The following is a 54,250-nucleotide window of genomic DNA, read 5'->3' as shown; positions in this document are numbered from 1 at the left end:
ATCGTCTCGTGATAATAAAGCGCTTCCTCTCGTTGGTGGTCGAGGTGATGACACTTTGAGTGGGGCAGGTGAGATAAGAGGCATGCAGGGAGATGACTCGATCTCGGGCGGTCCAGGAGACGATGTTCTTTGGGGCGGACCGGGTGATGACACTCTAGCGGGTGGCGCGGGCAATGACGTTTACAAATATGACGGGCTGGGAAGAGATTTGATTGTTAATGCATCTGGCGGTATTGATGGAATCGATTTTACGGATTTCGATGCATCCATCCAACAGCTAAAATTTTACCGCGATAATGATGATCTTGTCGTAGTGGTGAATTATGGTTCGTCTCCGAAGATACGAGTGGTTAATCATTTTTTAGGAGGCGATGCTGCGATAAGTTTTATAAGAGTACAAGGAGTGGACAGAACTCCTCAAGACTACACTGCGGGCCAACTTGTTGAACTTCTACACGCTTTACCCCCGCTAAGGGATGTGGAAGGCATCTTGTTGCGTAATGACGATGAGGCGTTGCAGGCAGTGAAGGAAATAATACAATTTTATGGGCTTGACGGTTAACTATTACTTCGATGCCAAAGTTGATGACTACAAACTATTCCTCCGCTTGCGGTAAGAGGCTCGTTCCGGGAATAGGGTAGGAACGAAGTGCAGTTAACAACGTGTACGAGCATGGCTTGCCTGCGATAAGCCCTTGAGATAGCCATCGCGGGCAATGCCCGGATTTCAGTATTCCTACAGATCGGCCAGAGGATGCCGGCCTTCCCAAGCCTTGTGGAAATGCGCTTCTACCACCGCATCCGGCAGGTTATTGATGTCTGGCCAGTGCCAATGGGGTTTTTGATCCTTGTCGATCAACCGTGCGCGCACGCCTTCGCTGAACTCGGGATGACGGCAGCAGTTGAGGCTCATGGTGTATTCCATCTGAAAGACTTGCGCCAGCGACATGTGCCGGGCGCGGGCGATCTGTTCCCACACCAGATGAGCGGTCAGGGGCGAGCCTTCGCTCATGGTTTTCGCGGCACGGCTGAGCAGCAGATCCGTGCTGTCGCGCAGCTGGCTGATGGCCTTCCAGGCGCAGCGCACGTCGCTGACATCCAGCAGGTCATCGATCTGCTGGCGTCGCGGTAACCACTGGGCTTCGGGCATTTGCGCGATCGCTTCCTGCTGCAAGGCCTTGAGCAGGCTGTTCAGCTGCATCGGCGTCTGTTCCTGCCAGTTCAACTGCAGCAGGCCTTCCATTAGCTCTTCCTGCTGTTCATCGAGCAGGAAACGGTCGGCCAGGTCCAGATCGATCGCATCGCGACCGTTCATATGGGCGCCGGTCAGGCCGAGAAACAATCCGAGTTTGCCGGGCAGGCGAGACAGAAACCAACTGGCCCCGACATCCGGGTACAAACCGATACTGATCTCCGGCATCGCCAGGCGGCTGCTCGGCGTAACAATCCGGATGCCCGACCCTTGCAGCAGCCCCATGCCGCCGCCGAGCACATAGCCATGCCCCCAGCAGATCAGCGGTTTAGGGTACGTGTGCAGATTGAAGTCCAGGCGATATTCCGCCGCAAAGAAATGCGCGGCCAGCGGCGGCACTTCGCCGGGATGGGCGCGACAGGCTTCCACCAGGCTGCGGACTTCGCCGCCGGCGCAAAAGGCTTTGGCACCGTTGCCGCGCAGCACGACGCAGACGATTTGTGGTTCTTTGGCCCAGACGTCCAGTTGATCGCGCAAGGCGTTAATCATCGGCAAGGACAGGGCATTGAGGGACTTTTCGGCATCCAGGCTGGCGACTCCGATGCGTGCGCCGTCGGTGCCAGTGAGTTCTTCGAAGTGCAGATTCATCGTGACCTCGATCGGGAATTTGAGCGTTCAGTATGATCGCTATGTAGGAAAGTGCCGGATCTGCGTCAGATCAATTGACAAGCGTGATGGGCTTTCCTAGGGTTCGCCCCATTGTTTTTGCCGGATGTAACCATGACTGCTGACGACCGTATCAAACTCGAACCGAGCTGGAAGGAGGCACTGCGTGCCGAATTCGACCAGCCCTACATGGCAGAGTTGCGCAACTTCCTGCAAGAGGAGCGCGCGGCGGGCAAGGAAATCTACCCTCCAGGACCGATGATTTTCAACGCACTCAATTCGACGCCGCTGGATAAAGTCAAAGTCGTCATCCTCGGCCAGGACCCGTACCACGGTCCGGGGCAGGCCCACGGCTTGTGCTTTTCGGTGCAACCGGGCGTACCGGCGCCGCCGTCGCTGGTGAACATCTATAAAGAGTTGAAACGCGATCTGAATATCGACATCCCGGCCCACGGTTGCCTGCAAAGCTGGGCTGACCAGGGCGTGCTGATGATCAACACCACCATGACCGTGGAACGCGCCAACGCCAACGCCCATGCAGGCAAAGGCTGGCAACACTTTACCGATCGGATTATCGAAGTGGTCAGTGAGCACCAGCCACACCTGGTGTTCCTGCTGTGGGGCGCGCATGCCCAGAGCAAACAGAAGCTGATCGATGCGACCAAGCATTTGGTGCTGACCTCGGTGCATCCGTCACCGCTGTCCGCTTATCGCGGTTTTCTTGGATGCGGGCACTTCAGCCGGACCAATAAGTTTCTTGAACAGAATGGCGAGACGCCGATCGAGTGGCGGTTGCCGCCGGTTTGATGCGCGACCGCAAGGGCCTCATCGCGGGCAAGCCCGCTCCCACAAGGATCACGCGAACCCTGTGGGAGCGGGCTTGCCCGCGATGGTGGCGACTCGGTCTATCAGGGTGATTCCGGCTCCCGGTTCCAATACTTGAATAACGGCTCCGCCAGAAACAACACAAACAACAACCGCATCACCTGCATCGCCGTCACCAGCGGCACCGATAATTGCAGCGTCTCGGCCGTCAGGCTCATCTCCGCAATCCCGCCGGGCATCATGCCCAACGTCAGTGAACGCAGATCCAGATGGGTCAGCGCACTCAACCCCAGCGCCGCCAGCGTGGCGATCAACATGGTCAACACCGTGCCGAGCAAGGTCCGGCCCATGAAGGACGGAGCGCGACGGAAAAACTGTCGATTGAAGTGACAACCCAACCCGCTACCGATCAGCCATTGACCGACCTGACTACCGCCATGAGGCAAACCGATGTGCAGATCCCAACCAATGCTCACCGTCGCACTCACCAGCAACGGCCCGAACAGCCACGGATTGGGTTGACGCAGACGCTCCCAGAGCCAGGCGGCGAGGGCGCCCGCCGGGAACAGAAGCGCCAACCAGCGCCAGTCAACGGAAGTGGCATGGAATAGCGGTGTACCGTCCCCCAGCAAATACTTGAAGGCCGCCGGCACACACAGCACCACCACCAACACCCGCAGGCTTTGCCCCGCCGCCACACGACTGAGCACCGCGCCATTGCGGGCGCCGAGGTTGACCATCTCTCCGGAGCCGCCGGGCATGCTGGAAAAAAACGCGGTGGCGCGATCTTCACCGGTACGCCGCATCAACCAGACCCCGACCACGGCGGACAGGCTGGTGACCAATGCACCGAAAAAGATCAGGCCGAAATGGCTCAAAACCTGCTCCATCACCACCGGGGTGAAGTGCAGGCCGATGCCGATGCCGACAATCCACTGGCCGCACTTGCGGCCGCCAGGGATTTCCGCCAATTGCCAGGGTGTCAGGCAACGCACCAGGATGATCGCCAGCAACGAGCCGACCATCCACGGTAGCGGCCAGCCAATCTGGCTGGCCAGATAACCACCCAACAGACCGACCAGCGGAGTTCCCCACCAGGCTTTGAAGGGTGTTCGATCAGACATCGGCGATAACGCGCCGGGTGACCGAACGTTTGCGCCAGATTCGCAGGATCGGCATGAACAGCATGATTGCGGTCAGTACCCAGACACCGAAGGTGATCGGGCTCGACCAGAGGATTTCCAGCGCACCGTTGGAAATCGACAGGGCGCGACGCAGGTTCTGCTCCATCAGGCCGCCAAGGATGAAACCCAACAGAACCGGCGACAACGGGAAGTCCAGCTTGCGCAGGATGTAACCGAAGATGCCGATGCCGATCATCAAGAACAGGTCGAAGGTGGTGGCATGCACCGCGTAGACGCCGATGCCGGTGATGATCGCAATCACTGGCACCAGTGCCCAGTTCGGCACGGCGAGGATGCGGGTGAAGATGCGGATCATCGGAATGTTGAGGATCACCAGCATGATATTGGCGACGAACAACGAAGCGATCAGGCCCCAGACAATGTCCGGTTGCTGCTGGAACAACAGCGGGCCCGGGGTGATGTTGTACAGCGACAGCGCGCCGATCATCACCGCCGTGGTACCGGAACCCGGAACGCCGAGCGTCAGCATCGGCACCAGGGCACCGCAGGCTGCGCCGCCGATGGCGGTTTCCGGCGCCGCGAGGCCACGCATGTCGCCTTGGCCGAACGTGCCATTGGCGCCGGCGATACGTTTTTCGGTCATGTAGGCCACGGCACTGGCGAGTGTTGCGCCGGCACCCGGCAGAACGCCCATGATGAAACCGAGCAGACCGCAACGGATGTTCACCACGAACACCGACGAGGCTTCCTTGAAGTTGAACATCATCCGGCCAGTAGCTTTCACCGCTTCCTGGCCGCGATGGGTTTTTTCCAGCAGCAGAAGGATTTCACTGATGGAGAACAAGCCCAGTACCAGCACAACGAACTGAATGCCGTCGGTCAAGTGGATGTTGTCCCCGGTGAAACGGTACACGCCGCTGTTGGCATCGATCCCGACAGTCGACAAAAACAAACCGATCAGCGCGGCGATGAAGGTTTTCAGTGGTCGATCACCGGCCATGCCGCCGAGGCAGACAATCGCGAACACCATCAGCACGAAATACTCTGCCGGTCCAAAGGCAATCGCCCATTTCGCCAGCAGCGGGGCGAACAGCACCATGCCGCAAGTGGCGATGAACGCACCGATGAACGAACTCCACGCCGACAGCGACAACGCTACACCGGCCAGACCCTTACGGGCCATCGGGTAACCGTCGAGGGTGGTCATGACGGTGGAGGCTTCGCCCGGAATGTTCAGCAGGATCGAGCTGATCCGGCCGCCGTATTCACAACCCAGGTACACCGCCGCCAGCAGGATCAGCGCCGACTCCGGTGGCAGACCGAGGGCGAACGCAATCGGAATCAGCAACGCCACGCCGTTGATCGGCCCCAAGCCTGGCAACAGCCCGACGACGGTGCCGATCAGGGTGCCGCACAGCGCGGTCACCAGGTTGTACGGGCTCAGCGCGACGCCGAAGCCCTGACCCAAATAGCCAAGAGTATCCATATCAGTTCTCCAGAACGTCGAGCACGCCCAGCGGCAGTGGCACGTCCATCACCTTGTCGAACAGCAGATAAAGACCGATAGCCATCAGGCTGATGATCACCGTGCTGGGTAGCCAGCGGCCGCCATACAGACGTGCCATCGGGATGCCAATCAGAATGCTGGCGACGATGAAACCAAGGGGCTCGAAGGCCCCGGCGAACACCAGCAACAGCAGTACGCAGAGGCCGATTTTGATCAGGGTTTCACGGTCGAGTTTCGGGTCGTCATCGCTGTGGACGATCGGTGTCGGGCGAAACACCATGTACAGCAGACCAAGGCCCATCAGGCCGAGCATCAATAGCGGGAAGGCTCGCGGCCCCACCGGTTCGTAGGAAAAAGCCGCTTGATACGGCCACGCCATCAGCGCCAGGCCAACACAGACCAGCAACAGCGCCGAAGCGAAAATGCGTTGTAAGAGCATGGGAAACTCCTGTGCCACAGCCCCACAGAACGGGGGCCGCAGCCGCTAGACAGAGGCGATCACTGAATCAGGCCGAACTCTTTGGCCAGCACTTTGTAGTCCGCGACCTGCTTCTTCACGTAGGTGTCCAGCTCCTGGCCGGTCATGGCGAACGGGAACAGTTCACGCTGATCGCGCAACTTGGCGAAATCGTCGGATGCCAGCAATTTGTCGAAGGCCTCTTTCCACCAGGCGTAGTCTTCGTCGCTGACCTTTGGCCCGAGGTAGAAACCGCGAACCACCGGCCAGACGATGTCGTAGCCTTGCTCTTTGGCGGTCGGAATGTCTTTCATTTCCGGCTCGTCCAGACGCTTCTCGGAGAACACCGCGAGCAAGCGCATATCGCCGCTCTGGATGTGCGGCATGGAGTCGGAGATGTCGGTGCTGCCGACCTGGATGTGGCCGCCGAGCAGGGCAGTGGCGATTTCACCGCCACCTTCGAGGGCGACATAACGCAGGTCTCGCGGGTTGATGCCGGCGGCCTTGGCAATCAGCGCGGTTTGCATCCAGTCCTGGCTGCCGACGGTGCCGCCGGAGCCGATCACCACTTTGCTCGGATCTTTCTTCAACGCCTGAACCAGATCGTCCAGGGTCTTGTAAGGCGAATCGCTTTTCACCGCGATGGCGCCATAGCTTGTTCCAACCGCCGCCAGCCAGCGCACGGCGTTTTCATCAAAACGGCCGAACTTGCCTTGAGCCAGGTTCAGCAGCGAACCGCTGGACCACGCCACCAGCGTACCCGCGTCGGCAGGACGTTGAGCGACCACCGCGTTGTACGCCACCGCGCCGACACCGCCGGGCATGTAGGTCACGCGCATCGGTTTGGTCAGCAGTTTCTCGTTGACCAGCGCGCTTTGCGCCAGTTTGCAGGTCAGGTCGAAACCGCCACCCGGCGAGGCCGGGGCGATGCATTCCGGGCGTTTGGGCTCGGCCATCAGTTGGCCGGCAAACAGCAAACAGCTGGCGGCTAGAGCAACTTTACGCAGTGATAAGGTCATTTGAGTCTCCACGAGAATTATTGTTATTGGACGTGATATTTACCAAAGGGCAACGCTATAGCTCACCAGCAAACGCACTTCATCGGCATCGCGGGCGGAGTAATTGGAGCGGTAAGTGGCATTGCGAAGGCGCACCGCGACGTCCTTGAACGTGCCGCTTTGTACGACATATTTGATCTCGGTGTTGCGTTCCCACTCTTTGCCTTCGTCACCGTTCTTGAGCTTGATGTTGTCACCGCTCAGGTAACGGCTCATGAAACTCAGGCCGGGGATGCCGAGTTTGGCGAAGTCGTAGTCGTAGCGCGCCTGCCAGGAGCGTTCTTCGGCGCCGGCAAAGTCGTTGATCTGAACGAAGTTGACCAGGTACGGGTCACTGCCATCGACATAAGGGAACGCGCTGTCGCCGGACATGTGCTGATAACCGGCGCTGAATTTATGCCCGCTCAAGGCGTAGCTCACCAAGCCGTTCAGGGATTTGTTGTCGATCTTGCCGCCACGGGCCGCGCCTTGGTCATCGCTGATTGCCAGTCGCAAGTCGGTGCCGAAAGTGCCTGGGCCGAACGGCTGCGAGGCGACCACGCCGAGGAAGTGCTGGTTATAGACTTCATCGAGTTGTGCGAAGTGGTAGCTGCCGGTGATTTTGTCGGTGAACTTGTAGTCCACGCCGCCAAAGTCGAAGTGCTTGCCAGCGACAGTGCCGGCAAAACGGCTGTTCTTGTTGTTGAGGGCGATGTCCTCGAAGTCGGTGCTGTCGCGGTCCTTGGCTTTCTCCAGTCGCCCGCCGGTGAAGGTCAGGTTCTTGATCTCTTTGGAGGTCAGCAGGCCGCCTTCAAAGGTCTGCGGCAGGATGCGTCCGTCGTTGGGCTTGAGGATCGGTAGCTCAGGAATCAGGCTGCCTATTTTGAGTTCGGTGGCGGAGATTTTCACTTTGCCGGTCAAGCCCAGTTTGGAGTACTCATCCGCCGCGCGGCCGTCGTCGTGGGTCGGCAGCAAACCGGTGCCGGTGCGGTCCGGGCTCGAATCGAGCTTGACCCCCAGCATGCCCAGCGCATCGACACCGAACCCCACGGTGCCGTCGGTGTAACCCGATTGCAGATTGAGCATGAAGCCTTGGGCCCATTCATCACGCTTGGATTGCTGGGCGCTGGTACCGTCGCGAAAGTCACGGTTGAAATACATGTTGCGGGTTTCGAGGGTTGCCGTGCTGTCTTCGAAAAAAGCAGCCTGGCTCAACGGCGAAAAGCCGGCGAAGGCGGCGGCACTGGCAAGGGCGGTCTGGCTGAGGCGGGAAAAACGAACAGGCGGTCGAGCCTGAAGCTGCATGGACAGCATCGTGTAGTACTCCGTTTATTGTTCTTATTGGCGAAAACGCTTCGTGGCGTTTTTCGTATCGCTATGTGCCTAGCGTCGGGCAGTCGAAACTGTCCGTGGCTTGACTCTAACGGGCTAACCTTTCGCTAACCTTTCAGCTGACATTCAGCGTTTTTGCGCTTCACAGTGGCGGATGCGGCTGTAAACTCCGCGCCAAAGAATGGCGTCGAACATCCCTGAATGAGGTAAAGATCCATGCGTGTTCTGCTCGTCGAAGACCATTTGCAGCTCGCCGAGAGCGTCGCCCAGGCGCTCAAGAGCACCGGGCTGACGGTGGATGTGCTGCACGACGGCGTGGCAGCCGACCTGGCCTTGAGCAGCGAGGAATACGCCATGGCGATTCTCGATGTCGGCCTGCCGCGCATGGATGGTTTCGAAGTGCTGGCGCGCCTGCGGGCACGGGGCAAGAACCTGCCGGTGTTGATGCTGACCGCCCGCAGTGACGTCAAGGACCGGGTCCATGGTTTGAACCTCGGCGCCGACGACTACCTGGCCAAGCCTTTCGAACTGACCGAACTCGAAGCCCGGGTCAAAGCCTTGTTGCGCCGCAGTGTGCTCGGTGGCGAGCGCCAGCAGCGCTGCGGTGTGCTGGCCTATGACCTGGACACTCGGCGCTTCACCCTCGGCGAAGAGTTGCTGACCCTGACCTCCCGCGAGCAGGCCGTGCTCGAAGTGTTGATTGCCCGCCCCGGTCGGGTGATGAGCAAGGAACAACTGGCTTCTCAAGTATTTGGTCTGGACGAGGAGGCCAGCCCCGACGCCATCGAGATCTACGTCCACCGCCTGCGCAAAAAGCTCGACGGCCAACCGGTTGCCATCGTGACCTTCCGCGGCCTCGGTTACTTGCTGGAAAGCCGCGATGCATAAGCCCAGCAGCCTGCGTTGGCGGTTGCTGTGGAATCTGGCGCTGTTGCTGGTGGTGTTGATGCTGGCCAGTGGTTTGAGCGCTTACTGGAACGGCCGCGAAGCCGCCGACACCGCCTATGACCGTACCTTGCTGGCTTCGGCGCGGACCATCGCTGCGGGTGTCTCCCAGCGTGACGGCACGCTGAGCGCTGATGTGCCTTACGTGGCCCTCGATACCTTCGCGTACGACAGCGCGGGGCGAATTTTTTACCTGGTCAACGACATCAATCAGAAGCTGATCTCCGGTTACGAAAACCTTCCGCCGCCGCCACCAGGGACGCCGCGCACCGATGATTACCCGGCGCTTGCGCGTTTCTACAACGCCCAATATCAGGGGCAAAATGTACGCGTGGTGAGTTTGCTCAAACCCGTGAGCGAACCGAACATGAACGGCATGGCGGAAATCCGCGTAGCCGAAACCGATGAAGCGCGGGTCAGCATGGCTCGCAGCCTGGCCGCGGACACGTTGCTGCGTCTGGGTATGCTGGCGATCGGCGCGCTGTTGATGGTGTGGTTTGCGGTCAGCGCGGCGCTGCGCCCGCTGGAACGCTTGCGCACGGCGGTGGAAGAACGTCAGTCGGACGATCTGCGGCCATTGCCGCTGGTGGAAGTGCAGCACGAATTGTGGCCGCTGGTGCGCGCGCTCAATCACTTTACCGAGCGTTTGCGCGAACAGTTCGAGCGTCAGGCGCAGTTTATTGCCGATGCCGCCCATGAGCTGCGTACGCCGTTGGCGGCGCTCAAGGCACGACTCGAGCTGGGGTTGCGTTCAAGTGAACCTGGCACCTGGCATAGCACGCTGGAAACTGCCGCCCAAGGCACCGACCGCTTGACCCATCTGGCCAATCAATTGCTCTCCTTGGCGCGGGTCGAAAATGGTGCTCGGGCGATTGCCGAAGGCGGTGCGCAGTTGCTGGATCTGAGCCAGTTGGCCCGGGAGCTCGGCATGGCCATGGCGCCGCTGGCCCACGCGCGTGGCGTGGCGCTGGCGCTGGAAGCAGCGGAACCGGTATGGCTGCGGGGTGAGCCGACGCTGTTGAACGAACTGCTAAGCAACCTGGTGGATAACGCGCTGGCCCACACGCCACCGGGCGGTAACGTGATCCTGCGGGTGACGGCACCGGCGGTGTTGGAGGTCGAGGACGACGGCCCGGGAATTCCTCTTGAAGAGCGCGATCGGGTGTTTGAGCGCTTCTACCGGCGCAACCAGCAGGTGGCCGGCTCGGGACTGGGGTTGGCGATTGTGGGGGAAATCTGCCGCGCACACCTGGCGCAGATCAGCTTGCACGATGGCGAGCAGGCGGGGTTGAAGGTGCGGGTGAGTTTTATCGCGGGGTAGTTTTGTGGTGTCCGGACTGGCCCCTTCGCGAGCAGGCTCGCACACTGAATCTTTGTAGTCCCGAACTTCCCTGTGGGAGCGAGCCTTCTCGCGAAGGACGCGCTGCGGTCTTGATCAGTAAAACATCGACCGCGACTCTGCCAGGTCGCGGCACATCGCCTCGTTATCCGGATCGATCCCCAGTTTCTTGAAGGCGGGCACGCTCAACGCATCGACACCGGCGAGGGGATGGTCGGTGTCCTTGTGGCAGTACAGGCAGGCAACCTGCACCAGATCGACATAGTCGACCCGCTCGGACTCACGCTTGAAATCCAGATACAACCCCGGCAGCTGCACCAGCATTTCCGGAAACTCCCAGACCCTGAGCAGTTTGTCGCCGATCAACGGGTGAATGTGGTCGATCACATGGTTGAGGCTGACCGGGTCAGACAACAGTTCATAGTGATCTTCGGCGTAGGTCAGGATCGGCAGCACGCCGATCTGATGCACCAGGCCGCCAAGGGCTGCCTGATCGGGCTTGAGTTGGGTGTAACTGCGGCACAACGCGTAGCTGATCCCGGCGATTTCCAGGCTTTTGCGCCAGACATCGCGCATTTTATGTTCCACCACCTCGGAGCGGGCATGGAAAATCTGTTCCATGACCAGGCCGATGGCCAGGTTGCTGCTGTAATTGACGCCCAGTCGAGTGATCGCCGTGTGCAGGTCAGTGACTTCCTGAGTCGCGCGAAGCAGTGGACTGTTGACCACTTTGATCAGGCGCGCCGACAGCGCGGTATCACGGCCGATCACTTTGCTCAGGGTGCTGACACTGATTTCCGGGTCTTCAGCGGCCTTGCGAATCTGCAGGGCCACTTCCGGTAACGTTGGCAGAACCAGGTCATCGTTATCGATGGCCTCAACCAAATCCTGTTGGACCTTTTCCGCCAGCTCGCTCATTTCTATTCTCTAGGGTGTTGCAAAAAATACGGCATCAACGCTGGATTTCGCGATCACGGTCCAGTTGGTAAGGCAGGTCGAGCAGTTGCAGGGCGGGACCTTCAAGCGCTCCCACGTGGATGTCGCCGGCTTCTGCTGCTTCGGCTTGCAGCACGGCCAGGAGTTCAATGTTTGTCTTGGCATGGGCAGCAAGTACCACTTCGCCGATAGCGCTGGCATGAGTCGGGGAAAACAGCTGGGTGCCGGGCTCAGGCAATTCGCTGGCATCCAGTTGCAGGCGATACAAGCGACGCTTGAGTTTGCCCAGATACTGCATCCGCGCGACGATTTCCTGGCCGGTGTAGCAACCCTTCTTGAAACTCACGCCGCCGACGGCTTGCAGGTTAAGCATCTGCGGAATGAACAGCTCGCGGGTGCCTGGCATGACCTGGCCGATCCCTGCGCGGATCTGGCCCAACAGCCATTGATTCAGATCGCCTTCGGCCAACAGGGCGGACAACTTGCCCTTGATGTCGGTATGAATCGCAGGGGGGATTTCAGAGTCGCTGTATTTTGGAACCCACAGTTCGGCGCGTTCTGGCGAAACACGAATGGCGATCAAACCGTCGTTGCGCACGACGCTGTCGGTTTCCGCTGGCAACTCAAGACCCAGGCTGCTCAATGCCGCATCACCATGATCAACGCCGAAACGGACCCAGGCATTGCTTTCATCAGTCAGTTTGGATTTGGAGAACACCGCGTACTTTTTCAGGTCCGCCAGTTGCGGCTCCAGCAGTTCGGTGGCCATCGCCATCAGAACCCCGTCACCTTCAAGCAGGATGCGAAAACTCGACTGCATCCGGCCTTTCTGGGTGCAGCGCGCACCGAGGCTGGCCTGGGTGTCGCTCAGGTAATTGAGGTTGCAGGTCAATTGGCCTTGCAGGAATTTGCTGGCATCCGCGCCGCGGACCGCGAGAACGCCTTCGTGAGACAGGGTGCAGAAAAAAGCAGAATCGGCCATGGGTAATCGCAGGGTAAAGAGTCTGGAAGACATCATAAGGGCGCGCCCTTGAAATGGGTAGTTCACAAAGGATCGGTATTGCCCGACCAAAGCCGAGTGTTCGGCTAAGCCTGGGGCTGTATACTTGCCGCCTATTTGAGGAGCGCTCCATGGTCGAAGATGTTGAACTGAATCGCCTCTACTGGCACAGCCGCCGCGGCATGCTTGAACTTGACGTATTGCTGGTGCCGTTCGTGAAAGAGGTCTATCCGCATCTCAATGATGTCGACCGCGATTGCTACCGCAAGCTGCTCGAATGCGAAGATCAGGACATGTTCGGCTGGTTCATGGAACGTGCCGAATCGGAAGATCCGGAGCTTCAGCGCATGGTTCGCATGATCCTGGATCGTGTCCAGCCCAAGTAACACGTTCGAATGCCGCTGGCATGCCTCACGGCAGTTGCTGGCGGCCTATCTTTTGGCCCAGCTGTTCGCGCTGGGTTCGCTGTTTCTTCTTTCTATACCGGTCTGGGCCAGCCTGCTCGGCGTTGCACTGTGTGTGGCTCACGGTTGTTGGGTGTTGCCGCGACAGATTCTGCTGACACACCCTCAGGCATTTCGCGGCTTGCGTCGCGATGCCGATGGCTGGCAATTGTGGAATCAGGCGGCGGGTTGGCAACCGGTGCAGCTGCGACCGGACAGCCTGGCGCTACCGCTGGTTGTGGTGCTGCGCTTTCGTTTGGCGGGTGAATGGCGGGTCAGGGCGGTTTGTGTGCCCCGTGACTCGCAGGCGGCGGATCTGCACCGACGCCTGCGGGTTCGACTCAAGTTCAGTCGGCGTAGGTGGGCGGCACCAGAATAGTGTCCAGTGCTACCGGCAGCATATCCGGATAGTCGAGGGTGTAATGCAGCCCGCGACTTTCCTTGCGCTCCATGGCTGACTGAATCATCAACTCGGCCACTTGGGCCAGGTTACGCAACTCGATCAAATCCCGGCTGACCTTATAGTTGCTGTAAAACTCGTCGATTTCATCCAGCAACAGTCGCACGCGGTGTTGTGCCCGCTGCAATCGCTTGTTGGTGCGCACGATGCCGACGTAGTCCCACATGAATCGCCGCAGCTCATCCCAGTTGTGCGCAATGATCACGTCTTCATCGGAGTCGGTGACCTGGCTTGCATCCCAGACAGGCAGCGCGATAGGGATCGAAATCTGGGGCAGTTGCTCAAGAATGTCCGCTGCCGCCGAACGCGCGTAAACGAAGCACTCGAGCAACGAGTTGCTGGCCATGCGGTTGGCGCCATGCAGACCGGTGAAGCTGGTCTCGCCAATGGCATACAGCCCTGGCACGTCGGTGCGGCCATTCTGATCGACCATCACGCCGCCGCAGGTGTAGTGCGCCGCCGGAACCACCGGGATGGGTTGTTTGGTGATGTCGATGGAAAACTCGAGGCAGCGTTCATACACCGTCGGAAAGTGCGTCTTGATGAACTCTGGCGGCTTGTGACTGATGTCCAGATAGACGCAATCGACGCCCAGTCGCTTCATTTCATGGTCGATGGCCCGGGCGACGATGTCCCGTGGTGCCAGTTCGGCGCGCGGATCGAAGCGCTGCATGAAACGTTCGCCGTTGGGCAGCTTCAAGTGCGCACCTTCACCGCGCAGGGCTTCGGTGATCAGGAAACTTTTGGCTTGTGGGTGATACAGGCAGGTGGGGTGAAACTGGTTGAATTCCAGGTTCGCCACCCGGCAGCCCGAACGCCAGGCCATGGCGATGCCATCGCCGCAGGCGCCGTCGGGGTTGCTGGTATAGAGGTAGACCTTGGCGGCGCCGCCGGAAGCGAGGATCACAAAGCGGGCGCCGTAGGTGTCGACTTCTCCGCTGGCGCGGTTGAGTACGTAGGCACCGAGGCAGCGGTCGCCTTCAAGACCCAGGCGCTTTTCGGTGATCAGGTCGACCGCGACGCGCTGTTCCAACAGTTCGATGTTCGGGCGCTTTTTGGCCTGATCGAGCAGGGTTCTGAAAATCGCCGCACCTGTTGCATCGGCGGCGTGGATGATGCGCCGATGGCTATGGCCGCCTTCGCGGGTCAGGTGAAACTCGAATCCGCCATCTTCGGTGCCGGACTGTTCATCGCGGGTAAACGGCACGCCTTGGTCGATCAGCCATTGGATCGCCTCTTTACTGTGCTCGACGGTAAAACGCACGGCGTCTTCATGACACAGGCCACCGCCGGCATTGAGGGTGTCATCGACGTGGGATTCCACGGTATCGGTGTCGTCCAGAACAGCAGCGACGCCACCCTGGGCCCAGAAAGTCGAGCCGTTGGCGAGGTTGCCTTTGCTCAGTACGGCGATGCGCAAATGACCGGGCAAGGTCAGCGCAAGGCTCAAGCCGGCAGCACCGCTGCCAATTACCAGAACATCGTGTTGAAACTGTTGGCTCATTTCAGGATTCCGCTCAAAGCGATCCGGGTCGGGGTTGGCGCAAGACACCTGGATCGGCACGTCAGGCAGCCACACAGCCCACTAGTATATAGAGGGGGGGATCGGCACAATAGCCGAGCCTGTATGGCATTGTGAAACTACTGTGACGGAAAAGACCGGGCGCTTCGTCGGAAGTTTTTTCGACGGGTTCGGCGACAAGGGGACTGTATCGTGGATTTAACAGTCTTTTTCTGTCCATAGCCCCACAATGCCGGTCGGCGCAGCTATAAATATTTGGAACTTTTGCCAAAGGGCCAAGATCAATAGACGGTGCCTGAAAAGAAGGACAGTGTCGGCTTCAACGCGGGATCTGCGGTTGGATCCTTTGCCAGCGATCCGATGACAAGATTATTCGCGCAGCCGGGTTAACCCGCGCTGCGCTTTTCGTGCGTGCCAAATCAGAGCCCGCAGGAAACTTGCTTGGAGGGGGAGAACTTTTGCGAAAAGCCCGAGTCTATGTTTGCAAGTCTGGTCGTTTAGTTATGCAAGCCTCCTCCGAGCTTATCGAGGAGTGTTCATGCTAACCCAGGAAGAGGATCAGCAGCTGGTCGAGCGCGTTCAACGCGGCGACAAACGAGCTTTCGATCTGCTAGTGCTGAAATACCAGCACAAAATTCTCGGGTTGATCGTGCGTTTCGTGCACGACACCCATGAAGCCCAGGATGTCGCACAGGAAGCCTTTATCAAGGCGTACCGTGCACTTGGAAATTTTCGCGGAGACAGCGCGTTTTATACGTGGCTTTACCGCATCGCCATCAACACGGCGAAAAACTATCTGGTTTCGCGCGGCCGTCGGCCGCCGGATAGCGATGTCAGTTCCGAGGATGCAGAGTTCTACGATGGCGATCACGGCCTCAAGGATCTCGAGTCGCCCGAACGTGCATTGCTGCGGGATGAGATCGAAGGCACCGTCCATCGAACCATTCAGCAACTTCCAGAAGATTTGCGTACGGCTTTAACTTTACGTGAATTCGATGGTCTGAGTTACGAGGATATTGCGGCCGTCATGCAATGTCCGGTGGGTACCGTGCGCTCCCGGATTTTCCGCGCTCGGGAAGCCATCGATAAAGCCCTGCAGCCGTTGTTGCAGGAAAACTGAGACAGCGGCGACAGCCAAGAGAGGAACGCCATGAGTCGTGAAGCCCTGCAGGAATCGCTGTCCGCAGTGATGGATAACGAAGCGGACGAATTGGAATTGCGTCGGGTGTTGAATGCCTTCGACGATGTTGAAACCCGTGAAACATGGGCTCGTTATCAGATCGCTCGGGCAGTGATGCACAAGGATCTGCTGCTTCCACGCCTGGATATCGCTGCGGCAGTTTCTGCAGCCTTGGCTGACGAAGCCGTACCGGCAAAAGCTTCCCGTGGTCCATGGCGTAGCCTGGGTCGTCTGGCAGTTGCTGCTTCGGTAACCGTTGCCGTACTGGCAGGTGTTCGTCTGTACAACCAGGACGAAATCGCTGGTGTCGAACTGGCTCAGCAATCCAGTCAACCGGGTCTGGCCGTTCCTCAGGTCAAGGGTCCAGCTGTATTGGCAGGCTACAATGAGAGTTCGGATGCCACTGGCCCTATGGCCAACGGCGTATTGCAAGGTCAGCCAGGCTGGCACGATCAGCGTCTGCCAAGCTACTTGCGCCAACACGCTCAACAGGCTGCATTGAAAGGTACTGAAAGTGCTCTGCCTTACGCTCGTGCAGCGAGCCTGGAAAACCGTTAAGGAGGATCATGCGCGCCATACCTCTACTTTCGCTTCTGCTCGGTGGCTGGTTTGTTGTTCCAGCCCATGCTGATGAAGCCCAGGACTGGTTGACCCGTCTGGGCCAAGCCGAGCAACAGCAAAGCTTTCACGGTACTTTCGTCTACGAGCGTAACGGTAGTTTTTCTACCCATAACATCTGGCACCGCGTCCAGGATGGCAAGGTCCGCGAGCGTTTACTCCAGCTCGACGGCTCAGCACAGGAAGTCGTGCGCATTGATGGGCATACTCAATGCGTCAGCGGCACCTTGATTGCGGGGCTTGGGGATTCCCCCAACTCCACTGCTCGTGCACTCGATCCACAAAAGCTGAAGAATTGGTACAACCTTGTCGTTGTAGGCAAGTCGCGTGTGGCTGGGCGTGCGGCAGTGATCGTTTCACTGACACCTCGTGATCAGCATCGCTACGGTTTTGAACTGCATCTCGATAAAGAAACCGGCCTGCCTCTCAAATCATTGCTGTTGAATGAAAAGGGACAGCTGCTGGAACGCTTCCAGTTCACGCAACTGGATACCGTCGATGTACCTTCGGATAGCGACTTGCAAGCAGGCCCTGATTGCAAAGCTGTCGCCCTCGACAGCGACAAGGCTTCTGCAGCCAAGGTTGCGCAGGCCTGGCATTCGGACTGGTTGCCAGCAGGTTTTGAGCTGACAAGCAGTACCTCGCGCAAGGATCCAGAGACCAAAACCCAGGTCAACAGTCTGATGTACGACGATGGTCTGGCCCGTTTCTCGGTGTTCCTCGAACCGTTGAATGGCGCAACGGTCACCGATACTCGCACTCAGCTGGGTCCAACCGTTGCAGTATCCCGGCGCTTGACCACCCCTCAAGGCGAGGTGATGGTTACCGTGGTCGGTGAAATTCCCATCGGTACCGCCGAACGGATCGCGCTGTCCATGCGTAACGATGGCGCTGCAACCAGCAAACAGTGAGCTGATTTCAGCCATTTTCAACTCGTCATCGAGAAGTCGAAATGTTTGCTGAGCATTTTCATTTGCAAATATCCCGAAAATTTTTTATAGGTCAGAGCTTCTCGGCTCTGGCCTTGTTCGTTGTTCCCGGAACAAAAATGCCGGCCTGTCGTTCCCGGTGTTCTTTGCTCCATATCGCTTAACCCTGCTCGTCGTAATGGGAGCTGTATGTCGATACTCAGTTTGAAATCTTATCTCTCCATTTTTGCCACCGTGCTGGTGCTCGGTCAGGCGGTCACCGCTCAAGCGGTCGAATTGCCAGACTTCACGCAGCTGGTTGAGCAGGCCTCTCCTGCCGTGGTGAACATCAGTACTACGCAGAAACTGCCGGATCGCAAAGTGAACGAGCAGATGCCCGACCTGGAAGGCTTGCCGCCGATGCTGCGCGAGTTCTTCGAGCGCGGGATGCCGCCACAGCCGCGTACGCCCCGCGGTGATCGTCAGCGTGAAGCCCAATCCCTGGGTTCGGGTTTCATCATCTCGTCTGATGGCTACATCTTGACCAACAACCATGTGATCGCCGATGCCGACGAAATTCTCGTTCGTCTCGCCGACCGCAGCGAATTGAAAGCCAAACTGGTTGGCACCGATCCGCGTTCCGACGTGGCGCTGCTGAAAATCGAAGGCAAAGACCTGCCGGTCCTCAAGCTCGGCAAATCCCAGGACCTGAAGGCCGGCCAATGGGTTGTGGCAATCGGCTCGCCATTCGGTTTCGACCATACCGTGACCCAAGGCATCGTCAGCGCCATTGGTCGCAGCCTGCCGAACGAAAACTATGTGCCGTTCATTCAGACCGACGTGCCGATCAACCCGGGTAACTCCGGTGGTCCGCTGTTCAACCTGGCGGGTGAAGTGGTCGGGATCAACTCACAGATCTACACCCGTTCCGGCGGCTTCATGGGCGTCTCCTTCGCGATCCCGATCGATGTCGCCATGGACGTTTCCAATCAGCTGAAAAGCGGCGGCAAAGTCAGCCGTGGCTGGTTGGGCGTAGTGATTCAGGAAGTGAACAAGGACTTGGCCGAGTCGTTCGGTCTGGAGAAGCCGGCCGGTGCGCTGGTGGCTCAGATCCAGGATGACGGCCCGGCTGCCAAGGGGGGTCTGCAAGTGGGCGACGTGATCCTGAGCATGAACGGTCAACCGATCGTCATGTCCGCCGATCTGCCGCACCTGGTGGGCGCACTGAAGGCTGGCTCGAAAGCTGATCTGGAAGTGATTCGTGAAGGCAAGCGCAAGCATGTCGAGCTGACTGTCGGCGCCATCCCTGAAGAAGGCAAAGAGCTGGACTCCCTGCCAAAATCCAGTGCCGAGCGCAGCAGCAATCGCCTGGGTGTTTCCGTGGCCGAGCTGACCGATGAACAGAAGAAAACCTATGACCTCAAAGGCGGCGTTGTCATCAAGGAAGTCCAGGAAGGTCCTGCTTCTCTGATCGGCTTGCAGCCAGGTGATGTGATCACTCACCTGAACAATCAAGCGATTGGCTCCACCAAGGAGTTCACGGATATCGCCAAGGCGCTGCCGAAGAATCGCTCGGTGTCGATGCGGGTTCTGCGTCAAGGTCGCGCCAGCTTCATCACCTTCAAACTGGCTGAATAAACCGGTTGTTGGCTGAATAAAAAACCGCCTCGAAAGAGGCGGTTTTTTTGTGCCTGCTGAAAAGTGTCAGCCCATCATGTCCTTGACCATGCGTTCCTGTTCCATCAGCTCTCGTTGCCGTGCGTCGATCCGCGACGACAGCGGGAAGTTGGTGCCGGCCTTGCGCTTGGCGAAGTCCAGTTGCTGAATGGCCTGACGGTAGTCCCCGACCAACGCAAAGTACTCGGCGCGGGCCTGATGCAGGCCGATGATGTTGCCCGACAGACCACGGGTTTCGGCCACCATGTACCAGACATCCGGATCATCCGGACGGCTCTTGAGTAGATTCTCCAGCGCTTTTTCCGCTTCGGGCGCACGGTTCTGCTTGAGCAGCAGGTCGACGCGCACCGAATTCAGCGGATAGTTGCCCGGAAACTGCGTCAGCATGCGGTCAACCCTGGTCTGGGCATCCGGCAGACGATTGTTGGTGATGTCCAGATCGACCTGAGCCAGGTTGTAAATGATCTCGTTCGGCGACTTGGCCAGCAGCAACTTGAGGTTTTCCCGTGCTTCGTTCAACTGACCGCCCTTGATCTGGGCGATCGCCAGGCCATAGCGCGCGACATCGCTTTTCGGGTTTTCATCAAGCTGGGCGCGAAAGCGTTTGGCACCCAGGCCAGGGGTTTCTTCATAGAGCAACTGGACCCGTGCTCGAATCAGCTGATAACGCACGGTGTCTTCGATACCGCCCGCTTTGGCTTGCTCGGCACGGTTGCGGGTGTCGGCGATCCGCGATTCGGTCACCGGGTGAGTCAGCAGAAATTCCGGGGGCTTGGCGTCAAAGCGGTATTGACGGGCCAACCGCTCGAACATGGTCGGCATCGAGCGCGGGTCGTAACCGGCCTTTTCCAGATTGAGGATGCCGATGCGGTCGGCTTCCTGTTCGTTCTGGCGAGAGAAGCGTCGTTGTTCCTGGATCGCCGCCGCCTGCGTACCGGCAATGGCCGCGATCCCGGCATCGCCGGCACCGGCTGCGGCAATCACGATGCCGGCCAACAGCGCCGCCATCATCGGCACTTGCATGCGCTGCTGGGCTTCCACGCCACGGGCAAAGTGGCGTTGTGACAAGTGAGCCAATTCGTGAGCCAGTACCGAGGCATATTCGCCTTCGGTCTGGGCATTGAGGAACAAACCACCGTTGACCCCGACAATCCCGCCTGGCGCCGCAAAGGCGTTGAGCTGCGGGCTGTTGATCAGGATGAACTCCAGGCGCCGGTCATTGACCTGGCTGGTCTCGACCAGCCGATAGACGCTGGATTCGACATAATCCTTGAGCTGCGGATCGTTGAGTTGCGAGACCTGGCTGCGCAACAGCGCCAGCCAGGCGCGGCCCAGTTGATATTCCTGTTGCGGCGATACGATGGCAGAACTGGCGTCGCCGAGTGACGGCAGGTCGTCGGCGAAGCCTGGTGAGGCAAGCAGGCAAGCGAGCGTCAGTAGGGTAGGGCGCAGAAAAGTCATGCACAAAGCCTTAGTCGACAAAGACCTTACTGTAGCCGGACACTAAGCTTGGGACCAGATATTCTAAGCCGCTCAACCACCTGACTCCGGAGTGATGCAATGACCGACGCTGTAGCCCATGACGCCGAACTCGACGCCAGCGGCCTGAATTGCCCTTTGCCGCTACTCAAGGCCAAGCTGGAGCTCAATCGGCTGGCCAGCGGCGCGGTACTCAAGGTAATTGCCACCGATGCGGGCTCACAACGCGATTTCCGCACCTTTGCCCGATTGGCCGGTCATACCCTGCTTCGTGAAGAAGATGAAGCGGGCGTTTACCGCTACTGGTTGAAAAAAGCCTGAAATCTGCTGCGTTCATTTTTAAGGATTATTGATGTTCAAGGTGTTACGCGACTGGATTCAGCGCTACTTCTCCGATGAAGAAGCCGTGGTACTGGCGGTCCTGCTGTTTCTGGCGTTTACCGCCGTGCTGACACTGGGCGGCATGCTCGCGCCGGTGCTCGCAGGGATGGTGCTGGCGTATCTGATGCAAGGACTGGTGGTGACCCTCGAACGCCTGCGCGTACCGGGCGGCGCGGCGGTGGGGTTGGTTTTCGCCTTGTTCATGGGGCTTTTGCTGGTGTTCATCCTGGTCGTGGTGCCATTGCTCTGGCATCAGCTGATCACACTGTTCAACGAGTTGCCTGGCATGCTCGCCAAGTGGCAATCACTGTTATTGCTGCTGCCCGAGCGTTATCCGCATCTGGTATCCGACGAGCAGGTGCTGCAGGCCATCGAAGTGGCGCGGGGCGAGATCGGCAAGTTCGGCCAGTGGGCGCTGACATTCTCGCTGTCGAGTTTGCCGTTGCTGGTGAACATCATGATCTACCTGGTGTTGGTGCCGATCCTGGTGTTCTTCTTTCTCAAGGACCGGGAAATGATCGGCCAGTGGGTGCGCGGTTACCTGCCCCGGGAGCGGGCGTTGATCACCCGCGTCGCCCAGGAGATGAACCGACAGATCGCCAATTACATTCGCGGCAAGGTCATCGAGATCTTCATTTGCGGTGGCGTGACCTACATCGCTTTCGTCTCCCTGGGGCTTAACTACTCGGCGCTGCTGGCCTTGCTGGTGGGGATTTCGGTGGTGGTGCCTTACGTCGGGGCCGTGGTGGTGACCGTGCCGGTGCTGCTGATTGCGCTGTTCCAGTGGGGCTGGAGCGATCAGTTCATCTATTTGATGGCGGTCTACGGAATCATCCAGACGCTGGACGGCAACGTACTGGTGCCGCTGTTGTTCTCGGAAGCGGTCAATCTGCACCCGGTGGCGATCATCTGCGCGGTGCTGTTGTTTGGCGGGTTGTGGGGCTTCTGGGGCGTGTTCTTTGCGATTCCGCTAGCCACCCTGTTTAAGGCTGTGCTGGATGCGTGGCCGCGCAAGGAGCCGGTGGTGGCGCCGCTGCTTTAATTGTCTGCTCTGATTCATCAGTGAGGTCTATGGCCTCTTCGCGGGCAAGCCCGCCCCCACAGGATTAATGCGGTCCCTGTGGGAGCGGGCTTGCCCGCGAAGGCGTCTGAACAGACGCCGAATGATCAGGCCTTGTTCAACGCCTGAGCTGCAGCCAAAACCGCATCCACATGCCCCGGCACCTTCACACCGCGCCATTCCTGACGCAGCACACCGTCCTTATCAATCAGGAACGTGCTGCGATCAACACCCATGTATTCCTTGCCATAAAGCTTCTTCAGCTTGATCACATCAAACAACTGGCAAAGCGCTTCTTCCTTGTCGCTGATCAGCTCGAAGGTGAACGCCTGCTTGGCCTTGAAGTTCTCATGGGATTTCAAGCTGTCACGCGACACACCGAAGACTTCGGTGTTGGCGGCTTTAAAGGCGTCGAGCTGGTCACGAAAGCCCTGACCCTGCGTGGTGCAACCCGGCGTGCTGTCTTTCGGGTAAAAGTAGATCACCACCTGCTTGCCCTTAAGGCCCGCGAGGCTGACGGTCTGCCCGCTGGTGGCGGGTGCTTCGAAGTCGGCAACCGGTTGGTCGATAGCAACGGCCATTAAAGCTTCCTTACATTGGGTTTTGTGGGCGCCACGGTTCGATCAGCGCATCCAGGTTCAGCGCATCGGCGAAATCCAGGAACTGATCACGCAACCAACTGATTTGCACACCGGCCGGCAAGGTCACGGTGAATGTGGCGTTGAGCATGGTGCCGCCGGTTTGCGGAGCCTGATAGGTGTCGCAGGTCAGGTTCTCCAGCTCGACGTTGTGGTCCATGAAGAACTGGCACAGCTCGTTGATGATGTCCGAGCGGTAGGCTGAGCTGACATAGGCGACGTATGGCAGGGCCTGGGGACGATTCTCCAGCGCCGCGCTGCGCACCACATTGACGGTGAAGGCGTGCTTCTTGGCGAGGCCCGACAGGCTGCCTTCAAGGCGCGCCAAGGCGTCCCAGCTACCGGAGATCTCGAGGATCAGCGCACTGCACTCGCCATGACGCGTCAGGCGAGAGGTGACCACGGCGCAGCGGTTTTCATGGCTGGCGCGGCACAGGACGTTAGTCAGCTCCATGGGGTTGGCGCCGAGGGCACTGATGACAAGGAATTGTTCGCGAACTGTGGGGGTGGACATGCAGCATTCCTAAAGCGATGAGCGGTCGATACTTCTATGGGCTTTTTTTACCGGGAGCGAGCCTGCGGATGCGAATTCAGAAAGCCCGAGCCGCAAGGTTGCTACGTGCTCCAGAGTGGCAGGAGCGAGGGGTGGCAACGCTGGATCGGGGCTTGTGATGCCGAAAATGGAGGCTGGAACCCGACGTACGAGCTTATCAGTACCGATCAAAGTCTGAAGGGTAGCGAAAAGCAGCGCCAAGGGGAATGGCAGCAGCGCAGTACTTCGCTTGTACAAGCATCTTGGCGCCAGTACCATTACCGCTCTCTTTTTCCGGCAGGAGCGGTTGCATGATTGCGGGCAGTATGGTGGCACTGGTCACACCCATGGATGCACAAGGTCGTCTCGACTGGGACAGCCTGAGCAAACTGGTGGACTTTCACCTGCAAAACGGCACCCACGCTATCGTGGCCGTCGGCACAACAGGTGAATCGGCCACTCTTGACGTGAACGAGCACATCGAAGTGATTCGTTACGTGGTGAAGCAGGTTGCAGGGCGCATCCCGGTGATCGCCGGTACCGGCGCCAACTCGACGCGCGAAGCCATCGAACTGACCAGCAATGCGAAGATCGCCGGAGCCGATGCTTGCCTGCTGGTGACGCCGTACTACAACAAGCCGACCCAGGAAGGCTTGTACCAGCACTTCAAGGCCATCGCCGAAGCCGTCGACATCCCGCAGATCCTTTATAACGTGCCTGGCCGTACAGCATGCGACATGCTCGCCGACACCGTTATCCGCCTGTCGACCGTAAAAAACATCATCGGTATCAAGGAAGCCACTGGCGACCTGGGCCGCGCCAAGGCCATTATCGATGCCGTCAGCAAAGACTTCCTGGTGATCTCCGGTGACGACGCCACTGCAGTCGAGCTGATCCTGCTCGGCGGCAAAGGCAACATTTCGGTGACCGCCAACGTTGCCCCGCGTGACATGGCCGACCTGTGCAACGCTGCTCTGAAGGGCGACGCCGTCACGGCCCGCGCGATTCACGAAAAGCTGATGCCGCTCAATAAAACCCTGTTTATCGAATCCAACCCTATTCCCGTGAAATGGGCATTGCATGAAATGGGCTTGATGCCGGACGGTATCCGTCTGCCGCTCACCTGGCTCAGCGCTGCCTGTCACGAACCGCTGCGGCAGGCCATGCGCCAGTCCGGCGTCCTGGTTTAATTGAGGAAGCACTACGCATGAAGCGATTGGCCGGACTTTCCGCACTTGCCTTGATTATCTCCAGCACCAGTGGCTGCGGATGGGTCTGGGGCCCGGAAGGTTACTTCCGTGACCGTGGTAGCGATTACCTGGAAGCGCAACAGACTGCACCGATGCAACTGCCAACAGACGTCAGCACCGCTAAACGACTGGATCCGCTGTTGCCGATTCCGCGCAACGTGGCCGATGACACCGCCAAGGGCGAATACATCGTGCCTCGTCCTCAACCGCTGTCCGCAGGTGCGGAAGTCAGCGCCTACTCCCTGCAGAAGACCGGTGACTCGCGCTGGATCGTCGCCCAGAACCCACCAGCCGAAGTCTGGCCAGTGGCTGTGCAGTTCTTCCAGGACAACGGTTTTCGTCTGGACGAACAGCGCCCGCAAACCGGCGAATTCACTACGACCTGGCAGCATTCCGAAGAACTGTCCGCCGCGATGGCCAAGCGCCTGAGCGCAGCCGGTGTCAGCACTGACAGCGAAATCCGCGCTCGAGTACGTATCGAGCCGGGTGTGCAACGCAACACCAGCGAAGTGTATGTGGTCACTGCCGAGCGACCTGCCGGTAGTACCTCCGATGTGGCCTTCACCAACCGTTCGGTCAACACTGGCCTGGACGCGGCACTGGTCGACGACATGCTCGCGAGCATGAGCCGCATTTCGGAGAAGGGCGGTTCGGTCTCCATGCTGGCCTCGCGTGATTCCGATACGCCAAGTCGTGTCAGCCTGAGCGAAGACGGCAGCGGCAATCCGGTTCTGAACGTCGGTACCGATCTGGATCGTGCATGGTCGAGCGTCGGTCGTGCACTGGAACAGGGCGAGTGGCGTGTTGAAGACATCAACCGCAGCCTGGGCCTGTACTACATCAACCTCTCCGAAAAAGCCGAGAAGAAAGACGAGAAGCCAGGTTTCTTCAGCAGCCTGTTTGGCAGTGCGCCGAACAAGGAAGAAGTTGAAGCCCGCGCCGAGCGTTATCAGGTTCGCCTGAGCAAAGTGGGCGATAGCGTCCAGGTCACCGTCGAGAAAAACATCAACACCGTGGCGCCGGCAGAAGTGGCGCGCAAAGTGTTGAGCGTGATTCAGGACAACCTGGGTTGATCACATGCGTTTTGCCGTTCTCGGCAGCGGTAGCCAAGGGAACGGCACGCTGATAGCCAGCGCTGACACGTATGTGTTGGTGGATTGTGGTTTCTCCCTGCGGGAAACCGAAAAACGCCTGCTGCGCCTGGGTGTAAACCCTGCGCAGCTGAGCGCGATACTCGTGACCCACGAACATGCCGATCACGTGCATGGCGTGGGTTTACTGTCTCGGCGCTACAATCTGCCTGTCTACCTCAGTCGCGGTACCCTGCGCGGGATGCGCAAACCAATTGAACCGGCTGGCTTTCTGGCCGGCGGCGAGCAACTGCAGATCGGGGCACTGAGCATCGGCGTCATTACCGTGGCCCATGATGCACAGGAACCGACGCAATACGTCTTCAGTGACGGTGAGCGGCGTTTCGGCCTGTTGACCGACCTGGGTTCGTATTGCAACAAGGTGCTGGACGGCTATCGGGACCTCGATGCGTTGATGATCGAGTCCAACCATTGCCGTGACATGCTGGCTCGCGGTCACTACCCGTACTTTCTCAAGCAACGGGTAGGCGGTGAGCTGGGGCATTTGAACAACCATCAGGCGGCATTCCTGGTGTCCGAGTTGGGCTGGCAAGGCCTGCAACACCTGGTCCTGGCCCATCTGAGCAGCAAGAACAACCTGCCGCAGCTGGCCCGGCAATGTTTTGTCGACACCCTCGGGTGCGACCCCGACTGGCTGCAACTGGCCGATCAAGATTCAGGGCTCGACTGGCGACATATCGCCTAGCCCACCTACTTAGCAAGCGGAGCCCATCATGGAAAAACGTGAAGAACTCTACCGCGGCAAAGCCAAATCGGTTTTCAAGACCGACGACGCTGACCGCTTGATCCTGCTGTTTCGCAACGACACTTCGGCGTTCGACGGCAAGCGCATTGAGCAGCTCGACCGCAAAGGCATGGTGAACAACAAGTTCAACGCCTTCATCATGCAGAAACTCGAAGCAGCCGGCGTGCCGACCCAATTCGACAAACTGCTGGGCGACAATGAATGCCTGGTGAAGAAGCTCGACATGATCCCGGTCGAATGCGTCGTGCGTAACTACGCCGCCGGCAGCCTGGTCAAGCGCCTGGGCGTCGAAGAGGGCATGAAGCTCAACCCTTACACCTTCGAACTGTTCCTGAAGGACGATGCCAAGGGCGACCCGTTCATCAACGAATCCCACGTCGTGGCGTTCGGTTGGGGCACCGCCGAGCAACTGGTTCGCATGAAAGAACTGTCGCTCAAGGTCAATGAAGTCCTGAGCAAACTGTTCGACGACGCCGGCCTGCTGCTGGTCGACTTCAAACTCGAATTCGGCGTTTTCTCCGACGGCACAATCGTCCTGGGCGACGAGTTCAGCCCGGACGGCTGCCGCCTGTGGGACAAAGCCACCGGCAAGAAAATGGACAAAGACCGCTTCCGTCAGGGCCTCGGTGACGTCATCGAAGCCTACGAAGAAGTGGCCAATCGTCTGGGCGTACCGCTTTAATCGACGCAAGCATCTGATAGCACGGAAAAATTTCGCTTAGGGGGTTCGCTTCCGGCAAAAGTGTTGTTATGATGCGCGCCGTTGGAGAGATGCCAGAGTGGCCGAATGGGACGGATTCGAAATCCGTTGTACCTTCACCGGTACCTAGGGTTCGAATCCCTATCTCTCCGCCATTATTGAATAAGACTAAGCCCCTGTAATCGTTGAAGATTACAGGGGCTTTTTCGTTTCTGATGTTCTGAATAGGGCATTTTTAGGGCATAAAACTCGTTGTAGAGGCCGCTTAAGGCCTGTTCACGCCGTGGCCAATGACTATCAGTATGCGAGGCAATTTGGCATCATCCTGACGCCTGGATTTCTCTTTATCTAAAAGGGTTTTTCGTAGGCGCATAGGAGCAAGGAAATGCAACCTACTGCTACCGAGCAACTGATTCTTCAAATGCTGTGTGATATCCATAAAAAGCTCGGAATTACCGACAGCTATAATCCTGACCTCATCGCCAGTGCAATTTCTTCAGATGACTGCTGGGTCCTTAATTGGGCTTATGACATAAAAGATGAAAATGACGAGAATCCTCCGCATGTCACTGCTGTTGTGGATGCGTTGGATATGTACGATTTTCTGAAGGAAAGCTTTGATCGCCTGGACGCGCAGGGGAAAGCTGTTGTTGAATCGGCCGTTCCAAGAGCGGCAATAGCAATAGAATTCCCTGGATTTGATGGGAATAATGAGGGTCGTTACAGAACTGCCGCTAGGTTTCTTGTCAACGATCTCGACCGTTTCAACTCCATGAAAGACGTTGCCGACCGAAACTCCCATTCACGTATGGCCAGCACCTATGCTCGCCAATACCAAGTCTTCGAGCCTATTAGAGCGACATTGATAGGTCGTACTATGTCTGCAGATCAGGTAATAGCGGTTCTTCAGGCTTAGATATTTGCTGCTGGAATACAACACAGGCCCTTTTTAGGGCCTGAGTTCAGTCGGTTCTAAATCCCAACATCTTCGACACGATACCCGCCATGCTCTTGGTGTCCTTCGGTATCCATCTCCCGTAATGCTTTCTCACCATTGTTGTGTCGGCATGTCCAAGCTGCCGGGCCACCCATTCGACCGGGACATAGCTGGACAGCATCTGGCTGGCGAAAGTGTGGCGACATTGGTTGGCGCCTCGGTGGCGGACTTCTGCTTTTTTCAGATGGGCGGTAAACCAGTTGCTCAATGTCTTCCCGCTCCAGAGCAAACCACTGGTAGAGCTGCGAAAAAGAAACCTAACCTTCATCTTCTTTGAGGTGATGTTGTCACGCTGGATCACCGTAATATCGACGGTTGGCGCTTCATTGGCGGCGGCAACAATCTCTCGCATCAATTCAAGAGCTGGGTCTATCAGTTCGACGACTCGCACCCTGGAGCGTTCTTTGGGGACTTTGAATTCACCAACGACCAGTGCGCGCCGGACGTGCACCAAGCCAGCATCAAGGTCGACATCTTCCACGGCAAGCGCAATGACTTCGGACAGCGACAGCCCGGCCCAGCAGTTGAACTCGATCATTCTGGCATCAGTCCGCCGGATGGGATCTGCTTTACCGATCAACTCGATCTCGATGCGGCTGAAGGGATCCGCGTGTTCCAAGTCGACGTCCGATCCTACGTTGCTGATCCTGTCGAGCGGGTTGGCTTTCAAAATTCCATCGCCAAAGGCATCGGCCCAAACCCCACGGACGACGGTGAAGATATCGTTCACCGTCTTTGGGGCCAGGCCTTGCTTGAGCAATTGCGCCTGAAACAACTCGATGTCGCTTTTATTGATATCGACGATTCGACGTTTGCCGAACTTATTTTCGACGTGCACAGCCTTGCTCACATAGTTAACTACCGTGCTCGATGCTTTGAGTGCACGTTGAACCTCCAGCCATCGGTCGATGCCTTCCTTCACGGTTCGCTTCAGTGAAGGGCCGCCGGTGCCGGTGAACATGGCGGCTCTTGGTGAAGTGGGGAAGTGGGCCGCGTAATCGAAACGGCCTTCTTTGATCTCCGCGAGGATGGTTCGGCGTTTGTTGTCGGCATATGCGATCGCTGCCTTGTTTACTTTCGAGATCCCTTCCAATGGCTCCCGGCACCGCTGGCCGTTGAAGATGAACCAAATGCGCAGCTGCTTGCCGTTCATCTCAACGCCTGTCGGCATCTTGTCGATCATGGTTTCCCTTCCATCCAGCGCTCAATGGCCGCGCGGTTGTAGACGATCACGTTGGCTGGGTCGTAGCGCCAGTGCTTGCCCTCAAGCCAAAGGCCACGGGTGCGATACTTACGAACAGCTTCGGTGCTAAGGCCGAACACTGGATAGAGCAGGTCCTGGCGGAACCAGGCGCCAGGTGTGATGTGGAAGTCGAGTTTCTCTGCGGCGCTCATTGTGTTTTGTCTCCTGCGCGCCGGGCGATACCTTCGGCTTGGCGCTGCTTGCTGCATTTTTGGTGGCTGCCATGTGCCCGCGACTTGTTGCATTGGTCGCAGATGGTTTGTAAATCGAGAGGCGGCATTTGCCCGCTGCGTATTCGGACTATTCGGCGAAGGACTGTCATGCGGCCTCCTGTGCTACTTTCTTCAGGAGGGCGGCCATTTCGAGCGCTTGATCGCGGAGGGCGAGTGAATCGCGTTCGAGTTTCTTGCCGGTACGGAATGCGCTGAATGTCTCTGCCGCAATTCGCAGTTGTTCGGCGATGGCTAGGAGAGTCTGGCGTTCTGGTTCCCCTAGTTTTGAGGCGGCCAATGCCTGCTCATAGTGGGAGTACAGTTGCTTATGGTGGTCCTGCGCCTGATCAAGCAATCGCTTCAGGTCTTGGATCGTCCCTGAGCTATCTGATTGCTGAATAGCCTTGCCTTCGTCGATACCGTCGGTGCGGCCATCGTTCAGGCCGCCGCGATAGCCTGCCCAATAGGTAAGTCCAACAAATACGATCAAAACGATCAGTGCGAAAATCTGAATTGCTGTCATGTGCTGTGTACCTCGGTAAAGCCCGCCGTCAGGATTTTTGGTGAGAGGCTGGCGGCGGGGGTATTACTTGGGGATTAGTTACAGGGTGGCTTCGTACAGCGGTACTTCGCCGATTGCGCTCTGGATCTTCTGGCGGACAGCGTTGTAAGCCTCTTCAAGCACTTTGTCCGGGCGCACCAGTTCGAACCACATTTGCAGGCGACCTTCCAGAATGCGGTAGCGGAAGCGGGCAGGGACGCAGAACGCGTCACCACCGAGGAATGGTTTCACGGCGATGAAGAATTGTTCAGGGATGCGCAGTTGGCCTGCTTCGCCGGCACGCCCGTCGATTTCTTCGTTATAGGTCAGTTGAACCTGGCCGTTGTCGAGGCGGGTGCCTTGGCGGAAGGTGATGTTTTTCTTGGCTTCCAGGGTGCGGCTGATTTCCAGCATGTCGGCAGGGCTAGGGTCGTTCGCTTCGTTTGCGCGCTGGGTGATGTCCCTGACGTTCTCTTCGATGAACTCGGCGAACGTTGCTTGATCCATGCGTTTGCGGTCGTTCTCTTTCCAGCGGCCCCACTCGATGCTGGTAGGGCAACGGTACGTGGCCACGTGGTCGCGCCAGGCGGGGGCGGTTGGCTGGTGGTAGTCGATGACTGCCAAGAAGGTTCGGCCTTCTGGGCCGTTGCAGAACACGGTGGTCGCGGCATCGGCGAAGCGGTTCACGTATGCAATGAAGGACTCGGCATCAAGCACGGTGAGTTTCTGGCGCGTGCGGGTAGGGTTCGGTAGCAGGTGCTCAAGGGAGTGGACGCCCACGCCGTCAGGAAGCAGGGAAATGGGGGCTGCCAGCCCTTGATGATCAATCGGTTTGCCGATCGCCTGTGCGAGGGTGACCAGTTGTTGAATGGCTTGTTGCATTGGATGTGCTCCAGTGGGTGACGCTGTGGTGAGAGGTTTTCGAATCTGGCGTTACGGGCTGACGTGGCGCAGTTTTTCCGGTACCGGATCTTCGCTGACTGTGCGCAACGGCAGGTCCTGTTGCCGTGGGTCGCGGCGGGTCAAGTTGCCCTCGGGGGTCAGGAAGAACAGCGATGTGCCGCGGGACAGGATCGGTTCCTTCGCTTTGACGTCGGCCTTGATGGTCATCTGGCCACTGCCGTCTGGCTTGTAGGTGAGCTTGATGGTCAGTTCACCGCCCTTGCCGGTCTGGCGGATGGCATCGACCAGGCTATGTTGGGTTTCGCTGAGTTCATCAAGTAAGCCTCCGGCCTCGATGTCCCGTAGCGTGTCTATGAAGGGGCGTGCTTTGCTCATGTGCTGTGCCTTATTGAGTGGATGTTGTCTGCCCCTGAACGGCAGGGGCACCGTTGAATCAGGCTGCTTCCAGCGCCGCTTGGGCGTCGAGGAAGGCAGCCAGGTGGTGCAGGTACACCACGGGTTTGGTCCGAGCTGAGCTGTGCAGGCGTGTCACGATCAACGCAATGCGGCCGGCTTTGATTTCACTCAGCAGGTAGCGGTCCGTTCGGATGTGCGTGAAGTATTGTTCCCGCACTGCCGTCAGAGACGGGCAGGGGGTGGCGAACTGTTTGCGAAGTTGGTCGAGGGTACTGCTCATGCAGCGACCTCCCCGAACCCCTCCGTAGGGGGCACCAACTTGAGCCGAATCAGTTCGGCGAGGCTTTCTTTGCTTTTGCCCATACCGGCGGCGCAGACATTGCCTTTTGCGTCAGCGACAACCGCGCCAAATGGATACTCGGGCGAGTTGGTCGGGGTGACATAGGCCACTTGGCCTTCTTGAATCACCTCGTTGACACAGCGAAAGACCTCGGCCAGCTCCACTGTGCGGCAAGGCATGCTGTCCAGCAGGTCAATAGCTTCGCTCGCGGCGCCGATCAGTGTGGCGCGGCTGACCACGCCCGGGCTGTCCAGATAGATGGGGATCAGTCTCAGGGCGCCGAGGGCTTGAGTGTAGGCATTGAAGTAGTTGGTTTTCATGCGGCGGCGTCCTTGTGCGTGATGGTGATGCCCAGCTTCTTGGCCAGCCATTGCACGCCGGCCTCGGTGACCATCACCACGGCGTAATGCTTGTAACGGTTGGTGGTCCCGATCTGGACGCTGCGCGCGTCTGAAAACAGGTTGCCGCCGCCACGGTGGTGGCTGGCCAGGTCGCCGCTTTGCGTCAGCACGCGGAGCGCCCGCAGTTGCTCGCGGAATTTCCGGGGTTTGAGGCCGAGCACTGCGGCGGTTTCGTCCAGGGTGCGGTTCATGGCGCTGTCCTCAGGCGACTGCTGCGCGGGTATGCAGCGTGTCGACAATCTTGTCGAGGTTGGTTTTAAGGTCTTCGATGGTCCCGTCATTCGGCAGGAACCAATCGCCCTGTGCCCCCCAGATGCCGTCTTCACTGCGATGTGGAGCAACGGCTCCGACTGAGACTCGCTGGATGTGAATCACGACGCCGCCTCGCTTACGGATGAAGTCCGCTTCATTCTCGAATCGCAGGTCGCTAACCACGAAGCCGCGCGCGGTGTCGTGGGTGCGGGCCAACAGGTCGAGGTTTTGCGCAGCCAGCAGCAGCCAGAGCTCGGGATGCACGGTGTCGCGGCCCCATTCGGTGCCCAAGGTCTGCATCAGGTAGCGCGGGGAGCGTCCCAGCCACGGCAGCACTTGTTCCTTTTGCTCGCCTTCGAAGTCGCATGGGCTCAGGTTGAGTATGTGCATCAAGCCATCGCGCAGTGGGTCTGCGAACGCGTAGGAATGGAATCCGTGTTTGGTCACCAGGTGCTGTGCGGCAGTGTCTTTGCCAGACCGGGCGATGCCTGCAAGGCCAAACAGAAGTGGCTTCATGCTGCGTCACCCCCGAACGGCGAGTGGCTGTCATGCGTGACGTTATTTGCACTGAAGACAACGGTAAGAATTTTTTCTTATGCGAGGACAGAAAAACCCAACAAACCCAACACACTCAACTCAAAGTTAATAAGAGTATTGATTTTAAAGGGATTTATTTGTGTTGGGTTTGTGTTGGGTAACGGGTTTTCTGTGTTGGGTTCGGTTTTTCGGGGGGTAGGGCGATGATCGAGGCAATGGAAGTGCTGCTGAAGCACTGGGGCGAGCAACTTCGGAGTAATGGCGAGGTGGGGGGGATGGGTAGCCCGATGGCAACGATCATGGAGTGGGGCGGATGTGCACCGCGCGGCACTCCCGGATCTCGGATCATTATGGGGGCTGGTGCGGGGCCTGATGCAGTTGCTCAGGAAGTCGGTGCGGCTCTTTCCGAGATCGCTCGACAAAATGGGCGGGGAGAAAGGCTGCAACAGTTGGCGGTTTTGCGCTACGGCTACGACCCGGCACCGACCTGGGCTTCGCAAATGCATGAGCTGGGGTATGTGTCCAAGGCGAAGCAAACCTACTACGACCTTGTGCACAGTCTTCATGTGCGACTCTTTGAGGTGCTGGCAGAGCGCAAAGATGCACGTAAGTGGCTTACCGCTGGTCGGGGCGTTTTACCTCAAAGTCTCCTCAAAGTTGCGTCAAAGTTGCGTCGAGCGGGTTAACCGAAAATGCCCTCTTTTCGGTTCCGTACTCAGGGGGTAAAAAGTCACCACGATATGAATTCTGCGCCTCGGCGCTTCCCCCGAGCACGTGCTGTGCACCGTCCTGGCAAGCGCCACGACACTGAAAACCCTGCCCTCCGGCGGGGTTTTCTTTTTGTGTTTGGCGCGCTCTTCCACTTGAGGCACAACATGACAAATGAGCAGCAAGCGCTGGCAGAGATGCCGATTTGGTTAGTGATCGTCCTGGCCTTAGTCGGTGGCGTATCCGGTGAAATGTGGCGAGCAGATAAAGACGGGGCGAGGGGCTGGGCATTGTTGCGGCGCCTTGCGCTTCGGTCCGGTGCCTGCATTGTCTGCGGCGTGTCGGCGATGATGCTGATGATCGGCGCGGGTATGACGATCTGGACGGCCGGCAGCTTGGGTTGCCTGACCGCGATGGCCGGCGCTGATGTCGCCATCGGGTTGTACGAACGCTGGGCCGCCAAGCGACTGGGCGTTTCCGAAGTGCCACCGGCCAGTGGCGAACAGGGGTGAGGAATCGCGGCGGGACGCCGAAAACCGCCGGGGACCCTGGGGTTATTCGGGGGGTACGGGGTCGGAAACCCGCGGGAAAGTGTTAGCGGACAGTTCACCAGCTTAGTGAACTGGGGTGAACAGGTGAACTCCCCGTATTCATTAGGTGAACAGGACATTCCATCATGACTGTAATCAGCAAAACGGAGTTTGCGGCACGGCGAGGCTGGGCTAAATCGTATGTTTCCAAGTTGGCCAATCAAGATCGATTGGTGCTGACTGAGGATGGCAAGGTGGAGCTGGAAGCCACCGAAGCCCTGCTGGCCGAGTCTGCCGACCCAAGCAAAGCCGCCGTCGCCGACCGGCACGACCGGCTTCGCCTCCAGCGGGAAGCTCAAATCGCCGCAGAAGAACCTGCGGTGCCGCAAGTCGGCCAGCCGGTGGATTTCCAAAGGTCTCGGGCTCTGCGCGAGCACTACATGGCGTTGCAGGAGCAAGCCAACTTTCACAAACAGCAGGGCACTTTGGTCGAGCGCATCGCAGTAGAAACCGGCGCTTACAACGCGGGCCGCTTGTTGCGGGATCAACTGCTGGGCATGCCTCCGCAACTGGCACCGGAACTTGCCGTCATGACCGACCCCTGGCAAATCGAAAAGCACCTGACGGCCGCTATCCGTCGCTCGCTTGAGGATGCAGAACGCTTGTCCTCAGCGGATCTTGAACACGCCCTGACCCCGAGCTAAGCCCATGCCCACGGAAATCCCTAACGGTGCAGAGGTGTACCGGGAGGCGTATTTCCGTGGGCTGCACCCTGACCCGGATGTCTGGGTAGATGGGCGCCATGCTGCAAGTGCAGATGAAGTCGGCCGGCAGCTCGGACGAGGCGGCCAACAACCTCAAAAACTGGATGGGCAAAATCGGCTCCGGCGAGACCGTCAAGGCATATGAAAAGGCCGGTATCGACTACAAGGGTTCGATGCAGACCGGTTTGCAAAACGGCATGTCCACGCTGGAAACCAGCATGGGGTTGGCGCAGAAGTACATTCAGGCCACCGATCCGAAGCGCGCGGCGGCGATGGCCAAAGCGACCTCCGAAATCAGCCAGCAAGCCGACCCGGAGAAAGCCAAGGCCATGATGGCCTCGCTGGAAGAGTCGCTGCGCACTGGCGACCTGTTCGCTGACATGCAGGTCAAGGCCGCGCTGTCGGCGTTCATGCAGAACAAGGCGCTGTACAGCCAGCTTAAAAACGATTCGCGCGATGCCACCGGCATCCTCGACAAAAACCTCAGCGAGCGGCGTGAGGCGTCGTCGCAGAAGTGGGCCGAAATGGCTCAGTCGATGGATGACGCCATGCGCAGCGTGGGCGACGCCCTGCGCCCGGTCACGGACACGGTGGCCGAGGCGCTGACCAAGGTCACCAAAAGCATTACCTCAATGTCTGACAGCGCGCCCGGGGTGGTAACGGGGATCGCGTTGGTCGGGGGCGGGTTGGTCACGCTCAAGGGTCTGTTCAGTTCGTTCAAGATGGGTAAAGGGCTGTTCAACCTGGCGCGCGGTTCGCTGGGTGGTGGCAAGGCCGGCGCGGTGCAAAAGGTCTTTGTCACCAACGCCGAGGATGGGGGTGGTGACGGCGAAGGCGCCAAGGGCAAGACCGGCAAGGCGCTGTCCCTGGTGGAAACCGGGTTGAAGGCGGTGGCGGCTTTCACGGGCAAGGGGGCCGAGGGCGCCGACGATGAGGCGGGAGGCAAGAAGCCCGGTAAGTTGGATGTGGTGTCGACCGGTCTGGAACTGGTTTCGCTGGTCAAGGATGCGGCCGGGAGCGGTGACGACGACGCGGGCGGTGACGGTGTTAAAAAGGTTTTCGTGGTCAACGCGGGAGCCCTGGGCGGCGGCGCTGAAGGTCCTGGGGAAACTCGCCGGCGTGGGCGCGGATCAAGGCGCAATGCTTCGCGCCGTCGACCGTTGCCTCGGCCGGGTAGTTCTTCGCGCTCGCCGATTCCCGGCGCGCGGCCGCCGGTCCCTGTGCCGCGTCCGCCGATTCCACCGGTACCGGTTCCGGCCGGGTCGATGGCCCGGCTGGGCGGGGTGGTGCAGGCGGTCGGCAAGATCGGCAAAGCCGCCAAGATGATTCCCGGCGGCGCGCTGATGGAGGCCGGCGCCATGGCGTTCGACACCTATGAGAATGCCAAGACCCAGGGCGAAAAGGCCGAGGGTTACGGGGCGGCGGCCGGCAATCTGGCGGGCACCATGGCGGGCGCGGCGGCGGGCGCGGCCATTGGTTCGGTGGTGCCGATTATCGGGACCGCGATCGGTGGCTTGATTGGTGCCTACCTCGGCAGTCAGGGCGGCCAGATGTTGGGCGGTGCCGTGGGCAAGTCGGTGTTTGGTGGCGAAGAGGAAAAGCCCGCCTCGCCGGCCACGCCGCTGTTGATGGCGCCCCGCCCGGGTCCGGCTATTCCCAGCTTGGCCAGCATGGGCCAATCGTTCAATGGCGCGAAGGGCTCCGGCGCGTTGCTGATGGCCTCGGGGGCGACCCCACAAGGGCCAGCGCTGGGCGATGTCGCGCGTTCGTTGGCAGTGTCGGCGGCGGCCAAGCCGGCGGCGGTGGCCATTCAGCCCAAGGAACCGGAGAAGCCGGCACCGACCAAAGTGGATCAGCAGTTTCAGTACTCGCTGAGCATGCCGGTCACGGTGCAAGGGGATGTCAAAGACCCGCAGCGCTTGGCGCAGGACTTGATGCCGCACATGCGGCTGATGATGGCGGACGCCGCGAAGCAGAACGCAGCGAAGCTGTATGACGAACCCCACCTGTAAGGAGGCCGTATGGCGTATATGGAACAGTTGCAAGCGGGGCTCAAGTACTTGGTCGCAGCCGGGGAGGCGGGGCGACGCAGTGCGGACGGCATGCTGGGCCCGGTCAACGGCGCGATCAGTGAAATTACGGGCGCGGCGTCCGAGCTGGAAAACATCCCGTTCGTGGGGCCGGCGATCGGCGCCAAGCTTCAGCGGGTGATGCGCGGCGTCGACGCGGCTCAGGCCAAGGTCGGCCAAGTGGTGGCGGTGTACGGCCGGGCGACCCGGGCGGCCGCCGAAGTGCAGGAACGGATGGGCGTGCTGAAGGAGCAGGCGGGCAAGGCGGCGACGGCGATCAACAACATCGCCGGCAAGGTCAGCCCGTCGTTGGCCAACATCGTGCCCACCAGTTCCTTTGCCGTGGATGCTACGCCGGCGCCGGAAGCGGTGAAGCCGTTCCCGCACCTGCTGATCATTCAGCCGCGTGACCCGAAGCTTCAGCCGTATTTCTTCAACCTGGACACGGCGGCCTTCGACGAGCTGAGCCGCTCGACCGAGTTCCGCTGGGCTTCCCAGGAGCGTCTGTCGCGCCGCCCGGCGCAGCAGGCGATTGGGGTGGGTGAGGAAAAGCTCACGCTCAAAGGCACGATCTACCCGGGCTTCAAGGGTGGGATCAAGCAGCTCGACACGTTGCGCACCATCGGCGCCAGGCTTCAGCCGCTGACCCTGACCACGGGCTATGGCGAGGTGATTGGGACGTGGTGCCTGAAGACCATCGCCGAGGAACAGGGCGCGTTTTTGCACGGCGGGATTCCGCGTAAACAAGGGTTCACTCTGGAGTTTGGGCGCTATGGCGACGACATGCAGAACGTCTGATGGGGACATGCTCGATGTCATTTGCCATAACGTTTATGGCCATCTGAACGGCAGCACCGAAGCGGTGCTGGATGCCAATCAGGGGTTGGCGGATGAGCCCCAGCCCTACCGCACCGGCGTGGTCATCTATCTGCCGGATCTGCCCAGCCCGACCGGGGAGGGGGTCAGCTTGTGGGATTGATGGTCTACACTCGTGCCGCTTGATTCCTCAAGCTCCTTTCTTTTTTTACCCGCCTTGTGCGGGTTTTTTTTTGAGCAAAATCTATGACCCCCATGTTTCGAATCGTGGCCGATGGCGCCGATGTGACGGCCAAGATCAATGATCGGTTGTTGTTGCTGCGCACCTCTGACAAACCCGGGATGGAGTCCGACGAGTTTGAGTTGCGCATTGATGACCGAGACGGCCAGGTGCTGCTGCCTCGGCGTGGCAGTTCGATCGAGATCTACCTGGGCTATGCCGAAACCTCCTTGGTGCGCCTGGGGCGTTACGCGGTGGACACGGTCGAGGTGTCGGGTCCGCCGGACACGATCGTGATCAAGGGCAAGGCCAGCGACATGCGCGGCAGTGGCAAGACCATCCGTAGCGGCAGCTGGGAAGACGTGCCGCTGTCGACGATCGTGGCCGACATCGCTGCGCGCAATGGCTGGCAGCCGGTGTGTCCGGTATCGACGAAAGTTGCCCGGGTCGATCAGCTCAACGAGTCTGATTTTAATTTCATCACGCGCCTGGCCAAGCAATACGACTGCACGGCCAAGGTGGCCGACGGCAAGCTGTTGGTGATGCCGCGTCAAGCGGGCCAGACGGCCAGCGGCAAGGCGTTCGGCGCGATCACCCTGACGCGTAGCGACCTCAGCCGCTGGCAGTTCAGCCTCGGCGATCGCAACTCGCACAAGGCCGTGGCCACCAAGCACCAAGACAAGAAGACCGGCAAGCTCGCCATCGTCTCGGTGGATAACGACGAGGCCCCGGATGGCTTGCCGGCGGTGCATACCGATCGGCATATCTACCCGAACAAGACCGCCGCCGAGGCGGCCGCCAAGGCGCGTTTAGCGGCGTTCAATCGTTCGACCGCTGACGTGCGTTTCGAGATGCCCGGCCGGACCGACATCTTTGCCGAGCGCTTGATCAACGCCCATGGGTTCAAGGTCGGCCTTGATGGCGAGTACTTGGCGGATTCGGTCGAGCAGGTGTTTACCCAATCCGGCTGGTCAACCACGGTCGAGTGCAATGCCGGCAAGCAGGGCAAATCCAAGGGTAAGAAAAAGAAAGCTAAGCCGCCGCTCAAGGTTGTGAGCGTCGAGAAGCAATAGCGCATCCCATCACCGCCTGAGGGCGGCTTTTTTATGTCAGGAGTGTTTATGCCCATCACTGAGCAACAGCTACAACGCATCATGCCCAACGCCCGCCGCCAAGCGGGCGTTTTTGTATCCGCCCTAAACGCGGCGATGATCCATCGACAGATCAACACACCGAAACGTCAAGCGGCATTCCTAGCCCAGGTCGGGCACGAGTCTGGCCAGCTGCAGTACGTCCGTGAGTTGGGTGGTGATCAGTACCTGAGCAAATACGACACCGGCAATCTGGCCGCAAAACTGGGCAACACCCCGGAAGCGGATGGAGACGGCCAGCGCTTTCGCGGGCGCGGCCTGATCCAGGTGACCGGCCATAGCAATTATCTGCGCTGCAGCCTGGCGTTGTTCGGTGACGAGCGTTTGCTGCGCACCCCTGAGCTGCTCGAGCAGCCGCAATGGGCTGCGGAGTCGGCGGCGTGGTTCTGGTGGGTACGCGAACTGAACGCCTTGGCGGATCGGGATGAATTCAATGCGATAACTCGCCAAATCAACGGCGGACTCAACGGCCTGCAGGATCGGTTGCAACTGTGGACCCGGGCGAGGGCAGTGCTATGCGTGTCGTCGACCTGATCCCCGCGCCGTACCGGCTGTTAGCCGTTGGCATGCTGCTGACCGCATTGGTCGGCGGATCTGCCGCGTCGGCCTGGAAGGTTCAGGACTGGCGCTACGGCCAGCAACTCGCCGAACAGGCCAGCCTGCATAAGGACGATCTGATCGCCATCAGCAACGGCGCCGCTGACCAGGTGCGCACGGCACAGGACAAGCGCCTGGCCCTGGAGCAGCGGCTGTCGACCAGTGAACAAACCCACTACAAGGAACTCAGCGATGCTCAAACCAACCAGGCTCGCCTGCGTGATCGCCTTGCCACTGCTGATCTACGGCTGTCAGTCCTACTCGACGCCACCGAAGCAGCCAGTGGCGACACAGTGTCAGCCGCCACCCCAACCGGCGGCGTGGTTCATGGCCCCACAAGAGCCCAACTTAACCCAGCGCATGCTCAACGAATTATCGGCATCACCGATGCCGGCGACCAAGGACTGATCGCCTTGGCGGCCTGTCAGGCCTACGCCAAAGAAGTCTCAACAGCGAAGTGAAAAAGAGCGGCCGGGTTGGATGCGTCAACATCCAACCCAGTCGCCGTCCCTGCAGATTGTCCCTGCAAGTCCAGCCAAGGCTCTTGCTCCGTGCACAAAGCGCGGCGAGCCTAGCACCTGTTTATCCATACAGCAAAGGTCTTGCTCTCAATGTCCACACCCATCATCCCTTGGATGGGCGGCAAACGCCGCCTGGCCGACCGCCTCATTCCGCTTTTTCCACCACACGAATGCTACGTCGAAGTCTTTGCCGGCGGTGCCGCGCTCTACTTCATGCGGCCCCAGGCAGCGCCCGTTGAAGTCCTCAACGACATCAACGGCGACCTGGTCACGCTGTACCGCGTCGTGCAGAACCACCTCGAAGAGTTCGTGCGCCAATTCAAATGGGCGCTCAGCTCGCGCCAAGTGTTCGAGTGGCAGAAGATGACCCGCCCCGAAACCCTCACCGACATCCAGCGCGCCGCCCGATTCTTCTACCTGCAGCACCATGCTTTTGCTGGCAAGGTCACTGGTCAAACGTTTGGTACCGCGACTACTGGCCCAGCCATCAACCTCCTGCGGATCGAGGAAAATCTCTCGGCCGCCTGGCAGCGCCTGTCCGGCACCTACGTTGAAAATCTCCCCTGGCTGGAATGCGCCGAACGCTACGACCGTGCCCACACCTTCCACTACATGGACCCGCCTTACTGGCAGACCGCTGGCTATGGGGTGGATTTTCCGTTTGAGAACTACGAGCGGATGGCCGACTTCATGCGCCGCTGCAAGGGCAAGGTGATGGTCAGCATCAACGATCACCCGGACATCCGCCACGTCTTCGAGGATTTTCACTTTGAGACGCTGGACATCCGCTACTGCAACACCAACCAGCGGCAGGGTAAAGCCGAGGTCAGCGGTGAGCTAGTGATCACGAACTGGGAGCCGTCGGCCTTGGGCGGATTGTTCTGATCACCATGGAGTCAAGCCTGCGCAGCCGATACCCCAGAGCTGCAACAGCTCAGTAAGTTTTATCAAAAACTCAACGGTCACCATAAGAAGAGTCAGCACATTCATTTTTTATTCTCGCAAAGAAATATGCCGCGCTTAATGGCGCGGTAGCTGAGAGGGAGGAAGTGAATCTGTTTTTAAACTAGTTGTTTAAAGGAGGGTTCGTCAATGGGTTATCGCAATTAATTGAACTTTAGGCGGCGAGCACGTCGGGTACATGCCCTAGGGCTGTATGTGTATATGCTTCGCTATAACGACTTTGTCCTAGGTCTATGGGTGTATATGGCGAGCGGGGATTAGGGCTTTGGGTGTATATGGGTTATGGATTTTTCCTGCGGCTGTTTATTACACGATAAGTGGAAATTACGTACGTACTTAAGTAAGTAACTGTCCCGCCATTTTCTGCAAACATGGATGGAAGTAGTTGTTATTGCTGGGCGTGGCTCGTTGAAAGGACTTACACATTAAGGCTGTTAATTACACGAAAAGTGTAAAACATGTCGTAAACACTTCCACCGCATCAAGCTGATCAAAGCAGTGCTGGGTCGGCCGGTGCAATGAGTGCTGCACCCTGATTGCGGACATTGCCTACTGCGCGATCAACCTTGAACCACTCGAATGCCTCGGTCGGCTCTCCCTGAAGCAGCACTATCTGTTCGGCGCGCTCCTTGGGCGTGCCCGGGTCCAGCCATTCGCGAGCGAGTTCCGGTGATAACGTCACTGGCCGCCGGTCGTGTATGTCCACCATGCCGCCGGCGCTGTCGGCGGTGATGATAACGAAGCCATCATGCTCGCTGGGTTCATGATCGGCATTCGGATATTGGCCGATGGAGGCGCACAGGATTGGTACCTGGTCCTGGTAGCGGATAAGGTAAGGCTGTTTCTTCGGTCCGCCTTCATCTACCCACTCGAACCAGTTGTCGATAGCGAGAATCGCCCGGTGCGGCCAGATCGCGCGGAAGAAGGGACCATGTGCGACTTTCTCAACCCGGGCATTGATCGGTGCGGCGCGATCCTTGGCCCAATGCGGGCGCCAGCCCCAGCGAACCATGTCCGCGTGCAGCACATTGCCCTCCTGGTGGAAGAGGGCGAGCTGAGTTGTTGGAGCGGCGTTGTAGCGCTCGAAGAGCTGGTCGCCAGTGGAGTTCGCCAAAGCGTTCGGCATGCCCAGTGCCGCAACAAAGTCGTGAATGCCCCGATACTGTGAAAGCCTTCCGCACATAGATCACCCGAATATCAGATTTATCCTACAGAAATTGACCGCAAGCCATTCTCCAAGTTTACTGTATGTTTGTACAGTATCTGGAAATCGTGCGTCATGAGCTACTCAATTTTAGGTCCCATCATCGAGGGCGGCCAGAAGTTGCCGCTGTGTCTGTTTCAGGTGCCGGCTGGTTTTCCTTCGCCGGCCGCCGTTTTATAATGGGGAACATATGTCGACTATGAAAGCTCAAGGCTTGAGTGGTGGTTGTATGCAGCGCTCATATGTTTAGATGTGTAAATTTAAGTCAATAAATGTCTAGTCAACATATTTCGGTAGGTTTGCTCTGATCAGAAACTTGTCTATTGTTCAAACCTAAAACCGGCTTGCAGGACGCGACTTGGCTGATGATTTTCTAACGGTTGAGCTTGGTACAAAACTAGAGATTGGAAATTGCATGCTAATTGACCACCACATTTGCATTCGATTTGACCACCTTCAGCTGATTAGTTTTGATCTATAAGAAAACGTCATGGCAACACAATCCGCCCAGTTGTCGCCTAAGCTCTGCTACCAATACATACGCATTGAAGGGATTGCGCATAGGGGCTCATCATCAAATGGCCTGCTAGCCTTTACGCCTCTATAACGATGGCACATTACGGAAATTGGCAATGGCGATAGACCAAACGAAGAGGTTGATCAGCACTCGCAGCGAGGAAAACGCCAACCAGTTGCTGAGGGCAGGATGGACGCTGTTGTTGGTGGCTGATCGTAAAGAAGGAAAGCACCAGTGGCTGGTCTATCAGCTAGCGTGGCAGCGCGAAAGTGACCCCGTTGAGATCACCTTCACTGGTGTAGAGCCGGGGCCAGACCCGTTTTAAACTCACGGAGCGTCGTTGCTATCTGCGGCATTAATCTCTCGATTTATCGTTTAAAAAAATTATTTGCACGGCAGTTGACCACTACACCCCCCACTGCACCGGTATCTGCTCAGACGTTTCCGTCGTCCAGCACTTCAAGTGCTCAAGTCGAATGCAGCCTTGTTGATGCTGATAGTGCCTGCCGCTTGGCTGACTGTCACCTTGGTGATGGGGGGCAGGCGCTATTGGTGCTGGCGCGATAGGGGCGTGCAGATCATGAGGTGCTAGTCCTGTATGAGGACTGGAAACTGCAATGCCAGGCCGCCGGCATCATCCGGAAGCGGTTCAAGGAAGTGCGTGATGCTTTGGTCAATCGAGGATCGGCCAAGAGTATCCGATCGAAGTGCGGCCACACAGTGCTGGTGGCAGCTGTCAGTGCCAAACGAATGCTGATGCGCTACAACAATACATAGAACTCTGGGGTCCTCACAGGAAGCGAGCGAATGTGAATGAAATACAAACTCTGCGTCGTCAGGTTGGTTCGGTTCGCATCCGCTTCGCTCATCATAGTAGCCCCGGTGCAGTCGCAGAGGATCTCGAACCCAGGTCCTACGCCAATACGCCGGTCGGTATCAATTTCCTGCTCATGGGCTACAGCGATCTCAACGGCAGCGTGACGGCCCACCCCTCAATCCCGCTCCAAGATGCCAAGCTCAATATAAAGACTGTCGTGCTTGCTTTTGCCAAATCTCTGGACGTCTGGGGCCGCTCCGGGAAGTTCGATATCGTGGTGCCTGAGGCAAGATTGACGGGCTCTGCTCGCCGGTGAACCCAAGGATCGTAATGTTACAGGGTTGATCGATCCAAGATTCCGCTTCTCGGTCAACTTATATGGCGCCCCGGCGATGTCCCTGACGGAGTTCCCCAGCTATCAACAGGATGTGATAATCGGCGCCAGCCTGGCGATCACGGCGCCGCTCGGCCAATACGACGCTAGCAGGCTGGTAAATCTCGGCAACAATCGCTGGTCATTCAAGCCTGAACTTGGGTGTTTGCGCCGATGCCGAATTGACCCACGTGCCGAGATTTTACTGAGCCCCTCTGAATTCTTGCGAACCAATGCCAGTGCTGCATTTCGTTAGATTGGACTTGGGTCAGTCTTTAGTCGGCGCGTGGATCAATTCGGCATCGGCGCCAACACCATCTTGCTCTGGAACAGCGCCATGGGCATGGCGCGCAGTCTTTGGCAGAGACGCAGACGAACCTGGCCGTAAGCGAACGGGAGCGTGCCCTGCTGACGGAACATTTAACCCGAGCTAAAACCCAACTGACCGAGTTGACCACAGACAAGCAGCTCCTCCTGCAAGATAACGCGGTGCTCTCCAGTCAACTTTCGGAGTCAAAGGCCAAGTGAGAGATATGCCTAGATAAGGGGGGTCATTCGATTCGTCAATAACCTACTGTTATTTATTAATTTCTTATTTTTTACGGTCAAAAATAATTGGTGATGAGCTCCTCAGGAAGCCCGCCGTTGAACTCTTTCAAGATCGCTATTTGTCAACAGCCCTCGTCGGCTATGCATTAAACCGGACTCGGTATCGACGCCAATGTGCGCTTTCATCCCGAAGAAATACATATTCTCCTTCTTCATCTGATGCCTTTCCGGATCGCGCTTGCCGTCCTTGTTCTTGGTCGAGCTCGGGCTCGGGCTCGGGCATGACTGATCGTCGCATCGACCACGGTGCCTTGGCGCCGTATCAAGCCACGATCGTCCAGATAACCGTTGATGATCTGCAAAATCCTGCCCGCCAGTTCATGTTTTTCTAGCAGGCGGCGGAAGTTCAGGATCGTGGTTTCATCGGGAATTCGATCCAGATGTAGGCCGGAAAACTGGCGCAGGATCGTGGTCTCATACAGTGCCTCTTCCATCGCCGGATCGCTGGAGCCGAACCAGTTCGGCATCAGATGAACCCGCAGCATCGCCATCAACGGATACGCTGGATGACCGACTTCGCCCTTCGGATAATGCGGTTCGATCAAGGCAATCAAGCCCTTCTAGGTCACGACCTGATCCATTTCAATCAGGAAGCGCTCGCGGCGGGTCTGCTTACGTTTGCCGGCGTACTAGGCATCAGCGAAGGACATCTGTTTCATGGGGTAAAACCGTCATGTTCGTTATTTCACCAGAGCTGGAAGTCTTTTTCAGAGTTCTCTTAAGTATGCCATTAACGGAGCAAAGACCTTGCCTGACAGACATGTAATGTTAACGGCAGCTTTCTGACAGGTATCATTAGCTACTATCTAGTCACCAGTGAATTAGAGCTCGTAGAATCATGAAAACATTGAATGCAGTCATCGCTATTTCGATATTGGTAGTTTCATCCTTTGCCATGGCTGAAGGCGGAGGAGATCGTGTTTATGGTCGGATGATGCAAGAAAATCAACAGGCGATGGAGCAATACGCTCTCAAAAATAGTAAAGCCATACCTGAGATTGTTCATTATGAATATGGTATGAACCTGGATGTTCAGAAGGTAGTTAGTGTCACCCAAGCCAACAAATCCTGTGACGTTGCGCCTTCGCGCATGACCTATGAGGACTCTGCTGGCAAACTCAATACCTTGGAGTACATAGTTATGGGTACCAAATGCCAGCACGGAGGCTAGTCCAAAGGAGCCATGTCTGCGTCATATTATTTGGTTTGATTGTTTAATCGCGCTTACGGCTAGCTGACATAAAAGTAATTTTCAGGCCGCACTTGAGTTATCTTTTGTATGGAGTCATGTCTGCCGGCGCGTAGAAGAAACTCTCACGTGCCGGAGGGTTTTTATAACGATAAAATATTTCATAAAGAAACTCTGCCAAGCTATAGCCTGGAGTGTTACATGAATAATAAAAACTTTTATGGTCTTCCCCTCATTGCCCTTGGCATGAGTATGGGGCAGTTTGCAGTGGCCGTTGAGCAAAAACCAGAGGGGTTCATTGAAGGGAGCAACTTTAACATTCTCAACCGCAATCTCTACTTCAATCGCGACTTTCGCAACGGTCAGTCCAGTCGAACTATCTTTGCATATTGTGTTGAAAGTAGAGCTTTTCGTCGCCATACCGAGATGCCACGATCTTGGAATTTAGAACCAGCTGGCCTAAAAGTTTAGCCTGCTCGACCGTCTCGCCTTTATCCAAGGCGTAAACGTCGTACAGCACCTCTCCGACAGGGAAGTCAGTCAGCTTTATCCGAAAGTCATCCTGCATTGTCACCCCGTTGAAGCGAGCAACAGCTGCCGGCCGTGGCTTAAAAATAAGTTGATAAGGCGCCCTTGGCGCAGCCACTTTAGAGCCATCGATGTTAATGCCGGCCAGGTGCTCAACGGTCAAGTGACCAGGATCTGAATCTCTAGCCCCAAAACGTATGGCTGCCCATTCAAAGAAACCGGCTAGTAAGCGCGTCGCAAAAGAGGTTGCGGGTGGAATGATGTTGCTGAAAGTCTTTTCGAAGAAGTTGTATCCCTCTTGGCCGTCGATGGAGTTCATAACCTGTAGATTGACCGACGGGTGATTATCGTCAATGAAAAACTTCAAAGCTAAGGCCGGCACAGAGTGCGTATCCGTCGGCTTAGTCGCCACCGAAAGACGGCCGATCACGCAGTCGGCGCCACTTTGGAAGATGCCGGTATAGCGACTCGCCACTCCACGGTTTGCCACAAACCGGAAGCGCGCCTCTGCACCAAATGCATGCACCAATTTGCGCCGCCCTTGCTCCAGCTCATCGCCTTGCGCAGTCAGCGACTTAACCGTAAAACTCGGCATTGCCAAGGTTAAGGTATCGCCGATGCCTGGCGCAGTCAGCGCTGGGAGTTCAGAGCCGTAGAGGGAAGGCACAATCTTGTTTTTCCAGATGAAGTCCTCCTTTTGACACGCCGATTGAGGTCGCGCTACGGCATCCCCAGTGATTGATAATGGCTGAACGCTGGGGGGTTGGCAGCCCGTCGTCGTGAATGCAAAAAAGGCGGATAAGAGCGTACTTGCTTTGATCAACGGCATCGTCTGACTCCGAGTATTCCCTACCGATGTATGCACAATAACCACGATCTCCGTATAGCGCGGCAGATTGGGGTCTTCGGTTCTGCTTCATCGAGCAGCGCCGGTACCTCGGCCCCTCGATATAGCCGTATACGGTGCCATCGCGCCGCCAGCCACCTGACGCTTGATCTCGAGAAAGTCTGCTCCGGCACGGTAAGCGCTCGTAGCCGACCCGCGGCGAAGGCTGTGGCTGTGCTCATCTCCCGTAGCCTTGCCTCTCAGGCTCGTGTCGCCTGGGTGGTATTAACGCTATCCCCATGCAGCGCAGCATTACCGACTAAATCCCTACTGCTAATGAGCAGAAATAAAGGTCGCTGCTCAGTCCGAGCTGCCTCTCACCAGCACGTAATGTCGTGGGCTGCTATCAGTGTATGGCCGAAGCAGACCGTTCTTCGAGATTAACTTATCAGCGATAGTTGTCCTTGAGGGCGTTGTGTATCGCGGTCGCCGCAGTCGCCGCATGGGCGACTCCAACACTCATCTGATTGAGCGCGTTGACTACATCGCCCGCCGCGTACAACCCTAGGACTGACGTGCGCTGGTCGGTGTCCACCACCAACTCGCCATCGCTCTCAAAAGTTACGCCGAGGCTTTTGGCCAATTCGGTCCGTGCGTTGGAGCCAAGCATCGGGTATAGGGTGTCGAAACTGAGTTCGTCGCCGTTAGCCAAGCGTAGCGCCACACGATGCCCTTTGATCTTGCGGATTTGCTCGATCGGTTCCTCGATGAGACGGACGCCTGCCTGTGCAATTTTGAGACGTTCGTCGTTGTCTAGTTCTCTGCCGCCCGGTTGCACAATAAGTGTGAGCTGGCGGGTGTAGGTACGGAGAAATAGCGCATGCTTGAAACCTTCCTCGGCGGAGGCGAGAAGAGCAATGTCCTGGTCGATGACATCGTATCCGTCGCAAATCGGGCACCAACGCACATAGCCACCGAGAGTGGCCTCACGTAGATTGGGTATCTCAGGAGGCTTATCAATAACGCCGGTGGCAAGAATCACAGTTGACGCAACAACGCGGTCATCGTCGATGTCGGCGATGAAGTCGTCTCCTCGCTTTGATAGTGCTTTCACGGTGGCTCGTCGGACATAAACATTGTAGCGCTCTGCCTGATTGCGCAGCCGAGCCAACAACTCGGCGCCCGAAACACCTTGAGGAAAACCGGGATAGTTGTGCGTGATCGGGATCAGCTCCGCACGGCTCTGGCCGGCATCAACCAGGAGAACCTGTCGGCGATAGCGCGCCAAATAGATAGCCGCCGTCAGCCCGGCAGGGCCTGCACCGACGATAAGGCAATCCACCACATGATATTGAGCCTGCTTGCTTGTCATCCGGCTTTCCTTCTATTGCCGACGCTGCCGGAGCCAGAGTCATTTGGCAGTGAATTGAGGCGCCCAGTTCTAACTCCAAAAACTACTGTTTCAGGCGGTCAGACCACCGGCCAACTTGGTATCTATCATTCATTTACCGAGCTGAAACGCTGTCTAAGTCACTGCGTAGCGTTGTCCGAAACTGATAATTAACGGTGTTGGCCTCGGCAGACGCAAGCATCTCGCCGTCTCGCGCCACGACCACGAACGGGTCGCCGGACGACTGTAAAACCGTCGTTTCCGGCAACCGATTAGTCATTTTTGACCGCGTACGATCACTTTGGCGTAAGCGCAGCCTCGGTCCCTCTAAAGTTGGCCATTTTCGAGACGCCCAGCCAGCGTACTTGCGCGGCGCCCCGATCAGACCGTATCTGGCGGTACCAAAGCGCGGAGCGGTCATATCCAACACATTGCACGGGGTATAATCGCTCCGCCGACCACGCGGCTCATCCGCGCCACGAGCAGGACAATACCGGCCATCATGCAGTTATCGAAATTAGCTCGAACAGAACGCTTTGGCCCATGTTCTGGTCTCGCAATGTCTCTACTGCTCTCAAACGATTTTGCTTCTCAACGCGCAGTGACAGAGGAAGAAGATCATCTCGGACTCAAATAGTGCCTTTGCTTGCAGGTCTTTGGCCTATCTCGAATGGTTTTGGAAATCCATGGACCAAGCGCAGCATAGTTTTCGTCCAGTACCAGTTCACCGTGATATGCGCCGGCAGCGAATTACCGTCCAAACCGGCGCGGTTATTTCCTTCAAAGATACGGCGCACAGATCGACTTCGGCATCACCATAGTCATGGCTTTTTATTCGCTTTAATCCACTGATCGAATACGGCGATTTCCTTCTTCTGTGCGGCAATTATGTCCTTGGCCATACGGAGCATCTCTGGATTTTTTCCGTTCTGGAGTTCGGCTTGCGCCATCTCGACTGCCATTTGGTGGTGCATGCGCATGTTGGCCGCGAAGTCATAATCCACGTCACCAGTCATGGACATGCCGCCCATTTGTTTCATCATCTTCGAATGATCCTTCTGCTCGGAAGGCATCTGCATCGCTTCGCTTTTCGTGGGTTCTGCGGCATTAGTCCACGTCGGCGCTGCTGCCATTACCGCGACAGCCATCGCTACCACCCTCATCGACAAAGTGAACCGGCTAGAGCTGTTGTGCTTGATATGCTGTGACATTGTGAATCTCCTATTAGCGCCGAAGGGTTGGCACATGCATGCCATGGCCCCCGAACACGGAAATTGCTATTTCTGTACTGCATGGGGCTTGACTAACTCTGTTCGCCAGCCATTTTTCGGCAGATCTCTGCGCATTCACGGCAGGCCCTGACGCAATCTTCCATACCACCGACCTGTTCGCAGCTCTTCACGCAAGCATCACAGATCTCGGCGCAAACCCCACAAACGTGGTGGTGAAAGGTGGAACCACTCAACAAGAAATTGGCCGACGTCTGACAGATCTCGGCGCAGTTGATCATTAGGCGAAAATGTTCGGCCTCAAGGTGTTTACCCCCCGCCTCAAGGCAATGGGTCATCGCTGTATTCAGACAGGTTTTGTGGCAGTCGCTACACGCCTCAACGCAAGGCCGCAGGTATTGGTGAGTGTTTCTGTGAGAGGTAACCGGGGTGTCGCTCATAGCTATGTTCTCCATTGCATCCAAGGAAAGACAACACTAGCAGTGGTGCTGAGACCAGCGGCATTCGATAATTTCTATTAAAAACAACTGATCATTTCAGACTGATCGCGGATGAGTGATACTGCAGACAAGCACCAAGCGTAACGCGAGCAAGATGCTGTTAAATAGCATTCAAGTAAGTGCATACCCAAGGGCCAAGGGCTCATATTTCACCCTAGACCACGCTCGGCGGACAGTCGACTGAAATTAAAATTACATTTCTGTCAGCTCTTGGTTGGTTAACACTTCGTTGCGAATTGAGTTTAGTACCGAACGTCACCTAATAACGGTCGAAACACAAATTATAGGCGCGCTGTTAAGCATGCCATTAATTGAGTAAAGACCTTGCCTGACAGATATGTAATGTTAACGGCAGCTTTCTGACAGGTATCATTAGCTACTCTCTAACCATCAGTGAATTAGAGTTAGGAGAGGGTCATGAAATCATTGAAGGCAGTCATCGCTATTGCGGTATTGGCAGTTTCGTCCTTTGCCATAGCTGAGGGTGGAGGGGATCGCGTCTTTGGTCGGATGATGCAAGAAAATCAGCAGGCGATGGAGCAATATGCCATCAAAAATGGTAAGGCCATACCTGAGGTTGTTCATTACCAGTATGGTTTGAACCTTGATATCGCAAAAGTTATCAGTATGACCCCAACCACAGGATCTAGATACTGTGGGTTGGCCCCTTCGCGTATGACCTACGAAGACTCGAGTGGCAAGTTGAATACCCTCGAGTACCAAGTGCTGGTCAGTAATTGCCCTCATGGTGGCTGATCGCTTACGGTCCAAGTGCATTAGAGAAACTAAGGTTTATTTATGGAGCACCAAGTGGATAATTACATTCCGCTGACAAAAAAGTAATTTTTAGGTCATGCTAGCGTTATTTTAGATGTGAAACTATGCTGCTGCACGCAGGGTGTTCACCTGCATGCTTATAATCATAAATATTTCACATTAAAACTCTGCCAAGCAAAAGCCTGGGGTATTACATGAATAATAATAATAACTTTTATGGTCTTTCCCTCATTGCCCTTGGCATGAGTCTGGGGCAGGTTGCAGTGGCCGTTGAGCAAAAGCCAGAGGGGTTCATTGAGGGGAGCAGTTTTAACATTCTCAACCGAAATCTCTACTTCAATCGCGACTTTCGCAACGGTCAGTCCAGTCGAACGGGGAACGGTTACTCCGAAGAGTGGGCTCACGGAATTATCGGACGTTTTGAGTCAGGCTTCACACAGGGCACTGTGGGCTTCGGCATTGATGCATTCGCAATGCAGGGGATCAAGCTTGACTCGGGTGATGGCCGTTCTGGAGCCGGTGGCACAGTAGACATCATGCCCTACAACAGCAAGGGTCAGCCTGAGGATACCTATTCAAAAGTCGGTGGAGCAGCCAAGCTTCGCTTGCTAGATACGGTCGTCAAGGTTGGGGACGTATTTCCTTCCACGCCTGTTGTGGCGTATGGGGACTCACGACTGCTGCCTGAGAGCTTTCGTGGCGCCACGTTTGCCAACACCAGCATTGAAGGCCTGACCTTGCAGGGTGGTCGCCTGCATGCGATGAGCCAACCGAATTCAAGCAGCATGCGCGATGGTTTCGCTACGTTCTATGCAGGATCTGTAGACGCGCCTTGGATCGCCTACTTGGGTGGCGATTACACCGTTAACGAACATATCGGTGTGAGTCTCTATACCAGCCGCTTCAAAGATGTGTGGAACCAGTATTACGCTGGCACCACGTTAAGCTACCCACTTTCCGAGACTGTCGCGCTGATTGGTGGCCTGAACTACTACCGAGCAGTCGACGAGGGAAAAAAACTGCTGGGCAGCTTCGATAACAACATCTGGAGCGGTAAGACCGGTATCCAGTTTGGTGCCCACACGCTGACCGTTGGCTACCAGCGCAGCAATGGGGATGACGATTTTGATTACCTGCGCCAATCTGATTCTATTTTCCTGGATAACTCTATCCAATACAGCGACTTCAACTCCCCGAAAGAGCAATCCTTGCAGCTACGCTATGACTTGAATATGCAGTCCTTTGGCATTCCTGGCCTGAGCTTCATGACTCGTTACGCGAAGGGCTGGGATGCTGACTACTCGAATGCGAACAGCGTCTATATGCGCCGAGGAGCTGATGGCGCTCCACTGCAGGACCAGAAGCGTTGGGAGCGAGACATCGAGGCTAAGTACATCATTCAAGCCGGCTCCCTGAAAGACATGTCCTTCCGTGTGCGCCAAGCGACGACTCGGGCTACCGCCTTCGAATCAGATTTGGATGAGATTCGTCTGATTGTGGAGTACCCGCTGCAAATTCTCTAAATCGAGCATTAGCTACCTAGCTCACCAGGTACAACCCGTCTCTTTGTTACTCCTTTGGTTGGGAGGCGGCTTAGGCGCCCTTGTGGCGCCTTTTTTTATGGTGCGCCAGGCATGGCGCGTTGCGCGCAAGCGCAACCAGTTTGGCTGTGGTGGCCACACTGGTGACTTGGAGGTGAAAGTCCTCTACACACCCGGCAAGGGGAAGTGTTAGCCAGAGGCAAGGGTGTCGCGGGTGACCGCGAATCTGAAGGAAGCCCGAGGCAAAATGCTGGCCTGACGAACAGGAAGCGGATTAGGCGGCACAGCGGGGTAAGGTAGCCATAATTGCCCAAGCCCAATACTTGCACGGAGCGCTGTGACGTAAATCCGACAGGCATAAGCAGGAAGGTCGCGCGAATTACCCTGGGAGATCTGTTTAGCCTGCCATGTGCTACCGGCATCGCGAGATGACGGGATGGGCGACAGAAGTCAACAGAGGCCGTAGTAGCTGCTCGAAACCGGAGCAATGAAGGGCTGAACCTGCCATGAGTGGATAGTCGGGTGTGATCTCTGCAGAGCGTAAAGCAGAAACTCCGCGTAGCGGGGGTCGAGACCATCAGGAGGTAGGAGCCGGAAGCTCCGAGGGCCGGTCTGGGCGCTTAGATACCGCAGGCGACACATCAACGGAACCAAACTCGCTGACGCTGTTTGTCAGTAGGCAGGAAGCGTTGTGCACCAGCCGATCCAAAATGGCATCGGCCAAGGTCGGATCGACGATAAGCTCATGCCATTTGTCCACCGGCATAGAGCGGTCATCCAGCAACTCCAGCATGTCGCGCCGTTGCTCGGCGGTAAGCGGCACAAGCCCCCAGTCGAGGATCAGCAGATCGGTCTTGGCGTAGCTGTCCATCAGTTTCGCGAAGAGGTCTTCCAGCAGGTGTGGCAGGCGCAGGTAGCGCACTCTGTAGCCGTTGTACCCACGCCCTTGGAGTCGCCATGATCAGGTTCAGCCCAACGCACTGCCACCAGCGTCGATCTCTATCAGCCGTGTTTTGACGCAGTTCCGATAGAGTTCGATCACCGATTGATTATAAAGGTCGCCCCCTGCCAGACCAAAAAATCAGACTGCTGGATGACGTTGCACAAACAATCATGGGGCGTGCAGTGGCGGACACAATCACTTCATGGCCTGCTTCCTTCCGAGGGTATGGATTCAACCGCGAGGCGTCGTCGGCGCATCAATCGGTAAGCTGCCGGGATGACAAATAGGGACAGTAAGGGCGCGGTAACCATACCACCGACCATGGGCGCAGCGATGCGGCTCATTATTTCGCTACCGGAACCGCTGCCCAATAGGATCGGTAATAGGCCAGCAATGATGACCGCCACCGTCATGGCCTTGGGTCGAACCCGCTGCACGGCTCCTTCGCTAATTGCTGCTATTAGCCCTCGCTCGGTACTGTCGCCGGCCTCTACACGTTCGGCCCAGGCGTTTTTCAAGTA

At 57.6% G+C, this 54,250-nt stretch carries 60 protein-coding genes, 1 tRNA gene and 4 pseudogenes (2 of these 65 only partly in view); 36 read left to right on the top strand and 29 right to left on the bottom strand.

The genetic code is table 11. The features are described 5' to 3' along the window. A protein-coding gene (locus FQ185_RS13345) for a calcium-binding protein (RefSeq protein ID WP_149417802.1) crosses the window boundary here: on the top strand, positions 1 to 562 show its final stretch. It extends 5,036 nt beyond the left edge of the window; 562 of the gene's 5,598 nt are visible here — the last part of the coding sequence; the start codon falls outside the window, past its left edge; its stop codon occupies positions 560 to 562. 174 nt (positions 563 to 736) lie between these two features. Here the strand turns inward: FQ185_RS13345 and FQ185_RS13340 are convergent, their stop codons facing one another. Beyond that, positions 737 to 1,840 carry an enoyl-CoA hydratase/isomerase family protein gene (locus FQ185_RS13340; RefSeq protein WP_149417801.1) on the bottom strand — a complete coding sequence of 368 codons (1,104 nt, stop codon included), beginning with the start codon at positions 1,838 to 1,840 and terminating at the stop codon, positions 737 to 739. Between the two features lie 132 nt (positions 1,841 to 1,972). On the opposite strand from FQ185_RS13340, the gene ung reads away from it, so the two are divergent. Further along, positions 1,973 to 2,665, top strand: coding sequence for a uracil-DNA glycosylase (gene ung / locus FQ185_RS13335; RefSeq protein ID WP_149417800.1), 693 nt, complete (start codon positions 1,973 to 1,975; stop codon positions 2,663 to 2,665). Positions 2,666 to 2,766: 101 nt separating this feature from the next. Here ung and FQ185_RS13330 read toward each other — a convergent pair whose 3' ends face one another. From FQ185_RS13330 to FQ185_RS13310, 5 genes are read right to left on the bottom strand one after another with little or no spacing between them, the layout of a single operon-like run. Then, complete coding sequence (locus tag FQ185_RS13330; RefSeq protein ID WP_149417799.1) at positions 2,767 to 3,807, bottom strand: AbrB family transcriptional regulator; 1,041 nt, start codon at positions 3,805 to 3,807, stop codon at positions 2,767 to 2,769. Further along, positions 3,800 to 5,314, bottom strand: coding sequence for a tripartite tricarboxylate transporter permease (locus FQ185_RS13325; protein ID WP_149417798.1), 1,515 nt, complete (start codon positions 5,312 to 5,314; stop codon positions 3,800 to 3,802). Before FQ185_RS13325 ends, FQ185_RS13330 begins: the two co-directional genes overlap by 8 nt. Before the next feature lies 1 nt (position 5,315). Then, positions 5,316 to 5,774, bottom strand: a complete 459-nt coding sequence (locus FQ185_RS13320) for a tripartite tricarboxylate transporter TctB family protein (protein ID WP_149417797.1) — start codon at positions 5,772 to 5,774, stop codon at positions 5,316 to 5,318. Positions 5,775 to 5,833: 59 nt separating this feature from the next. Next, positions 5,834 to 6,811: a tripartite tricarboxylate transporter substrate binding protein gene (locus FQ185_RS13315; RefSeq protein ID WP_149417796.1), complete on the bottom strand. Its 978-nt coding sequence runs from the start codon at positions 6,809 to 6,811 to the stop codon at positions 5,834 to 5,836. Between the two features lie 39 nt (positions 6,812 to 6,850). Beyond that, positions 6,851 to 8,143: an OprD family porin gene (locus FQ185_RS13310; protein WP_149417795.1), complete on the bottom strand. Its 1,293-nt coding sequence runs from the start codon at positions 8,141 to 8,143 to the stop codon at positions 6,851 to 6,853. 234 nt (positions 8,144 to 8,377) lie between these two features. On the opposite strand from FQ185_RS13310, the gene FQ185_RS13305 reads away from it, so the two are divergent. Together FQ185_RS13305 and FQ185_RS13300 are read left to right on the top strand one after the other, a co-directional pair. Further along, positions 8,378 to 9,049 (top strand): response regulator, encoded by a 672-nt coding sequence (locus FQ185_RS13305; protein WP_149417794.1) that lies wholly within the window; start codon positions 8,378 to 8,380, stop codon positions 9,047 to 9,049. Beyond that, positions 9,042 to 10,427 carry a sensor histidine kinase gene (locus tag FQ185_RS13300; protein ID WP_149417793.1) on the top strand — a complete coding sequence of 462 codons (1,386 nt, stop codon included), beginning with the start codon at positions 9,042 to 9,044 and terminating at the stop codon, positions 10,425 to 10,427. The genes FQ185_RS13305 and FQ185_RS13300 overlap by 8 nt, the downstream gene beginning before the upstream one ends. A 114-nt stretch (positions 10,428 to 10,541) precedes the next feature. On the opposite strand, the gene FQ185_RS13295 is transcribed toward FQ185_RS13300, so the two are convergent. Next, entirely contained in the window at positions 10,542 to 11,363 is an 822-nt protein-coding gene (locus tag FQ185_RS13295; protein WP_149417792.1) for an HDOD domain-containing protein, read from the bottom strand. Between the two features lie 34 nt (positions 11,364 to 11,397). Beyond that, positions 11,398 to 12,363 carry a folate-binding protein YgfZ gene (locus FQ185_RS13290; protein ID WP_149417791.1) on the bottom strand — a complete coding sequence of 322 codons (966 nt, stop codon included), beginning with the start codon at positions 12,361 to 12,363 and terminating at the stop codon, positions 11,398 to 11,400. A gap of 149 nt (positions 12,364 to 12,512) precedes the next feature. On the opposite strand from FQ185_RS13290, the gene FQ185_RS13285 reads away from it, so the two are divergent. After that, positions 12,513 to 12,767 (top strand): succinate dehydrogenase assembly factor 2, encoded by a 255-nt coding sequence (locus FQ185_RS13285; RefSeq protein WP_007944081.1) that lies wholly within the window; start codon positions 12,513 to 12,515, stop codon positions 12,765 to 12,767. Then, positions 12,751 to 13,203, top strand: coding sequence for a protein YgfX (locus FQ185_RS13280; protein WP_149417790.1), 453 nt, complete (start codon positions 12,751 to 12,753; stop codon positions 13,201 to 13,203). Before FQ185_RS13285 ends, FQ185_RS13280 begins: the two co-directional genes overlap by 17 nt. On the opposite strand, the gene nadB is transcribed toward FQ185_RS13280, so the two are convergent. Continuing rightward, on the bottom strand, positions 13,172 to 14,788 hold the full coding sequence (nadB, locus tag FQ185_RS13275) for an L-aspartate oxidase (protein ID WP_149417789.1): 1,617 nt from the start codon (positions 14,786 to 14,788) through the stop codon (positions 13,172 to 13,174). The two genes, FQ185_RS13280 and nadB, sit on opposite strands and share 32 nt — an antisense overlap. A 556-nt stretch (positions 14,789 to 15,344) precedes the next feature. On the opposite strand from nadB, the gene rpoE reads away from it, so the two are divergent. The 4 genes from rpoE (at position 15,345) to FQ185_RS13255 (ending at position 19,150) form a co-directional block, all read left to right on the top strand. After that, entirely contained in the window at positions 15,345 to 15,926 is a 582-nt protein-coding gene (rpoE, locus tag FQ185_RS13270; protein WP_007944079.1) for an RNA polymerase sigma factor RpoE, read from the top strand. Positions 15,927 to 15,956: 30 nt separating this feature from the next. After that, the gene (locus FQ185_RS13265; protein WP_149417788.1) at positions 15,957 to 16,544 is read left to right on the top strand and encodes a sigma-E factor negative regulatory protein; all 588 of its coding nucleotides are present in this window, start codon (positions 15,957 to 15,959) and stop codon (positions 16,542 to 16,544) included. Positions 16,545 to 16,552: 8 nt separating this feature from the next. Then, a complete protein-coding gene (locus FQ185_RS13260; protein WP_149417787.1) occupies positions 16,553 to 17,515 on the top strand; it encodes a MucB/RseB C-terminal domain-containing protein in 963 nt (320 codons plus the stop codon). 207 nt (positions 17,516 to 17,722) lie between these two features. Next, on the top strand, positions 17,723 to 19,150 hold the full coding sequence (locus FQ185_RS13255; protein ID WP_149417786.1) for a DegQ family serine endoprotease: 1,428 nt from the start codon (positions 17,723 to 17,725) through the stop codon (positions 19,148 to 19,150). Positions 19,151 to 19,216: 66 nt separating this feature from the next. Here FQ185_RS13255 and FQ185_RS13250 read toward each other — a convergent pair whose 3' ends face one another. Beyond that, positions 19,217 to 20,650, bottom strand: a complete 1,434-nt coding sequence (locus FQ185_RS13250; RefSeq protein WP_149417785.1) for a M48 family metalloprotease — start codon at positions 20,648 to 20,650, stop codon at positions 19,217 to 19,219. Positions 20,651 to 20,749: 99 nt separating this feature from the next. Between FQ185_RS13250 and FQ185_RS13245 the strand changes: the two genes are divergently transcribed. Further along, complete coding sequence (locus FQ185_RS13245; RefSeq protein WP_020300476.1) at positions 20,750 to 20,989, top strand: sulfurtransferase TusA family protein; 240 nt, start codon at positions 20,750 to 20,752, stop codon at positions 20,987 to 20,989. Positions 20,990 to 21,020: 31 nt separating this feature from the next. After that, entirely contained in the window at positions 21,021 to 22,091 is a 1,071-nt protein-coding gene (locus FQ185_RS13240) for an AI-2E family transporter (RefSeq protein WP_149417784.1), read from the top strand. A 125-nt stretch (positions 22,092 to 22,216) separates the two neighbouring features. Here the strand turns inward: FQ185_RS13240 and FQ185_RS13235 are convergent, their stop codons facing one another. Both FQ185_RS13235 and FQ185_RS13230 read right to left on the bottom strand, forming a co-directional pair. Further along, a complete protein-coding gene (locus FQ185_RS13235) occupies positions 22,217 to 22,690 on the bottom strand; it encodes a peroxiredoxin (RefSeq protein WP_149417783.1) in 474 nt (157 codons plus the stop codon). Between the two features lie 10 nt (positions 22,691 to 22,700). Then, entirely contained in the window at positions 22,701 to 23,261 is a 561-nt protein-coding gene (locus tag FQ185_RS13230; protein WP_109628402.1) for a glycine cleavage system protein R, read from the bottom strand. A 329-nt stretch (positions 23,262 to 23,590) separates the two neighbouring features. Between FQ185_RS13230 and dapA the strand changes: the two genes are divergently transcribed. The 6 genes from dapA to FQ185_RS13195 all read left to right on the top strand — a co-directional run bounded on the left by dapA (position 23,591) and on the right by FQ185_RS13195 (position 28,041). Next, positions 23,591 to 24,469 carry a 4-hydroxy-tetrahydrodipicolinate synthase gene (gene dapA / locus FQ185_RS13220; RefSeq protein WP_149417782.1) on the top strand — a complete coding sequence of 293 codons (879 nt, stop codon included), beginning with the start codon at positions 23,591 to 23,593 and terminating at the stop codon, positions 24,467 to 24,469. A gap of 17 nt (positions 24,470 to 24,486) precedes the next feature. Further along, a complete protein-coding gene (bamC, locus tag FQ185_RS13215; protein ID WP_149417781.1) occupies positions 24,487 to 25,602 on the top strand; it encodes an outer membrane protein assembly factor BamC in 1,116 nt (371 codons plus the stop codon). Positions 25,603 to 25,606: 4 nt separating this feature from the next. Next, positions 25,607 to 26,365, top strand: coding sequence for an MBL fold metallo-hydrolase (locus FQ185_RS13210; protein WP_149417780.1), 759 nt, complete (start codon positions 25,607 to 25,609; stop codon positions 26,363 to 26,365). 28 nt (positions 26,366 to 26,393) lie between these two features. After that, positions 26,394 to 27,107, top strand: a complete 714-nt coding sequence (purC, locus tag FQ185_RS13205) for a phosphoribosylaminoimidazolesuccinocarboxamide synthase (protein WP_149417779.1) — start codon at positions 26,394 to 26,396, stop codon at positions 27,105 to 27,107. Positions 27,108 to 27,190: 83 nt separating this feature from the next. Further along, positions 27,191 to 27,280, top strand: a tRNA-Ser gene (locus FQ185_RS13200). Positions 27,281 to 27,510: 230 nt separating this feature from the next. Then, positions 27,511 to 28,041 carry a YfbU family protein gene (locus FQ185_RS13195; protein WP_149417778.1) on the top strand — a complete coding sequence of 177 codons (531 nt, stop codon included), beginning with the start codon at positions 27,511 to 27,513 and terminating at the stop codon, positions 28,039 to 28,041. A gap of 46 nt (positions 28,042 to 28,087) precedes the next feature. Here FQ185_RS13195 and FQ185_RS13190 read toward each other — a convergent pair whose 3' ends face one another. From FQ185_RS13190 to FQ185_RS13150, 9 genes are all read right to left on the bottom strand, one after another. Beyond that, complete coding sequence (locus FQ185_RS13190; RefSeq protein ID WP_149417777.1) at positions 28,088 to 29,305, bottom strand: Arm DNA-binding domain-containing protein; 1,218 nt, start codon at positions 29,303 to 29,305, stop codon at positions 28,088 to 28,090. Then, positions 29,302 to 29,517, bottom strand: coding sequence for an excisionase family protein (gene xisR, locus FQ185_RS13185; RefSeq protein ID WP_008036021.1), 216 nt, complete (start codon positions 29,515 to 29,517; stop codon positions 29,302 to 29,304). Before xisR ends, FQ185_RS13190 begins: the two co-directional genes overlap by 4 nt. A 166-nt stretch (positions 29,518 to 29,683) precedes the next feature. Further along, positions 29,684 to 30,100, bottom strand: a complete 417-nt coding sequence (locus FQ185_RS13180; protein ID WP_149417776.1) for a hypothetical protein — start codon at positions 30,098 to 30,100, stop codon at positions 29,684 to 29,686. 78 nt (positions 30,101 to 30,178) lie between these two features. Beyond that, positions 30,179 to 31,000 carry a YfdQ family protein gene (locus tag FQ185_RS13175; protein ID WP_149417775.1) on the bottom strand — a complete coding sequence of 274 codons (822 nt, stop codon included), beginning with the start codon at positions 30,998 to 31,000 and terminating at the stop codon, positions 30,179 to 30,181. Between the two features lie 51 nt (positions 31,001 to 31,051). After that, the gene (locus FQ185_RS13170; protein WP_123584673.1) at positions 31,052 to 31,396 is read right to left on the bottom strand and encodes a hypothetical protein; all 345 of its coding nucleotides are present in this window, start codon (positions 31,394 to 31,396) and stop codon (positions 31,052 to 31,054) included. Positions 31,397 to 31,454: 58 nt separating this feature from the next. After that, complete coding sequence (locus FQ185_RS13165) at positions 31,455 to 31,697, bottom strand: pyocin activator PrtN family protein (RefSeq protein ID WP_149417774.1); 243 nt, start codon at positions 31,695 to 31,697, stop codon at positions 31,455 to 31,457. Next, the gene (locus tag FQ185_RS13160; RefSeq protein WP_149417773.1) at positions 31,694 to 32,077 is read right to left on the bottom strand and encodes a hypothetical protein; all 384 of its coding nucleotides are present in this window, start codon (positions 32,075 to 32,077) and stop codon (positions 31,694 to 31,696) included. The genes FQ185_RS13165 and FQ185_RS13160 overlap by 4 nt, the downstream gene beginning before the upstream one ends. Beyond that, positions 32,074 to 32,349 carry a hypothetical protein gene (locus FQ185_RS13155; RefSeq protein WP_149417772.1) on the bottom strand — a complete coding sequence of 92 codons (276 nt, stop codon included), beginning with the start codon at positions 32,347 to 32,349 and terminating at the stop codon, positions 32,074 to 32,076. The genes FQ185_RS13160 and FQ185_RS13155 overlap by 4 nt, the downstream gene beginning before the upstream one ends. Before the next feature lie 10 nt (positions 32,350 to 32,359). Next, on the bottom strand, positions 32,360 to 32,926 hold the full coding sequence (locus FQ185_RS13150) for a deoxynucleotide monophosphate kinase (protein ID WP_149417771.1): 567 nt from the start codon (positions 32,924 to 32,926) through the stop codon (positions 32,360 to 32,362). 224 nt (positions 32,927 to 33,150) lie between these two features. Here FQ185_RS13150 and FQ185_RS13145 point away from each other — a divergent pair, with 224 nt between their 5' ends. The 10 genes from FQ185_RS13145 (at position 33,151) to FQ185_RS13100 (ending at position 41,208) form a co-directional block, all read left to right on the top strand. Continuing rightward, positions 33,151 to 33,633 carry a hypothetical protein gene (locus FQ185_RS13145; RefSeq protein ID WP_149417770.1) on the top strand — a complete coding sequence of 161 codons (483 nt, stop codon included), beginning with the start codon at positions 33,151 to 33,153 and terminating at the stop codon, positions 33,631 to 33,633. A 189-nt stretch (positions 33,634 to 33,822) separates the two neighbouring features. Then, complete coding sequence (locus FQ185_RS13140) at positions 33,823 to 34,167, top strand: phage holin family protein (protein WP_083376222.1); 345 nt, start codon at positions 33,823 to 33,825, stop codon at positions 34,165 to 34,167. 164 nt (positions 34,168 to 34,331) lie between these two features. Further along, positions 34,332 to 34,889, top strand: a complete 558-nt coding sequence (locus FQ185_RS13135) for a terminase small subunit (protein WP_120265960.1) — start codon at positions 34,332 to 34,334, stop codon at positions 34,887 to 34,889. A 98-nt stretch (positions 34,890 to 34,987) separates the two neighbouring features. After that, on the top strand, positions 34,988 to 36,961 hold the full coding sequence (locus FQ185_RS13130) for a hypothetical protein (RefSeq protein WP_256730406.1): 1,974 nt from the start codon (positions 34,988 to 34,990) through the stop codon (positions 36,959 to 36,961). Between the two features lie 9 nt (positions 36,962 to 36,970). Continuing rightward, positions 36,971 to 37,816, top strand: coding sequence for a phage tail protein (locus tag FQ185_RS13125; RefSeq protein WP_149417769.1), 846 nt, complete (start codon positions 36,971 to 36,973; stop codon positions 37,814 to 37,816). Further along, positions 37,791 to 37,997 (top strand): tail protein X, encoded by a 207-nt coding sequence (locus FQ185_RS13120; protein WP_149417768.1) that lies wholly within the window; start codon positions 37,791 to 37,793, stop codon positions 37,995 to 37,997. The genes FQ185_RS13125 and FQ185_RS13120 overlap by 26 nt, the downstream gene beginning before the upstream one ends. Before the next feature lie 83 nt (positions 37,998 to 38,080). Then, entirely contained in the window at positions 38,081 to 39,127 is a 1,047-nt protein-coding gene (locus FQ185_RS13115; RefSeq protein WP_149417767.1) for a phage late control D family protein, read from the top strand. A gap of 48 nt (positions 39,128 to 39,175) precedes the next feature. Next, positions 39,176 to 39,739: a glycoside hydrolase family 19 protein gene (locus FQ185_RS13110; RefSeq protein WP_149417766.1), complete on the top strand. Its 564-nt coding sequence runs from the start codon at positions 39,176 to 39,178 to the stop codon at positions 39,737 to 39,739. After that, positions 39,721 to 40,263, top strand: coding sequence for a lysis system i-spanin subunit Rz (locus FQ185_RS13105; RefSeq protein ID WP_149417765.1), 543 nt, complete (start codon positions 39,721 to 39,723; stop codon positions 40,261 to 40,263). The genes FQ185_RS13110 and FQ185_RS13105 overlap by 19 nt, the downstream gene beginning before the upstream one ends. 150 nt (positions 40,264 to 40,413) lie before the next feature. Next, the gene (locus FQ185_RS13100) at positions 40,414 to 41,208 is read left to right on the top strand and encodes a DNA adenine methylase (RefSeq protein WP_149417764.1); all 795 of its coding nucleotides are present in this window, start codon (positions 40,414 to 40,416) and stop codon (positions 41,206 to 41,208) included. A 568-nt stretch (positions 41,209 to 41,776) separates the two neighbouring features. Here FQ185_RS13100 and FQ185_RS13095 read toward each other — a convergent pair. Then, a complete protein-coding gene (locus FQ185_RS13095) occupies positions 41,777 to 42,469 on the bottom strand; it encodes an SOS response-associated peptidase (RefSeq protein ID WP_149417763.1) in 693 nt (230 codons plus the stop codon). Between the two features lie 96 nt (positions 42,470 to 42,565). On the opposite strand from FQ185_RS13095, the pseudogene FQ185_RS30590 reads away from it, so the two are divergent. The 4 genes and pseudogenes from FQ185_RS30590 to FQ185_RS30580 all read left to right on the top strand — a co-directional run. Further along, positions 42,566 to 42,661 (top strand): annotated as a pseudogene (locus FQ185_RS30590) (peptidase S24); the annotation flags it as partial. Between the two features lie 461 nt (positions 42,662 to 43,122). Then, positions 43,123 to 43,332 (top strand): hypothetical protein, encoded by a 210-nt coding sequence (locus FQ185_RS13085; RefSeq protein WP_069553013.1) that lies wholly within the window; start codon positions 43,123 to 43,125, stop codon positions 43,330 to 43,332. Between the two features lie 484 nt (positions 43,333 to 43,816). Beyond that, positions 43,817 to 44,140 (top strand): hypothetical protein, encoded by a 324-nt coding sequence (locus FQ185_RS30585; RefSeq protein WP_226926062.1) that lies wholly within the window; start codon positions 43,817 to 43,819, stop codon positions 44,138 to 44,140. A gap of 25 nt (positions 44,141 to 44,165) precedes the next feature. Next, complete coding sequence (locus FQ185_RS30580) at positions 44,166 to 44,453, top strand: transporter (RefSeq protein WP_226926060.1); 288 nt, start codon at positions 44,166 to 44,168, stop codon at positions 44,451 to 44,453. Positions 44,454 to 44,488: 35 nt separating this feature from the next. Here FQ185_RS30580 and FQ185_RS30575 read toward each other — a convergent pair whose 3' ends face one another. Next, positions 44,489 to 44,617 carry a hypothetical protein gene (locus FQ185_RS30575; RefSeq protein WP_256666354.1) on the bottom strand — a complete coding sequence of 43 codons (129 nt, stop codon included), beginning with the start codon at positions 44,615 to 44,617 and terminating at the stop codon, positions 44,489 to 44,491. Between the two features lie 222 nt (positions 44,618 to 44,839). Next, positions 44,840 to 45,396, bottom strand: a pseudogene (locus FQ185_RS13075) (IS5 family transposase); the annotation flags it as partial. Between the two features lie 248 nt (positions 45,397 to 45,644). Between FQ185_RS13075 and FQ185_RS13070 the strand changes: the two are divergent. Then, positions 45,645 to 45,977 (top strand): DUF2790 domain-containing protein, encoded by a 333-nt coding sequence (locus FQ185_RS13070; RefSeq protein ID WP_092230483.1) that lies wholly within the window; start codon positions 45,645 to 45,647, stop codon positions 45,975 to 45,977. Between the two features lie 264 nt (positions 45,978 to 46,241). After that, positions 46,242 to 46,373 (top strand): annotated as a pseudogene (locus FQ185_RS13065) (OprD family outer membrane porin); the annotation flags it as partial. On the opposite strand, the gene FQ185_RS13060 reads toward FQ185_RS13065, so the two are convergent. The 3 genes from FQ185_RS13060 to FQ185_RS13045 form a co-directional block, all read right to left on the bottom strand. Beyond that, positions 46,372 to 47,352, bottom strand: coding sequence for a hypothetical protein (locus FQ185_RS13060; protein ID WP_146427313.1), 981 nt, complete (start codon positions 47,350 to 47,352; stop codon positions 46,372 to 46,374). The pseudogene FQ185_RS13065 and the gene FQ185_RS13060 overlap by 2 nt on opposite strands. A gap of 445 nt (positions 47,353 to 47,797) precedes the next feature. Further along, positions 47,798 to 48,721, bottom strand: a complete 924-nt coding sequence (locus tag FQ185_RS13050; RefSeq protein ID WP_092230476.1) for an NAD(P)/FAD-dependent oxidoreductase — start codon at positions 48,719 to 48,721, stop codon at positions 47,798 to 47,800. A gap of 839 nt (positions 48,722 to 49,560) precedes the next feature. Beyond that, complete coding sequence (locus FQ185_RS13045; protein ID WP_226926058.1) at positions 49,561 to 49,950, bottom strand: DUF305 domain-containing protein; 390 nt, start codon at positions 49,948 to 49,950, stop codon at positions 49,561 to 49,563. Between the two features lie 935 nt (positions 49,951 to 50,885). On the opposite strand from FQ185_RS13045, the gene FQ185_RS13035 reads away from it, so the two are divergent. Continuing rightward, positions 50,886 to 51,224, top strand: a complete 339-nt coding sequence (locus FQ185_RS13035; protein WP_034114901.1) for a DUF2790 domain-containing protein — start codon at positions 50,886 to 50,888, stop codon at positions 51,222 to 51,224. Positions 51,225 to 51,439: 215 nt separating this feature from the next. Further along, positions 51,440 to 52,768: an OprD family porin gene (locus tag FQ185_RS13030; RefSeq protein WP_034114902.1), complete on the top strand. Its 1,329-nt coding sequence runs from the start codon at positions 51,440 to 51,442 to the stop codon at positions 52,766 to 52,768. Between the two features lie 595 nt (positions 52,769 to 53,363). Here the strand turns inward: FQ185_RS13030 and FQ185_RS13025 are convergent. Both FQ185_RS13025 and FQ185_RS13020 read right to left on the bottom strand, forming a co-directional pair. Beyond that, a pseudogene (locus FQ185_RS13025) lies at positions 53,364 to 53,717 on the bottom strand (ATP-binding protein); the annotation flags it as partial. 212 nt (positions 53,718 to 53,929) lie between these two features. Beyond that, positions 53,930 to 54,250 carry the 3' portion of an efflux RND transporter permease subunit gene (locus FQ185_RS13020; RefSeq protein WP_149414636.1) on the bottom strand. Its footprint extends 2,838 nt past the window's final position, so only the last 321 of its 3,159 coding nucleotides appear in the window; its start codon lies off the right edge, out of view; it ends in the stop codon at positions 53,930 to 53,932.

It is taken from the genome of Pseudomonas sp. ANT_H12B, assembly GCF_008369325.1.
GTDB lineage: Bacteria > Pseudomonadota > Gammaproteobacteria > Pseudomonadales > Pseudomonadaceae > Aquipseudomonas.
Note: the sequence above shows the minus strand (reverse complement) of the source record. Positions and strands in the feature narration are given on the sequence as shown.

Bases quoted from the DNA above. Each gene is read 5' to 3' on its own strand.
- FQ185_RS13340 (WP_149417801.1), bottom strand. From the start codon at position 1,840: ATGAATCTGCACTTCGAAGAACTCACTGGCACCGACGGCGCACGCATC.
- ung (WP_149417800.1), top strand. From the start codon at position 1,973: ATGACTGCTGACGACCGTATCAAACTCGAACCGAGCTGGAAGGAGGCA.
- FQ185_RS13330 (WP_149417799.1), bottom strand. From the start codon at position 3,807: ATGTCTGATCGAACACCCTTCAAAGCCTGGTGGGGAACTCCGCTGGTC.
- FQ185_RS13325 (WP_149417798.1), bottom strand. From the start codon at position 5,314: ATGGATACTCTTGGCTATTTGGGTCAGGGCTTCGGCGTCGCGCTGAGC.
- FQ185_RS13320 (WP_149417797.1), bottom strand. From the start codon at position 5,774: ATGCTCTTACAACGCATTTTCGCTTCGGCGCTGTTGCTGGTCTGTGTT.
- FQ185_RS13315 (WP_149417796.1), bottom strand. From the start codon at position 6,811: ATGACCTTATCACTGCGTAAAGTTGCTCTAGCCGCCAGCTGTTTGCTG.
- FQ185_RS13310 (WP_149417795.1), bottom strand. From the start codon at position 8,143: ATGCTGTCCATGCAGCTTCAGGCTCGACCGCCTGTTCGTTTTTCCCGC.
- FQ185_RS13305 (WP_149417794.1), top strand. From the start codon at position 8,378: ATGCGTGTTCTGCTCGTCGAAGACCATTTGCAGCTCGCCGAGAGCGTC.
- FQ185_RS13300 (WP_149417793.1), top strand. From the start codon at position 9,042: ATGCATAAGCCCAGCAGCCTGCGTTGGCGGTTGCTGTGGAATCTGGCG.
- FQ185_RS13295 (WP_149417792.1), bottom strand. From the start codon at position 11,363: ATGAGCGAGCTGGCGGAAAAGGTCCAACAGGATTTGGTTGAGGCCATC.
- FQ185_RS13290 (WP_149417791.1), bottom strand. From the start codon at position 12,363: ATGGCCGATTCTGCTTTTTTCTGCACCCTGTCTCACGAAGGCGTTCTC.
- FQ185_RS13285 (WP_007944081.1), top strand. From the start codon at position 12,513: ATGGTCGAAGATGTTGAACTGAATCGCCTCTACTGGCACAGCCGCCGC.
- nadB (WP_149417789.1), bottom strand. From the start codon at position 14,788: ATGAGCCAACAGTTTCAACACGATGTTCTGGTAATTGGCAGCGGTGCT.
- rpoE (WP_007944079.1), top strand. From the start codon at position 15,345: ATGCTAACCCAGGAAGAGGATCAGCAGCTGGTCGAGCGCGTTCAACGC.
- FQ185_RS13265 (WP_149417788.1), top strand. From the start codon at position 15,957: ATGAGTCGTGAAGCCCTGCAGGAATCGCTGTCCGCAGTGATGGATAAC.
- FQ185_RS13260 (WP_149417787.1), top strand. From the start codon at position 16,553: ATGCGCGCCATACCTCTACTTTCGCTTCTGCTCGGTGGCTGGTTTGTT.
- FQ185_RS13255 (WP_149417786.1), top strand. From the start codon at position 17,723: ATGTCGATACTCAGTTTGAAATCTTATCTCTCCATTTTTGCCACCGTG.
- FQ185_RS13250 (WP_149417785.1), bottom strand. From the start codon at position 20,650: ATGACTTTTCTGCGCCCTACCCTACTGACGCTCGCTTGCCTGCTTGCC.
- FQ185_RS13245 (WP_020300476.1), top strand. From the start codon at position 20,750: ATGACCGACGCTGTAGCCCATGACGCCGAACTCGACGCCAGCGGCCTG.
- FQ185_RS13240 (WP_149417784.1), top strand. From the start codon at position 21,021: ATGTTCAAGGTGTTACGCGACTGGATTCAGCGCTACTTCTCCGATGAA.
- FQ185_RS13235 (WP_149417783.1), bottom strand. From the start codon at position 22,690: ATGGCCGTTGCTATCGACCAACCGGTTGCCGACTTCGAAGCACCCGCC.
- FQ185_RS13230 (WP_109628402.1), bottom strand. From the start codon at position 23,261: ATGTCCACCCCCACAGTTCGCGAACAATTCCTTGTCATCAGTGCCCTC.
- dapA (WP_149417782.1), top strand. From the start codon at position 23,591: ATGATTGCGGGCAGTATGGTGGCACTGGTCACACCCATGGATGCACAA.
- bamC (WP_149417781.1), top strand. From the start codon at position 24,487: ATGAAGCGATTGGCCGGACTTTCCGCACTTGCCTTGATTATCTCCAGC.
- FQ185_RS13210 (WP_149417780.1), top strand. From the start codon at position 25,607: ATGCGTTTTGCCGTTCTCGGCAGCGGTAGCCAAGGGAACGGCACGCTG.
- purC (WP_149417779.1), top strand. From the start codon at position 26,394: ATGGAAAAACGTGAAGAACTCTACCGCGGCAAAGCCAAATCGGTTTTC.
- FQ185_RS13195 (WP_149417778.1), top strand. From the start codon at position 27,511: ATGCAACCTACTGCTACCGAGCAACTGATTCTTCAAATGCTGTGTGAT.
- FQ185_RS13190 (WP_149417777.1), bottom strand. From the start codon at position 29,305: ATGATCGACAAGATGCCGACAGGCGTTGAGATGAACGGCAAGCAGCTG.
- xisR (WP_008036021.1), bottom strand. From the start codon at position 29,517: ATGAGCGCCGCAGAGAAACTCGACTTCCACATCACACCTGGCGCCTGG.
- FQ185_RS13180 (WP_149417776.1), bottom strand. From the start codon at position 30,100: ATGACAGCAATTCAGATTTTCGCACTGATCGTTTTGATCGTATTTGTT.
- FQ185_RS13175 (WP_149417775.1), bottom strand. From the start codon at position 31,000: ATGCAACAAGCCATTCAACAACTGGTCACCCTCGCACAGGCGATCGGC.
- FQ185_RS13170 (WP_123584673.1), bottom strand. From the start codon at position 31,396: ATGAGCAAAGCACGCCCCTTCATAGACACGCTACGGGACATCGAGGCC.
- FQ185_RS13165 (WP_149417774.1), bottom strand. From the start codon at position 31,697: ATGAGCAGTACCCTCGACCAACTTCGCAAACAGTTCGCCACCCCCTGC.
- FQ185_RS13160 (WP_149417773.1), bottom strand. From the start codon at position 32,077: ATGAAAACCAACTACTTCAATGCCTACACTCAAGCCCTCGGCGCCCTG.
- FQ185_RS13155 (WP_149417772.1), bottom strand. From the start codon at position 32,349: ATGAACCGCACCCTGGACGAAACCGCCGCAGTGCTCGGCCTCAAACCC.
- FQ185_RS13150 (WP_149417771.1), bottom strand. From the start codon at position 32,926: ATGAAGCCACTTCTGTTTGGCCTTGCAGGCATCGCCCGGTCTGGCAAA.
- FQ185_RS13145 (WP_149417770.1), top strand. From the start codon at position 33,151: ATGATCGAGGCAATGGAAGTGCTGCTGAAGCACTGGGGCGAGCAACTT.
- FQ185_RS13140 (WP_083376222.1), top strand. From the start codon at position 33,823: ATGACAAATGAGCAGCAAGCGCTGGCAGAGATGCCGATTTGGTTAGTG.
- FQ185_RS13135 (WP_120265960.1), top strand. From the start codon at position 34,332: ATGACTGTAATCAGCAAAACGGAGTTTGCGGCACGGCGAGGCTGGGCT.
- FQ185_RS13130 (WP_256730406.1), top strand. From the start codon at position 34,988: ATGCTGCAAGTGCAGATGAAGTCGGCCGGCAGCTCGGACGAGGCGGCC.
- FQ185_RS13125 (WP_149417769.1), top strand. From the start codon at position 36,971: ATGGCGTATATGGAACAGTTGCAAGCGGGGCTCAAGTACTTGGTCGCA.
- FQ185_RS13120 (WP_149417768.1), top strand. From the start codon at position 37,791: ATGGCGACGACATGCAGAACGTCTGATGGGGACATGCTCGATGTCATT.
- FQ185_RS13115 (WP_149417767.1), top strand. From the start codon at position 38,081: ATGACCCCCATGTTTCGAATCGTGGCCGATGGCGCCGATGTGACGGCC.
- FQ185_RS13110 (WP_149417766.1), top strand. From the start codon at position 39,176: ATGCCCATCACTGAGCAACAGCTACAACGCATCATGCCCAACGCCCGC.
- FQ185_RS13105 (WP_149417765.1), top strand. From the start codon at position 39,721: ATGCGTGTCGTCGACCTGATCCCCGCGCCGTACCGGCTGTTAGCCGTT.
- FQ185_RS13100 (WP_149417764.1), top strand. From the start codon at position 40,414: ATGTCCACACCCATCATCCCTTGGATGGGCGGCAAACGCCGCCTGGCC.
- FQ185_RS13095 (WP_149417763.1), bottom strand. From the start codon at position 42,469: ATGTGCGGAAGGCTTTCACAGTATCGGGGCATTCACGACTTTGTTGCG.
- FQ185_RS13085 (WP_069553013.1), top strand. From the start codon at position 43,123: ATGGCGATAGACCAAACGAAGAGGTTGATCAGCACTCGCAGCGAGGAA.
- FQ185_RS30575 (WP_256666354.1), bottom strand. From the start codon at position 44,617: ATGTTCCGTCAGCAGGGCACGCTCCCGTTCGCTTACGGCCAGGTTCGT.
- FQ185_RS13070 (WP_092230483.1), top strand. From the start codon at position 45,645: ATGAAAACATTGAATGCAGTCATCGCTATTTCGATATTGGTAGTTTCA.
- FQ185_RS13060 (WP_146427313.1), bottom strand. From the start codon at position 47,352: ATGCCGTTGATCAAAGCAAGTACGCTCTTATCCGCCTTTTTTGCATTC.
- FQ185_RS13050 (WP_092230476.1), bottom strand. From the start codon at position 48,721: ATGACAAGCAAGCAGGCTCAATATCATGTGGTGGATTGCCTTATCGTC.
- FQ185_RS13045 (WP_226926058.1), bottom strand. From the start codon at position 49,950: ATGTCACAGCATATCAAGCACAACAGCTCTAGCCGGTTCACTTTGTCG.
- FQ185_RS13035 (WP_034114901.1), top strand. From the start codon at position 50,886: ATGAAATCATTGAAGGCAGTCATCGCTATTGCGGTATTGGCAGTTTCG.
- FQ185_RS13030 (WP_034114902.1), top strand. From the start codon at position 51,440: ATGAATAATAATAATAACTTTTATGGTCTTTCCCTCATTGCCCTTGGC.